This window comes from Halalkalibacter oceani (assembly GCF_023715705.1).
In the GTDB taxonomy this organism is placed as follows: Bacteria; Bacillota; Bacilli; order Bacillales; family Bacillaceae_D; genus Halalkalibacter; species Halalkalibacter oceani_A.
In genome coordinates, this window is sequence record NZ_JAMBOS010000018.1 from 1 (window position 1) to 57,671 (window position 57,671).

At 44.3% G+C, this 57,671-nt stretch carries 57 protein-coding genes, 1 other RNA gene and 2 pseudogenes (1 of these 60 running past the window's edge); 24 read left to right on the forward strand and 36 right to left on the reverse strand.

Annotated elements, in window-relative coordinates; translation table 11 throughout:
* Window positions 1–1,791 (reverse strand): DUF4158 domain-containing protein (locus M3212_RS14985; RefSeq protein WP_251194788.1); only part of this gene is annotated, 1,791 nt, incomplete at its 3' end.
* A gap of 146 nt (window positions 1,792–1,937) precedes the next feature.
* Here M3212_RS14985 and M3212_RS14990 point away from each other — a divergent pair.
* The 4 genes from M3212_RS14990 to M3212_RS15005 all read left to right on the forward strand — a co-directional run bounded on the left by M3212_RS14990 (window position 1,938) and on the right by M3212_RS15005 (window position 5,616).
* A complete protein-coding gene (locus M3212_RS14990) occupies window positions 1,938–2,513 on the forward strand; it encodes a recombinase family protein (RefSeq protein ID WP_040037817.1) in 576 nt (191 codons plus the stop codon).
* Between the two features lie 258 nt (window positions 2,514–2,771).
* Window positions 2,772–3,140 (forward strand): ArsR/SmtB family transcription factor, encoded by a 369-nt coding sequence (locus M3212_RS14995; protein WP_040037816.1) that lies wholly within the window; start codon window positions 2,772–2,774, stop codon window positions 3,138–3,140.
* Window positions 3,133–5,262: a heavy metal translocating P-type ATPase gene (locus M3212_RS15000; RefSeq protein WP_251194789.1), complete on the forward strand. Its 2,130-nt coding sequence runs from the start codon at window positions 3,133–3,135 to the stop codon at window positions 5,260–5,262. Before M3212_RS14995 ends, M3212_RS15000 begins: the two co-directional genes overlap by 8 nt.
* Window positions 5,263–5,415: 153 nt before the next feature.
* Window positions 5,416–5,616, forward strand: a complete 201-nt coding sequence (locus tag M3212_RS15005; protein WP_040037814.1) for a hypothetical protein — start codon at window positions 5,416–5,418, stop codon at window positions 5,614–5,616.
* Window positions 5,617–5,887: 271 nt separating this feature from the next.
* Here the strand turns inward: M3212_RS15005 and M3212_RS15010 are convergent, their stop codons facing one another.
* Window positions 5,888–6,757 carry a LysR family transcriptional regulator gene (locus tag M3212_RS15010; protein ID WP_251194790.1) on the reverse strand — a complete coding sequence of 290 codons (870 nt, stop codon included), beginning with the start codon at window positions 6,755–6,757 and terminating at the stop codon, window positions 5,888–5,890.
* A 140-nt stretch (window positions 6,758–6,897) separates the two neighbouring features.
* Here M3212_RS15010 and M3212_RS15015 point away from each other — a divergent pair, with 140 nt between their 5' ends.
* The 5 genes and pseudogenes from M3212_RS15015 to M3212_RS15035 form a co-directional block, all read left to right on the forward strand.
* Window positions 6,898–7,992 carry an NADH:flavin oxidoreductase gene (locus tag M3212_RS15015; protein ID WP_251194791.1) on the forward strand — a complete coding sequence of 365 codons (1,095 nt, stop codon included), beginning with the start codon at window positions 6,898–6,900 and terminating at the stop codon, window positions 7,990–7,992.
* Window positions 7,993–8,089: 97 nt separating this feature from the next.
* Window positions 8,090–8,560 carry an SRPBCC family protein gene (locus tag M3212_RS15020; RefSeq protein WP_251194792.1) on the forward strand — a complete coding sequence of 157 codons (471 nt, stop codon included), beginning with the start codon at window positions 8,090–8,092 and terminating at the stop codon, window positions 8,558–8,560.
* 188 nt (window positions 8,561–8,748) lie between these two features.
* Window positions 8,749–9,738 (forward strand): tRNA dihydrouridine synthase, encoded by a 990-nt coding sequence (locus M3212_RS15025; RefSeq protein WP_251194793.1) that lies wholly within the window; start codon window positions 8,749–8,751, stop codon window positions 9,736–9,738.
* Window positions 9,739–10,083: 345 nt separating this feature from the next.
* Window positions 10,084–10,476 (forward strand): hypothetical protein, encoded by a 393-nt coding sequence (locus M3212_RS15030; protein ID WP_251194794.1) that lies wholly within the window; start codon window positions 10,084–10,086, stop codon window positions 10,474–10,476.
* Window positions 10,470–10,892: pseudogene (locus M3212_RS15035) on the forward strand (NAD(P)H-dependent flavin oxidoreductase); the annotation flags it as partial. The gene M3212_RS15030 and the pseudogene M3212_RS15035, both read left to right, overlap by 7 nt.
* Before the next feature lie 200 nt (window positions 10,893–11,092).
* On the opposite strand, the gene M3212_RS15040 reads toward M3212_RS15035, so the two are convergent.
* Window positions 11,093–11,728, reverse strand: coding sequence for a GntR family transcriptional regulator (locus M3212_RS15040; RefSeq protein WP_251194795.1), 636 nt, complete (start codon window positions 11,726–11,728; stop codon window positions 11,093–11,095).
* Between the two features lie 228 nt (window positions 11,729–11,956).
* Between M3212_RS15040 and M3212_RS15045 the strand changes: the two genes are divergently transcribed.
* From M3212_RS15045 to istB, 7 genes are all read left to right on the forward strand, one after another.
* On the forward strand, window positions 11,957–13,018 hold the full coding sequence (locus tag M3212_RS15045; RefSeq protein ID WP_251194796.1) for a tartrate dehydrogenase: 1,062 nt from the start codon (window positions 11,957–11,959) through the stop codon (window positions 13,016–13,018).
* A gap of 28 nt (window positions 13,019–13,046) precedes the next feature.
* Complete coding sequence (locus M3212_RS15050) at window positions 13,047–14,477, forward strand: aldehyde dehydrogenase family protein (RefSeq protein ID WP_251194797.1); 1,431 nt, start codon at window positions 13,047–13,049, stop codon at window positions 14,475–14,477.
* Between the two features lie 121 nt (window positions 14,478–14,598).
* On the forward strand, window positions 14,599–15,360 hold the full coding sequence (locus tag M3212_RS15055; protein ID WP_251194798.1) for an SDR family NAD(P)-dependent oxidoreductase: 762 nt from the start codon (window positions 14,599–14,601) through the stop codon (window positions 15,358–15,360).
* A gap of 178 nt (window positions 15,361–15,538) precedes the next feature.
* Window positions 15,539–16,606 carry a TRAP transporter substrate-binding protein gene (locus tag M3212_RS15060; RefSeq protein ID WP_251194799.1) on the forward strand — a complete coding sequence of 356 codons (1,068 nt, stop codon included), beginning with the start codon at window positions 15,539–15,541 and terminating at the stop codon, window positions 16,604–16,606.
* A gap of 280 nt (window positions 16,607–16,886) precedes the next feature.
* Window positions 16,887–17,333, forward strand: coding sequence for a GNAT family N-acetyltransferase (locus M3212_RS15065; protein ID WP_251194800.1), 447 nt, complete (start codon window positions 16,887–16,889; stop codon window positions 17,331–17,333).
* A gap of 334 nt (window positions 17,334–17,667) precedes the next feature.
* Entirely contained in the window at window positions 17,668–19,212 is a 1,545-nt protein-coding gene (gene istA, locus M3212_RS15070) for an IS21 family transposase (protein WP_251194847.1), read from the forward strand.
* Entirely contained in the window at window positions 19,212–19,976 is a 765-nt protein-coding gene (gene istB, locus M3212_RS15075) for an IS21-like element IS643 family helper ATPase IstB (protein WP_251194801.1), read from the forward strand. Before istA ends, istB begins: the two co-directional genes overlap by 1 nt.
* Window positions 19,977–20,508: 532 nt before the next feature.
* Here istB and M3212_RS15085 read toward each other — a convergent pair.
* From M3212_RS15085 to M3212_RS15105, 5 genes are all read right to left on the reverse strand, one after another.
* Window positions 20,509–21,807: a TRAP transporter large permease gene (locus tag M3212_RS15085; RefSeq protein ID WP_251194848.1), complete on the reverse strand. Its 1,299-nt coding sequence runs from the start codon at window positions 21,805–21,807 to the stop codon at window positions 20,509–20,511.
* A gap of 2 nt (window positions 21,808–21,809) precedes the next feature.
* On the reverse strand, window positions 21,810–22,304 hold the full coding sequence (locus M3212_RS15090; protein WP_251194802.1) for a TRAP transporter small permease: 495 nt from the start codon (window positions 22,302–22,304) through the stop codon (window positions 21,810–21,812).
* A gap of 17 nt (window positions 22,305–22,321) precedes the next feature.
* On the reverse strand, window positions 22,322–23,332 hold the full coding sequence (locus M3212_RS15095) for a TRAP transporter substrate-binding protein (RefSeq protein ID WP_251194803.1): 1,011 nt from the start codon (window positions 23,330–23,332) through the stop codon (window positions 22,322–22,324).
* A gap of 99 nt (window positions 23,333–23,431) precedes the next feature.
* Window positions 23,432–24,406 (reverse strand): aminopeptidase, encoded by a 975-nt coding sequence (locus M3212_RS15100; RefSeq protein WP_251194804.1) that lies wholly within the window; start codon window positions 24,404–24,406, stop codon window positions 23,432–23,434.
* Window positions 24,407–24,435: 29 nt separating this feature from the next.
* Window positions 24,436–24,888 carry a RidA family protein gene (locus M3212_RS15105; RefSeq protein ID WP_251194805.1) on the reverse strand — a complete coding sequence of 151 codons (453 nt, stop codon included), beginning with the start codon at window positions 24,886–24,888 and terminating at the stop codon, window positions 24,436–24,438.
* Between the two features lie 322 nt (window positions 24,889–25,210).
* Between M3212_RS15105 and M3212_RS15110 the strand changes: the two genes are divergently transcribed.
* The gene (locus tag M3212_RS15110; RefSeq protein ID WP_251194806.1) at window positions 25,211–26,131 is read left to right on the forward strand and encodes a LysR family transcriptional regulator; all 921 of its coding nucleotides are present in this window, start codon (window positions 25,211–25,213) and stop codon (window positions 26,129–26,131) included.
* A 142-nt stretch (window positions 26,132–26,273) separates the two neighbouring features.
* Here the strand turns inward: M3212_RS15110 and M3212_RS15115 are convergent, their stop codons facing one another.
* From M3212_RS15115 to M3212_RS15165, 10 genes and pseudogenes are all read right to left on the reverse strand, one after another.
* Window positions 26,274–26,759: a metal-dependent hydrolase gene (locus tag M3212_RS15115; protein WP_251194807.1), complete on the reverse strand. Its 486-nt coding sequence runs from the start codon at window positions 26,757–26,759 to the stop codon at window positions 26,274–26,276.
* Window positions 26,760–26,947: 188 nt separating this feature from the next.
* Window positions 26,948–28,054 (reverse strand): isocitrate/isopropylmalate dehydrogenase family protein, encoded by a 1,107-nt coding sequence (locus tag M3212_RS15120; protein ID WP_251194808.1) that lies wholly within the window; start codon window positions 28,052–28,054, stop codon window positions 26,948–26,950.
* Between the two features lie 171 nt (window positions 28,055–28,225).
* A pseudogene (locus M3212_RS15130) lies at window positions 28,226–29,289 on the reverse strand (Ldh family oxidoreductase).
* A 1-nt stretch (window position 29,290) separates the two neighbouring features.
* On the reverse strand, window positions 29,291–30,376 hold the full coding sequence (locus M3212_RS15135) for an Ldh family oxidoreductase (RefSeq protein ID WP_251194811.1): 1,086 nt from the start codon (window positions 30,374–30,376) through the stop codon (window positions 29,291–29,293).
* Window positions 30,360–31,043 carry an RraA family protein gene (locus M3212_RS15140; protein ID WP_251194812.1) on the reverse strand — a complete coding sequence of 228 codons (684 nt, stop codon included), beginning with the start codon at window positions 31,041–31,043 and terminating at the stop codon, window positions 30,360–30,362. The genes M3212_RS15135 and M3212_RS15140 overlap by 17 nt, the downstream gene beginning before the upstream one ends.
* A 201-nt stretch (window positions 31,044–31,244) precedes the next feature.
* Window positions 31,245–33,689, reverse strand: a complete 2,445-nt coding sequence (gene parC, locus M3212_RS15145) for a DNA topoisomerase IV subunit A (protein WP_251194813.1) — start codon at window positions 33,687–33,689, stop codon at window positions 31,245–31,247.
* Window positions 33,690–33,691: 2 nt separating this feature from the next.
* Window positions 33,692–35,680, reverse strand: coding sequence for a DNA topoisomerase IV subunit B (parE, locus tag M3212_RS15150; protein WP_251194849.1), 1,989 nt, complete (start codon window positions 35,678–35,680; stop codon window positions 33,692–33,694).
* Between the two features lie 316 nt (window positions 35,681–35,996).
* Window positions 35,997–36,410: a CoA-binding protein gene (locus tag M3212_RS15155; RefSeq protein WP_251194814.1), complete on the reverse strand. Its 414-nt coding sequence runs from the start codon at window positions 36,408–36,410 to the stop codon at window positions 35,997–35,999.
* Between the two features lie 87 nt (window positions 36,411–36,497).
* The gene (locus M3212_RS15160; protein ID WP_251194815.1) at window positions 36,498–38,027 is read right to left on the reverse strand and encodes an ABC transporter permease/substrate-binding protein; all 1,530 of its coding nucleotides are present in this window, start codon (window positions 38,025–38,027) and stop codon (window positions 36,498–36,500) included.
* The gene (locus tag M3212_RS15165) at window positions 38,027–38,956 is read right to left on the reverse strand and encodes an ABC transporter ATP-binding protein (protein ID WP_251194816.1); all 930 of its coding nucleotides are present in this window, start codon (window positions 38,954–38,956) and stop codon (window positions 38,027–38,029) included. The genes M3212_RS15160 and M3212_RS15165 overlap by 1 nt, the downstream gene beginning before the upstream one ends.
* Before the next feature lie 226 nt (window positions 38,957–39,182).
* On the opposite strand from M3212_RS15165, the gene M3212_RS15170 reads away from it, so the two are divergent.
* The 4 genes from M3212_RS15170 to M3212_RS15185 all read left to right on the forward strand — a co-directional run bounded on the left by M3212_RS15170 (window position 39,183) and on the right by M3212_RS15185 (window position 42,375).
* The gene (locus M3212_RS15170) at window positions 39,183–39,875 is read left to right on the forward strand and encodes a Na-translocating system protein MpsC family protein (protein ID WP_251194817.1); all 693 of its coding nucleotides are present in this window, start codon (window positions 39,183–39,185) and stop codon (window positions 39,873–39,875) included.
* Window positions 39,876–39,988: 113 nt separating this feature from the next.
* Complete coding sequence (locus M3212_RS15175; RefSeq protein ID WP_251194818.1) at window positions 39,989–40,393, forward strand: hypothetical protein; 405 nt, start codon at window positions 39,989–39,991, stop codon at window positions 40,391–40,393.
* Between the two features lie 166 nt (window positions 40,394–40,559).
* Complete coding sequence (locus M3212_RS15180; protein ID WP_251194819.1) at window positions 40,560–41,651, forward strand: tyrosine-type recombinase/integrase; 1,092 nt, start codon at window positions 40,560–40,562, stop codon at window positions 41,649–41,651.
* A 19-nt stretch (window positions 41,652–41,670) separates the two neighbouring features.
* Complete coding sequence (locus M3212_RS15185; protein ID WP_251194820.1) at window positions 41,671–42,375, forward strand: YwaF family protein; 705 nt, start codon at window positions 41,671–41,673, stop codon at window positions 42,373–42,375.
* Between the two features lie 54 nt (window positions 42,376–42,429).
* Here the strand turns inward: M3212_RS15185 and M3212_RS15190 are convergent, their stop codons facing one another.
* Window positions 42,430–43,950 carry a carboxypeptidase M32 gene (locus M3212_RS15190; protein ID WP_251194821.1) on the reverse strand — a complete coding sequence of 507 codons (1,521 nt, stop codon included), beginning with the start codon at window positions 43,948–43,950 and terminating at the stop codon, window positions 42,430–42,432.
* A 124-nt stretch (window positions 43,951–44,074) separates the two neighbouring features.
* On the opposite strand from M3212_RS15190, the gene M3212_RS15195 reads away from it, so the two are divergent.
* The gene (locus tag M3212_RS15195; RefSeq protein WP_251194822.1) at window positions 44,075–44,377 is read left to right on the forward strand and encodes an iron-sulfur cluster biosynthesis family protein; all 303 of its coding nucleotides are present in this window, start codon (window positions 44,075–44,077) and stop codon (window positions 44,375–44,377) included.
* Between the two features lie 83 nt (window positions 44,378–44,460).
* Here M3212_RS15195 and M3212_RS15200 read toward each other — a convergent pair whose 3' ends face one another.
* Window positions 44,461–45,351, reverse strand: coding sequence for a LysR family transcriptional regulator (locus tag M3212_RS15200; RefSeq protein WP_251194823.1), 891 nt, complete (start codon window positions 45,349–45,351; stop codon window positions 44,461–44,463).
* A 111-nt stretch (window positions 45,352–45,462) separates the two neighbouring features.
* Here M3212_RS15200 and M3212_RS15205 point away from each other — a divergent pair, with 111 nt between their 5' ends.
* The gene (locus tag M3212_RS15205) at window positions 45,463–46,029 is read left to right on the forward strand and encodes an NAD(P)H-dependent oxidoreductase (RefSeq protein WP_251194824.1); all 567 of its coding nucleotides are present in this window, start codon (window positions 45,463–45,465) and stop codon (window positions 46,027–46,029) included.
* Window positions 46,030–46,143: 114 nt separating this feature from the next.
* On the opposite strand, the gene M3212_RS15210 is transcribed toward M3212_RS15205, so the two are convergent.
* The 7 genes from M3212_RS15210 to M3212_RS22420 all read right to left on the reverse strand — a co-directional run bounded on the left by M3212_RS15210 (window position 46,144) and on the right by M3212_RS22420 (window position 50,369).
* On the reverse strand, window positions 46,144–46,416 hold the full coding sequence (locus tag M3212_RS15210) for a DUF2564 family protein (protein ID WP_251194825.1): 273 nt from the start codon (window positions 46,414–46,416) through the stop codon (window positions 46,144–46,146).
* 357 nt (window positions 46,417–46,773) lie between these two features.
* On the reverse strand, window positions 46,774–47,580 hold the full coding sequence (locus M3212_RS15215; RefSeq protein WP_251194826.1) for a DUF817 domain-containing protein: 807 nt from the start codon (window positions 47,578–47,580) through the stop codon (window positions 46,774–46,776).
* 45 nt (window positions 47,581–47,625) lie between these two features.
* Complete coding sequence (locus M3212_RS15220; protein WP_251194827.1) at window positions 47,626–47,847, reverse strand: helix-turn-helix domain-containing protein; 222 nt, start codon at window positions 47,845–47,847, stop codon at window positions 47,626–47,628.
* A gap of 10 nt (window positions 47,848–47,857) precedes the next feature.
* A complete protein-coding gene (locus M3212_RS15225; protein ID WP_251194828.1) occupies window positions 47,858–48,340 on the reverse strand; it encodes a DUF2975 domain-containing protein in 483 nt (160 codons plus the stop codon).
* A 179-nt stretch (window positions 48,341–48,519) separates the two neighbouring features.
* Window positions 48,520–49,521, reverse strand: a complete 1,002-nt coding sequence (locus tag M3212_RS15230) for an anti sigma factor C-terminal domain-containing protein (RefSeq protein WP_251194829.1) — start codon at window positions 49,519–49,521, stop codon at window positions 48,520–48,522.
* Complete coding sequence (locus M3212_RS15235) at window positions 49,518–50,018, reverse strand: RNA polymerase sigma factor (RefSeq protein ID WP_251194830.1); 501 nt, start codon at window positions 50,016–50,018, stop codon at window positions 49,518–49,520. The genes M3212_RS15230 and M3212_RS15235 overlap by 4 nt, the downstream gene beginning before the upstream one ends.
* A gap of 159 nt (window positions 50,019–50,177) precedes the next feature.
* Window positions 50,178–50,369, reverse strand: a complete 192-nt coding sequence (locus M3212_RS22420; RefSeq protein WP_434084054.1) for a TetR-like C-terminal domain-containing protein — start codon at window positions 50,367–50,369, stop codon at window positions 50,178–50,180.
* Here M3212_RS22420 and M3212_RS22140 point away from each other — a divergent pair.
* Window positions 50,341–50,472, forward strand: coding sequence for a hypothetical protein (locus M3212_RS22140; protein ID WP_285874467.1), 132 nt, complete (start codon window positions 50,341–50,343; stop codon window positions 50,470–50,472). The genes M3212_RS22420 and M3212_RS22140 overlap by 29 nt on opposite strands.
* Window positions 50,473–50,525: 53 nt before the next feature.
* On the opposite strand, the gene M3212_RS15240 is transcribed toward M3212_RS22140, so the two are convergent.
* From M3212_RS15240 to M3212_RS15280, 9 genes are all read right to left on the reverse strand, one after another.
* The gene (locus tag M3212_RS15240; protein WP_251194831.1) at window positions 50,526–51,674 is read right to left on the reverse strand and encodes a THUMP domain-containing class I SAM-dependent RNA methyltransferase; all 1,149 of its coding nucleotides are present in this window, start codon (window positions 51,672–51,674) and stop codon (window positions 50,526–50,528) included.
* 184 nt (window positions 51,675–51,858) lie between these two features.
* A complete protein-coding gene (locus tag M3212_RS15245) occupies window positions 51,859–52,653 on the reverse strand; it encodes an ABC transporter ATP-binding protein (RefSeq protein ID WP_251194832.1) in 795 nt (264 codons plus the stop codon).
* Window positions 52,637–53,629: an ABC transporter permease gene (locus M3212_RS15250; protein ID WP_251194833.1), complete on the reverse strand. Its 993-nt coding sequence runs from the start codon at window positions 53,627–53,629 to the stop codon at window positions 52,637–52,639. Before M3212_RS15250 ends, M3212_RS15245 begins: the two co-directional genes overlap by 17 nt.
* A 296-nt stretch (window positions 53,630–53,925) precedes the next feature.
* On the reverse strand, window positions 53,926–54,963 hold the full coding sequence (locus M3212_RS15255) for an ABC transporter substrate-binding protein (RefSeq protein ID WP_251194834.1): 1,038 nt from the start codon (window positions 54,961–54,963) through the stop codon (window positions 53,926–53,928).
* A gap of 338 nt (window positions 54,964–55,301) precedes the next feature.
* An RNA gene (gene rnpB / locus M3212_RS15260) (RNase P RNA component class B) lies at window positions 55,302–55,691 on the reverse strand.
* A gap of 61 nt (window positions 55,692–55,752) precedes the next feature.
* The gene (locus M3212_RS15265) at window positions 55,753–56,148 is read right to left on the reverse strand and encodes a reverse transcriptase-like protein (RefSeq protein ID WP_251194850.1); all 396 of its coding nucleotides are present in this window, start codon (window positions 56,146–56,148) and stop codon (window positions 55,753–55,755) included.
* A gap of 11 nt (window positions 56,149–56,159) precedes the next feature.
* On the reverse strand, window positions 56,160–56,471 hold the full coding sequence (gpsB, locus tag M3212_RS15270; protein WP_251194835.1) for a cell division regulator GpsB: 312 nt from the start codon (window positions 56,469–56,471) through the stop codon (window positions 56,160–56,162).
* 109 nt (window positions 56,472–56,580) lie between these two features.
* Window positions 56,581–57,129, reverse strand: a complete 549-nt coding sequence (locus M3212_RS15275; RefSeq protein WP_251194836.1) for a DUF1273 domain-containing protein — start codon at window positions 57,127–57,129, stop codon at window positions 56,581–56,583.
* A gap of 66 nt (window positions 57,130–57,195) precedes the next feature.
* Window positions 57,196–57,671, reverse strand: partial view of a spore coat protein gene (locus M3212_RS15280; protein ID WP_251194837.1) — the 3' portion only. 16 nt of this gene lie beyond the right edge of the window; only the last 476 of its 492 coding nucleotides appear in the window; its start codon lies beyond the right edge, outside the window; its stop codon occupies window positions 57,196–57,198.

The window sequence follows — 57,671 nt, forward strand, 5'->3', positions numbered from 1 at the left end:
TATCAAGTAGATTTGTAAAATGAAGGGGGAGCAAAGGATTGCTTCCCCTTCATTTTGGACAGTGAATCCGTCAGTTTTAGGACAATTAGCGCCGTCAAGATCCAGACATTGTAGAACGTCATTAACAGCAAGTGACAGTTTTCCTTTTTCAAGAGAAACTCCATCTAGCTTGTTGAAATTGGCAGCTAACCACTTTAACCTTTCATTAAGGCTTCTAGTTCTCTCTGTTATATAATCTTCAAATGATAAACTAACTGATAATCTCGTATTCCCCTTCGATTGATTCCATGTATCTTCCGAAAACAAATATTCCTCAAAATCCCTATATTGTCTGCTGCCCACAATGGAAACATCTCCTGCCCGAACATGCTCCCGAAGTTCTGTTAAAACAGCCATTTCATAGTAATGACGATTAATTGTTGTACCATCATCCTCGTATAAATGCTTTTTCCATCGTTTTGAAATAAAATCCACAGGTGAGTCGTCAGGCACTTTTCGCTTTCCGGATTCGTTCATTCCTCGGATAATCTCAACAGCCTGTAAAAGTGGCTCATTTGCTTTTGTAGAATGAAATTCCAATACTCTTAATAGCGTTGGCGTATATTTTCTTAGTGAATAAAACCGTTTTTGCAGTAAGTCCAAATAATCATAGTCGGCAGGACGTGCAAGCTCCTGAGCCTCTTCTACTGAAGAGACAAAGGTATTCCATTCAATAACCGATTCTAAAACCTTAAAAACATCTAATTTTTCCTCTTTTGCTTTAATTAATGCTTGTCCGATGTTCGTAAAGTGTATAACTTTCTCATTTAGCTTTTTACCATTTTGTTTCTGGATTTCCTCTTGAGCCTTACGACCTTTTGATAACAAACTAAGTATTTGCCTATCATGAATTTCAAACGCTTTATCCGTTAGCTCCTGAGTAAGTTGTAATAAATAGACGGTTAATATCGAATAACGTTTATTTTCTTGAAAGTCACGGAATGCATACGGCTCGTATCTTGAACCTAAGCGAGACAGCTGCAACAGGCGGTTGCGGTGCAAATGACTAATTTGTACCGTTTCCAATTCCATTCCTCGTATATATTCGAGTCGTTCTATTACTTTTAGAAATGTTTCGGGTGAAGGATGACCCGGTGGTTCCTTTAACCAACCCAATATCGTTTTATTAGATTCAGATGGATGCTGCGAAGTAATAATCTCTTCAAGCTTTTCTTTTTGCTCATTTGTAAGAGATTTACTAACTGTATTAAATAGCTTCTTTTCAGCCATCGCCCTTGCTTCCCACACCATTCTTTCAAGTGTAGTGATAGCAGGCAGTATAATTTTGTTTTTTCTTAGAAAATCTATGCATTCATGCAGTAGATGAATGGGATCACCATTTTCCAAAGCTAATTGATGAAGGTACTTAAATGTCATTCGATATTCACTCAGGGTAAAAGTTACAAAGTCGTATTCACTTCGAATTTCTTTCAAATGATCCCAAAGTGTATTTTCCCTTTGAGGATAATGACCAAGCGAGGATGGACTAGCACCAATCTGTTTCGATATATATTGTATGACCGAATCTGGGATGCTTTTGATATGAGTGTATGGCCAACCGGGATACCGAAGAACAGCTAATTGAACGGCAAACCCTAAACGGTTTTCTTCCCTCCTTCGCTTATTAACTATTTCTAAATCACGTTTGGAAAAAGTGAAGTAGGTCCCCAATATCCATTCATCTTCAGGGATTTGCATAAAAGACTGTCTCTGTTCCGGTGTAAGCAATTCTCTACCTCTCGCAATTTTCATTCAGTATCATCCCATTTCTGTATTTTTCAATTTATTAGTTCAATTATATATCAATAGAGTGTACTCTATTGATACAAGTGTAGTAGACTGATAAAATCATAGTTAAGAGCGTCTCATAAGACTTGTCTCAAAAACGAGGTGATATTTTGCGAAAAATCGGTTATATACGTGTCAGTTCGACTAGCCAAAACCCTTCAAGGCAATTTCAGCAGCTGAACGAAATCGGAATGGATATTATATACGAAGAAAAAGTTTCTGGGGCAACAAAGAAACGTGAGGAACTTCAAAAAATGTTAGAGGATTTACAGGAAGGTGACATTATTTATGTTACAGATTTAACTCGAATCACTCGAAGTACGCAGGACTTGTTTGAATTAATTGATTTAATACGAAGTAAAAAGGCCAGTTTAAAGTCCCTAAAGGATACGTGGTTAGATTTATCAGAAGATAATCCATACAGCCAATTCTTAATTACAGTAATGGCTGGAGTTAATCAGTTAGAGAGAGATCTTATCCGTATGCGTCAACGTGAAGGGATTGAGCTGGCTAAGAAAGAAGGAAAGTTTAAAGGTCGGATAAAGAAATATCATAAAAATCATGCGGGAATGAATTATGCAGTAAAGCTATATAAAGAAGGAAATATGACTGTAAATCAAATTTGTGAAATTACAAATGTGTCTAGGGCTTCATTATATAGAAAGCTATCGGAAGAGAACAAATAGTTCAGTCCTATTCCATTAAAGGGCCAGATTATGAAGTAACCCCTTTAAAGAAAATCAGATCCTTATCCTATGTTTTAAAGGAGATTATGAATTATGTACTTAAAGTCTTATGCAGTTTGGTTATTTTGTTATTAGAATTGGGTACTCCAATTCTTTTTTTATGAATTTTTTTATTCATTCAAATAAACACTTGAATGAATTATTAAAAATGGTTATACTATATTCAAGCAAACACTTGAATGAGATTGAGGTGAGAATATGATTAAGAAAGATACTTGTCAAATTTATTGTTATGACGAAGAAAAGGTCAATCGAATACAAGGTAATTTACAGACAGTAGATATTTCTAGTGTTGCCCAAATGTTAAAAGCTATTGCAGATGAAAATAGAGCAAAAATTACCTATGCTTTGTGTCAAGATGACGAACTGTGTGTGTGTGATATAGCAAATATTATAGGTGTTACGGTTGCAAATGCTTCTCATCATTTACGCTCCCTTCATAAACAGGGGATTGTGAAATTTAGAAAAGAAGGCAAACTGGCATTTTATTCATTAGATGATGAGCATATCAGACAAATTATGATGATTGCATTAGCACATAAGAAAGAGGTGAAGAGCAATGTCTAGTGAGAAAGCAAAACTATCTGAAGAAGAAATGAAAGCCTATCGTGTTCAAGGATTTACTTGTACTAACTGTGCAGCCATTTTTGAAAATAATGTTAAAGAACTTCCCGGTGTTCAGGATGCGAAAGTAAACTTCGGAGCATCCAAAGTTTATGTTAAAGGGACGACAACCATTGAAGAATTAGAAAAAGCAGGAGCATTTGAAAATTTAAAAATTCGAGATGAAAAAGAACAAAGGGTAGAACGAGAACCTTTTTGGAAGCAGAAAGAAAACGCTAAGGTATATATATCAGCCCTTTTACTTGTAGTTAGCTGGTTCTTAGGAGAACAGTATGGTGAGGAGCATGTTCTACCGACAATTGGTTATGCAGCGTCCATTTTAATCGGTGGATATTCGTTATTCATTAAAGGTCTCAAAAATCTAAGTAGATTAAATTTCGATATGAATACGCTTATGACTATTGCCATTATAGGAGCTGCAATCATTGGTGAATGGGGTGAAGGGGCAACCGTTGTTATCCTATTTGCGATTAGTGAAGCATTAGAGCGTTATTCAATGGATAAAGCACGTCAATCTATTGAATCTTTAATGGATATTGCCCCAAAAGAAGCGTTAATTCGACGAGGCAATGAAGAAATGATGATTCATGTTGATGATATTCAAGTTGGAGACATCATGATTGTTAAGCCCGGTCAAAAGTTAGCAATGGATGGAGTAGTGGTTAAAGGTACATCGACATTAAATCAGGCTGCGATTACAGGTGAAAGTGTTCCAGTAATGAAAAACACAGATGATGAAGTATTTGCAGGAACCTTGAATGAAGAAGGGTTACTTGAGGTTAAAGTAACAAAACGAGTTGAAGATACTACTCTTTCAAAAATCATTCACTTGGTAGAAGAAGCTCAAGCAGAACGGGCCCCTTCTCAAGCGTTTGTCGATAAATTTGCTAAATACTATACACCAGCTATTGTGATACTAGCTCTTTTAATTGCGGTAGTTCCACCATTATTTGGGGGAGACTGGAGCCAATGGATTTATCAAGGATTAGCTGTATTAGTGGTTGGTTGTCCTTGTGCCTTAGTAGTCTCAACTCCAGTTGCTGTTGTTACAGCAATAGGAAATGCAGCGAAAAATGGTGTTTTAATTAAAGGTGGTATCCATTTAGAAGAAGCAGGACACTTAAAAGCGATTGCTTTTGATAAAACAGGAACATTAACAAAAGGGATTCCTGCTGTAACAGACATTGTGACATATGGTGGAAATGAAAATGAATTAATGACCATAACAGCAGCCATTGAAAAAGGATCGCAGCATCCACTTGCTTCAGCAATTATGAGAAAAGCAGAAGAAAATGGATCAGACTTTAATGATGTAATGGTTGAAGACTTCCAATCCATTACGGGCACAGGTGTAAAAGCCAAAGTAAATAACGAAATGTATTATGTCGGAAGCCCAGCACTTTTTGAAGAATTACATGGAAGCATTGAAAGTGATAGAAAACAAAAGATTACAGAAATGCAGATCCAAGGAAAAACCGTGATGGTGCTAGGAACGAAAAAAGAGATTCTTTCGTTAATTGCTGTAGCTGATGAAATTAGGGAAACATCAAAAGAAGTTATCGGAAAATTGAATAATATTGGAATAGAAACAGTAATGCTTACAGGTGATAATCAGAGAACTGCAACTGCAATTGGAAAACAAATTGGTGTTTCTGATATTAGAGCTGATTTACTTCCAGAGGATAAGTTGAATTTCATTAAAGAACTTCGAGAAAAACATCAAAGTGTGGGAATGGTCGGAGATGGCGTGAACGATGCTCCAGCACTTGCAGCATCTACCGTTGGTGTAGCGATGGGTGGTGCTGGAACTGATACAGCTTTAGAAACGGCTGACATCGCATTAATGTCTGATGATTTGAGTAGATTACCATATACAATAAAATTAAGCCGTAAGGCTTTAGCAATCATCAAGCAAAACATTACCTTCTCTTTGGCGATTAAATTAGTGGCATTACTGTTGGTCATGCCCGGTTGGTTAACACTATGGATAGCGATATTTGCTGATATGGGAGCAACTTTACTTGTAACATTAAACAGTTTACGCTTATTGAAAATCAAAGAATAGGTTCTAAAATGGGCTTCAACAATCAGGTGTGATAATTGAAAACAATGTTATGCTTCAATAGGGATATTAACAGGAATAATCATGGAATTACAGTTGCTGTATTAGTAGGGTAAAATTAAAAGGGAAATAACTGATTAAAAGGAGGTTGTCAAAATGGTCATACAATCAAATATGTCACCCAAAGCTATTGCTGAAGTTTGGGAAAGTACAACGGATGTTTTTAAAGAACACAATATTCCACTGACTGAAAAAACTTTAGTTACATTGGTTGAAGCCGATGCATTGACTTCCCTACTTCAAGAACTCAATGCTATTGTTGGAAGTTCAACGGCAACATGTATAGAAGGTGGCTGACAAATGCCATCAAAAAAGGAGTAGGCTACTCCTTTCATCATATATATTTTAATTATACAACTAAAGGACGCTTTAACTGAGCAACGAAAAAAGCCAAATTTCTCAATTGATGTTGAGAAATTTGGCTTTTTAGTATGAGAATTTCCTTAGCGTTGTAAATCCGCATTTTCCTGACGCTACCCCTAATAGAAAACTTCCATTATCTAAAACCTGCCTTTCTTTGTCTTGTCGCTTCCGAGAAGAAGGGAACAGAGTTGAGCAGGAACGCGCTTCACGTCATCGCAGCGGCGGTGATGCACTCGGCAAAAGCCGTGTACGCTTTGCTGTGGAACTCGCTTTTCCGCGTGACAAGCCTCGATGTAACAAATCTGTACCGTTCTGGAACGCGGTGAGCCCGGAGGAGATCGTCTTTCATATCTACCGCAGACTGTGTTAAAAGCGTGGAGCCGATCCCTGCTTTCACACAGTTCAGCATCGTATCGAGGTTGCTTACCTCAATGATATTTCCTGAAGTGGCGCCTTCTGTTCGAAGCCAGTCTTCGTTGAAAGCACGCAAGGGACATCCTTCTGGAAAGACCACCCAGGCAGAACCGGCTAAGTCAGGGGCTGTCAGACTCTTTTTTTCATCCTTCGCTGTAAACATCTGCACTTCTTCCTGCAATTCATAGGCTACCTCTAAAGCAGACAAGTCATAATTCCCCGTGAGAAAAGCACCATCCACCTCACCATTCAGCACCCTTTCGTAATTTTCCGGTGAGGTTCCTGTCCGAAGGGAAAGAGACACTTGCGGATAGGCCCGCTGAAACCGGGATAAGCCCTCAATGAAAAGTCTTGAGGACGCAATCGTTTCAACAACGCCAATCGTTAATTCCCCAGACGGATAGTCCGGTTCTTTCACAGCGTTGACCGCCTCGTCCGCCATTCGCATAATGTCAGAAGCATATCGGCAAAGCAGTAATCCCTTTTCCGTCGGGGTCACACCCTTTCTATCCCGGTGAAATAAAGGGACGCCCAGTTCAGCCTCCAGCTTGCGAATTCTCATCGTAATATTCGATTGAACATAGCCAAGCTTTTCCGCTGCTTTCGTTATTCCGCCTTCCTGTTGAACCGCCAACATGATTCTTAAGTCCGTTAATTCCAAAGCCAAGCCCTCCCTGCATTATCAATTTTATTGATGGAAGCATCTATTATAATCATTTTACGTTATGGAAAAGGCATTTTACAATGATTGCAGACAGACAATCTTTTTAAGATCAAGTAAAGACATGAGGAGGAAATGTTATGACAACATATGTTAATCTTTTTTCATCCTATCAATTGGATTCCTTGCAGCTTTCAAATCGGGCCGTTCTCTCCCCAATGACGCGAACGAGTGCGGAGCCTTCCGGTGAAGCCAATGAACGAATGGCCCGCTATTATTCACGATTTATAAAAGGGGGCTTCGGCTTAGTCATTACAGAAGGGATTTATCCAGACTTGAACAGTAGTCAAAGCTACACCAACCAGCCCGGGCTCGCTACGGCAGCACAGGCCGAGTCATGGAAACCAGTGGTCGCGGCCGTGCACGAGGCAGGGGGGAAAATCATCGCCCAATTGATGCATGCCGGCGCGCTCGTCCAGCATCAGGGCTTCACCCCTATAGCTCCGTCAGCGGTCAAGCCGGTTGGAACAATGTTGGAGGACCATGGGGGAAGCGGAGAATTCGCGCTACCAAAAGAAATGACTCATGCCGATATCCGCCAGGCTGTTGACGGTTTCGCACAGGCTGCGCTCCGTGCAAAGAACGCCGGATTCGACGGGGTGGAAATCCATGGTGCCAACGGCTATTTGCTTGACCAGTTTTTAACTGATTATACAAACAAGCGAACGGATGAATATGGCGGTTCAACAGAGCGCCGCATTCGTCTAATGGTAGAGGTGCTACAGGCGATTCGCTTGGCAGTCGGACCAACCTATACTGTTGGCGTCCGGATCTCGCAGGGGAAGGTAAATGATTTTCACCATAAATGGAACAATGGAGAGCAGGACGCTGAAATCATATTCAACCACATAGCCAACGCAAAGCCAAGCTACATTCACACAACGGAATATAAAGCATGGACCCAGGCTTTCTCCAACTCCGCGTCAACGCTTGCCGGACTGGCGAAACGATACAGTCAATTGCCTGTCATTGCCAATGGAAAACTCGGGGACCCGGAACAGGCAGAACGCATACTTAAGAGCGGAGAAGCTGATTTGGTCGCGATTGGAACGGACGCTCTCGTCAACCCTGATTGGGTTAGAAAAGTGAAAGATGGGAAGCCGCTAACGCCATTTGATCACAGCTATCTTCACCCTGCTGCCACCCTGAGGGAAGAGGAATACACGATATCATAGGTAATTACCGGCGGAGAGTGGTTGAATGACAGAAAAGAATGTGCAAGAATATGGTTATCCATGAAAGAGGAAGCTACTAGACTAGGAGGCAACATTCATGAGTAACTATGGCAGTCTTGAAGAGAAAGAGGGAAGACCTGTATTGGTTTTTCAGCGCAATTATCCATTTAGCCCTGAAAACGTATTTCGTTTTATCACAGACCCTGATTACTTTACCCAATGGTACCCCTTCGCAACGGGAGAGATGGATCTGACAGTTGGTGGAAAGATCAAATTCGATGATGGGGAAGGGTCCCTTTATGAGGCTGTTATTACCGAATTCCATTCTCCCCATGCTATTTCTTTTCAAGAAATCGATGATTTGCTGGAGATCCGGATCGATGCAACGGAGCAAGGATCGACCTTGACGTTCAGGCATACGTTTGATGATCGCGAAATGGCGATATATACAGCCGCCGGATGGCACAGATGCCTCGATGCACTCGGCCAATTAATCAATGGCCGCGCAGTAGAATGGACAGATAATGCCCTGGAACTGCGTGAATTCTACAAAAAGAAGTTTATGTAGATCATTTTTCAGGGAAAGACAGGTTGCTTGATGGGGCTCGTGCCAGTTAACCAGCACATTTGCGATCCGTTTGATCAAATGTGTGCAAGCATGGTATAAGTGTAAAGAGGCATGGGGCGTTTTGCCTTAAATTTTGGGATAAGGGTCCCTTGCCGGTTATCCCATCATGAGAGGAATGGAAGGTTAGAATGAAAGATAATTTTTGGCGTGATTTACCACGACCTTTTTTTATACTGGCTCCAATGGAAGAAGTGACTGATGTAGTGTTTCGTCATGTTGTAAGTGCAGCGGCCAGACCGGATGTCTTTTTTACAGAGTTCACAAACAGTGAGAGCTATTGTCATCCAGAGGGAAAGCAAAGTGTGCGTGGGCGTTTGACGTTTACTGAGGATGAACAGCCGATTGTTGCTCATATATGGGGAGATCAGCCTGAAAATTTTCGCGAAATGAGTATCGGGATGGCAGAGCTTGGGTTTAAGGGGCTGGATATCAATATGGGCTGTCCTGTACCTAATGTCACCCAGCATGGAAAGGGAAGCGGTCTGATCCGCCGCCCGGAAGTTGCGGCAGAATTAATCCAGGCTGCCAAAGCAGGAGGATTGCCCGTAAGTGTCAAAACCCGACTTGGTTACACTGAGATAGACGAATGGCGCGATTGGCTGACGCATATTTTGAAACAGGATATTGTCAATCTTTCCATCCATCTGCGGACAAGAGCGGAAATGAGCAAAGCGGATGCTCATTGGGAGCTGATTCCAGAGATTAAGAAGCTCCGCGATCAGATAGCGCCTGATACGCTCTTGACGATCAATGGCGATATTCCGGATCGGCAAACCGGGTTGAAGCTCGCCCGCCAATATGATATTGATGGGGTGATGATTGGCCGCGGCATTTTCGCGAATCCATTTGCCTTCGAAACAGAGCCGAAAGACCATAGCAGCAAGGAATTGCTTGATCTTTTGCGCTTGCATCTCGACCTCCATGATCAATACGCAGATTTGGGACTACGGCCGTTTAAAGCTCTTCATCGCTTTTTTAAGATCTATGTTAAAGGGTTTCGCGGTGCAAGCGGCTTACGAAATCAGCTCATGACCACAAAATCAACAAATGAAGTCCGTGACATGCTCGATACCTTTGAAGCAAGTCAGCTTGAAGAAATGGACATTCACTCCTCATAAAAGCGAAGCAGAACGAAGATGGAGTTTATTCAAATCGTGAATGGGGGCTGGTGGAAGGACGGTGTTGAACCGGTTTCCACCAGCCACTTTTGTTTTCTGCGGTTGATCTTTTCTCTAAAACATGCTCCTACTGATTTTCATTCTTTTTTTCATAATCATCCTTTATAATAGATGGTAGTGTCATATAAAAATCAGAGGTGAATTTGTTGAAAAACAATATCAGGAAAAGCAAAGTGCTGCGTAAGTATGGATGGATCTCATTTCTTTTATTTTTTATGCTATTCATGCAACCAGTGAAGGGGTCGGAAAAGTTATCGGAATTTTCTAATCATTTTAACGACTTTGGTGGAGATCAACGCACTAAATACAGATTTTATTTACAATCAGGATGGATTTGGCTTCAGCGGACTCATTCCTGCCCGGCCTTTAGGTCCTGAAATTGAAATAACCGGTTATCAGGACTGGCCAACTGATTTTACAAAAGGCAATTATGCCTTTACGGCTGGCGTGTATGATGGAGAGAATATCTGGATGATTCCTTTTAACGCCGATCAAGTCATGAGAGTAAATCGAACAACCGGGCAAATGACCGGGTTTGATGATTGGCCAAGTGACTTTCAAATAGAACCTGATATCTTTTTTTTGGGTTCATTTAAAGGAGCTGTCTTTGACGGAGAAAACATTTGGATGATCCCTTATAATGCCAATCAGCTGGTTAAGCTGGACACCATTCTATAACAGGAGCTAATCCTCAACCTATTTTTGAACGTATAAAAGGAGAAACTATTCGAACGCTTGTCCTCGTAGCAAGTGTTAGACAGGCACAGAAAGCAGAACAGCTCGGTGCTGATGCTGTAATGGCAGTCGGACAGGAAGGAGGAGGACATCTAGGGCGAGACGATGGAACAGAATGGTTCTTACTCCACGTGTGGTCGATTCTGTATCAATTCCAGTATTGGCAAGTGGAGGCATAGGAGATGGACGCGGTTTATTGGCAGCATTAGCTTTAGGAGCAGGAGGAATTGATATGGGGACTCGATTCATTGCTACTCAAGAGTGTATTCATGCAAACGAGAAATAAACAGGCAATCCTTGATGCAAAAGAGACTGATGCAGTAATTATTAAAAGAACATTAGACTCACCAGGTCGTGTATATGTTACGTGTTGAGACGGATCCAACCTTCCCAGTCAGCGGTTTCCCCTCATTTTTTCTAAGCAATTTATTAGTAAAACATTTATCAAAATGACAAAGGTAATGCCTTCCTCAACTACTACCCCCAACTTTACCGATATCCTTTAACTAACATCAGCAGGTTTGTCTGCGAGGAGATCCCCTATACAGCAAGCTAATCATCAGGAAATCGCACGTTGCTTTCCACCTTCCAGATGGTTAGTTATGCGTTCGACAGCTTTATTAGGTTGACGATTAAGAATGGCCTGAATAATGGCTGTATGGTCTTTGAAATAAGCACTTAATTCAGATAGATCAGTTTTGAATGCTTTTAATGCGAGAATTCGCAGCCGGTCTTGGATTTGATCGAAAATTCTAATAAATTCCTCGTTGCCATATACATGAACCAGTTGATTATGAAACGCACTATCAAGCTCCGAAAATGCGAGGTAATCTGCTGAATCTAATTCAAGCTCTTGCTTGTTCAAATTCTCTTCAAACCAAGAAACTTGTTGATTGGTTAGAGTGCTGGAGGCCAATTTCATCACAACATGAGATTCTATCGCAATCCGCACATCATAGATGTCTATTGCTTTTTTTACTGAGATTTCCGCCACGATAGGGCCTTTATTTGGGTAATTATTAATTAAACCTTCTGATTCGAGACGGTCAAATGCGGAACGAATGGGTGTGCGACTCATTTCTAGTCGCTCGACTAATTCGCGTTCGGTTAGAAAGTCACCAGGCTGTAAATCACCAGTTAAGATTAATTGTTTTATTTTTTGATAGGCTTGTTCACGCAATGTAAGTGTTCCCAATTGCCCTCACCTCTATTTCTAGTTTGAAATTACTCCATAAAAACCTGTTTTTAAAAAGAGACATAAAAAGGCTTAATCGTATTATACATATTAAAATACCAAATGTATACAAAATGTATTGACCTTCGACAGCAAGCGGAGTAAGATAGAGGTACTTGCACGAATATTCAAAAAATAAACATATTTCCTGTTTTTAGAAATGAAAGCGCTTTAAGGAGGAGGTTTACAATGAAACAAGTTGACATAGCGGTCATACCTGGTGATGGAGTTGGAAAAGAAGTCGTTCCTGAAGCTCTTCGAGTCCTTAAACTGTTGGCTGAGATTGATGGTGGATTATCGTTAACGTTCAAAGAGTTCCCCTGGAATTGTGAGTATTATTTAGAACATGGTGCCATGGTTCCGGACGATGGGCTAGAGGAATTAAAGAACTACCAAGCCCTCTTTTTAGGAGCAATTGGTTTACCAAATCAAGTACCGGATCATGTCGCGATATGGGGTTCAATTATTAAGATTCGCAGGGAATTTGAACAAGTAATAAATATGCGCCCTGTTAAGAAATTAAAGGGTGTAAAATCACCTCTTGATTCGGAGAAGGATTTTGATTTTGTCGTCGTTAGAGAGAACAGCGAAGGGGAATACAGTCAGGTTGGCGGAAGTATTCACAGTGATGAGGATGAAATCGCCATTCAAAATGCTGTTTTTACGAGAAAAGGAACAGAAAGAGTAATGAGGTATGCATTTGAATTAGCGCAGCAACGTCGTGGAAAGATCACCAGCGCCACAAAATCAAATGGACTGTACTACAGTATGCCGTTTTGGGATCGTGTTTTCGAGCAAACGAGTAAAGATTATCAAGGAATCGAGACAGAATCAACTCATATTGATGCCTTAGCCGCATTTTTTGTGACGAAACCAGCGCATTTTGACGTTGTTGTAGCGAGCAACTTGTTTGGTGACATTTTAACCGATCTCGGTGCTGCCATCATGGGGAGTATCGGGATTGCCCCAGCCGCCAACGTTAACTTAAATGGAAAGTATCCGTCCATGTTTGAGCCTGTCCATGGTTCAGCTCCTGATATTGCAGGAAGAAACATTGCCAACCCAGTTGGTCAATTATGGACAGCGAAATTGATGTTAGATCATTTTGGTTTAACAGAGTTAGGAACGTTGTTACTAGATACAATTGAACAAACGTTAGAGTCAGGCGTCAAAACAGCGGATTTAGGTGGGCGTTATCAAACGACTGAGTTTGTCGATGTCCTGATAACCAACCTAAAACAAAATGCTTAACGTTGTTTTCAAAAAAGGAGGAGATAAAATGAATCAATCTCGTTTTGGGCATATCGTAAATGGTGAAAGGATGTATACAGGTGAAGAAATTCCTGTATACAACAAATACAACGGGGAGCAAATAGCGTCGATCTGTTGTGCTGATGAAGAAGTCGTCAAGCAAGCAGTTGATCAAGCAGTTAAGACATTTAAAAAAGAGAAGCTAACTGCTTATCAAAGGAGTGACATTCTAGTAAAGGCTGCTTCTTTAATTAACGAGAGAAAAGACGAATTGGCACTCTCAATTGTAAGAGAAGTAGGGAAAACATTGAAGGATGCCAACACTGAAATTGAACGCGCTGTGGAGACATTCAGTATCTCAGCGGAGGAAGCCAAGCGGATCTCAGGTGAAGGAGTTCCACTCCCTAGCAAGCATCCTGGAGAAAACAGAATGGCTTTTACGGTTCGCGTACCTGTTGGCGTGATTGGCGCGATTACACCATTTAATATGCCGTTTACATTGGCAGCCCATAAAGTTGCACCAGCCATTGCGGCAGGAAATACAATTGTCTTAAAACCTGCAGAAATCGCTCCCATCACTGCGATGAAGATGATCGATATTCTTGAGGAGGCCGGGTTACCGCCTGGATTTATTAATGTGATTAATGGATTAGGTCAAAAAACAGGTCAGTACTTGCTCGAAGACGACCGGGTCAATATGTTTACCTTTACCGGAAGTGTTCACGTAGGGCAACATATTAAACGTGTAACAGGAATTCGCAAAGTAACGCTTGAGCTTGGAAATAATTCACCAAATATCGTTCATAAAGATGCAGTTAACCTTGAACAAGTTGCACAATTATGTGCACAGCGCGGTTTATCGACCCTTAACGGGCAAGCATGTATTTCTGTTCAGCGTTTGTATGTTCATCAGGACATTATGGAAGAGTTCAAAAAGTATCTTATTCAAGCTACCGAGCAATTTGTTGTTGGCGATCCTGAAAACATAGAAACAGACATCGGACCATTAATCTCCGAGGTACAAGCGCAGCGTGTCGAAGCATGGGTGAATGAGGCGGTTAAAAATGGAGCGCGTGTTCTATGTGGTGGGGAACGAAACGGGGCTTTTTATAGTCCAACCATTTTAACCGATGTGACAGCTACGATGAAAGTCATGTGTGAGGAAGTGTTTGGCCCAGTTATTAATTTGATTCCTTATGATGATATTGATTGGGTGTTCAATGAGGCCAATAATTCGGATTACGGGCTGCAAGTCGGTTTGTTCACTTCAAATTTACAAATTGCGATGAAAGCAGCACAGGAACTTGAATTTGGTGGAGTGATCATCAATGATGTTTCAACATACCGATCAGATTGGACGCCGTACGGTGGGGTTAAAAATAGCGGACTTGGAAAAGAAGGTCCCATTTATGCTATTCAAGAAATGACAGATGAAAAGACAGTTGTCATTAATCTATAAGCGTTTCGGAAAGGATGGTTCTTCGCTTTTTGAACAACCACGGAGCGGAGAAGCCATTTTCTTTCTTGAAAGAAACAATAGAAAGAAGTGGCTAAATTAAAAAAGTAAAGGGGAGAACAAGATGGGTAAACTTTCAGGACGTATCGCGATTATTACAGGTGCGGGTTCAGGGCTTGGCCAAGCAACAGCATTAACGTTCGCCAATGAAGGGGCAACGATTGTTGTCGCTGAGTTAAGAGAGGAAGCAGCCGCAAGTACGGTTGCAAAGATTGAAGAGGGCGGAGGCAAAGCTAAAGCAATTATCGGCGACATTTCAAACGTCGATTATGTCAAAAAGTTAATCGATGAAACCATTACGGAATTTGGGCAAATTGATATCTTAGTCAATAATGCAGGGGTGCCGATGAGTTTTACACCGATTGAAGAAGTGACAGAAGAGCAGTGGGACTTACAATTAAATGTGAATGCAAAAGCAGCCTTCTTAACGAGTAAGTACGCGATTCCACATATGAAGAAAAAAGGGAAAGGCAGTATTGTCAACATCTCTTCCATTGCTTCAAAGCGTGTTCGCCCAGGCTTAACGGCATATTGCGCAGCAAAGGGCGCCATTGTTTTGCTAACACAAGCGTTAGCGATAGAAGTAGCGAACCAAGGGATTCGCGTTAATGCAATTAATCCAGGTCCGGCAGAGACTCCAATGTTGGAAAAGTTTTTTGCGAGCATGGATCCAGTCGAGGGACGCAAGCTGTTCGAGAATTCAGTTCCAATCGGGCGATTATGTGAACCGGAGGATATTGCCAATATGAGCCTCTATTTATGTTCTGATGAGGCGTCTTTTATTACCGGTGCTGTTTATGATGTTGATGGTGGGCGGGGACTGTAAAAGTTAGGCTAAGGGCGATTTATCGCATGACAAATTGCAGATAAGTCGCCCTTAAAAATATATTGACTATTAAGAATATTAAAATTAGTATTATGGTAAGCGATTTAGGAATTCCTACCAGAATTGTTGAAAACGCTTACCTTTATTCGAAAAATAGAAGCTAATGGGGGGATTTTTTGTGGGAAGAAGACTTGGTTTATGTGCAGTATTTATGTTTCTAGTAATGATTGCCGCTGCTTGTGGGGGGAGTAGTGCCACAGATCCAGCAAGTACGCCAGCTGATGAGGGAGCTGAAACTGAACCGACTGAAGGAACAACCGGGGAATTCGAGGAAATGACACTTAACCTGGGTCATGCAATTGCCGCTGATGAGACTTCACATTACCACCAAGGTGCATTAAAGTTTAAAGAAATTGTGGAGGAAGAGACTGGTGGAAAGGTCACGATTGAAATCCACCCGAATTCGGCACTTGGTGGGGAAAGAGAGATGATTGAAGGGTTACAACTAGGTACATTGGATATGGTCTTTACTTCTAGTGGCCCAGTAGGAAACTTTGCGCCACTGTCGAATGCTTTTGACTTTCCATTCTTATTTAGAGATCGCGAACATGCATATGCAGTATTGGACGGAGAAATTGGTGCCGAAGTCGCCGAACAATTAGAAGGTGTCGGAATTAAACTGCTGGCTTGGGCGGAAAATGGATTCAGAATGATCACAAATAACAGACGAGCAATCGTTAATCCAGAAGATATGCAGGGAATAAGCCTTCGTACAATGGAAAATCAAATTCATATTCAAGCATTCGAGGATTATGGCGGAAATCCGACGCCAATGGCCTTTAATGAACTATATACAGCCATGCAACAAGGTGTTGTTGATGGACAGGAAAACCCATTAGCTGTTATTATCCCTAGTAAGTTTTATGAGATCCAAAATCATTTGACATTAAGTTCTCATGTTTATAGCCCCGCTCCACTTTTAATAAGTAAAGCTCTATATGATGATTTCCCACCTGAGCTTCAAGACATTTTTGTACGTGCTGCTGAAGAAATGCGCGACTGGGAACGTGAATTTATTGCTGATTTAACAGAACAATACATTCAAACTGCCCTTGATGAAGGAATGGAAATTGTCTCAGAAGAAGAGTTTAACTATGAGGCGTTCTTTGAAGCAACTCAAGGTGTTTACGAACTGTACCAAGATGAATATGGAGAAATTCATGAACGGATTTGGGCAGTAGAATAGTATGATTCAAAACTAGTAGTGAAATGTGCTTAAGCGAAACTCACAGATTAAGAGGATGTGCCAATGTCATTTGGCACATCCTCTTTGGTTTATGTCTCTATTTCAGAACGGGTGGCTGTAATTGTCCATTGAAATGATGACATTACTATGTATCAGATAAAGACAGGAGCAGTTAAATTCACATTTTCATTTACAGAGACAAAGATCAAAAGATATAGTAGAAAAGGCAATATGACAACAGCAGAGGTTCAATTAATTGAATGAACAATGAGATTTATATGTGAGGGAAGATAAGGTGAATATTAGACTAAACAAGAAAACAGAAGTCAATAAAATAGTAGAAATATGGTATGAAGGTTCTTTAATAGCTCATGACTTTATTGATAAGAATTATTGGACATCACAGCAAACGGAGATGGAAGAAAAGTATATCCCAATGTCTGAAACCTATGTTGTGAGTAATGCAAAAGATATTGTCGGCTTCGTATCCATGGTGAATAATTATTTGGCTGCATTATTCATTGATGTTAAGCATCAAGGTGGAGGATATGGAAAGGGCTTGTTAGATTTTGTAAAAAGACAAAGAGAAACGATACAATTAAAAGTGTACAAGAAAAATATGAAAGCCGTCGAGTTTTATTTAAAAAATGACTTTGTAATAAAAGGAGAAACAATAGATGAACAGACTTCCGAGGAAGAATATTTAATGGAATGGAAAAAGGATTAAGGAATCGGTTGAGGAGTTAGAGTTTTTAAAAAGATGATTTTTACAAATGGGTAGTAAGTATTGTTTAAGAAAACCAAAAGGTCAGTGCCTAAACAGATATTCTTAATGAACACTAACGGGTAGCGTTTCTTTAATTAGGGACGCTTTTTCATGTCAGCAAAAAGGTAGGGTTTGTGCATTGATAAAAAATCTACATAACTTTGATAGTTGTACTACTTATAGTTGGGATTTTTAATTCTGGTAACAATTTTACACTTTCGCTCTATCAACCTACTACTTAGTATAATAGACGTTAACGTATTTTACTGGGGGTAGGGTTTTGGAGGAGAAGTTAGTGTTATATGTAAAGATTCATGAATTACGTAAAAGAAAATTTAAAGTAGCACAAATTGCTAAGGAGCTTAAGATCTCAAGGCCAACTGTCTATAAATATTTAGAAATGACATTTGATGAGGCAAGAGCTTACACTGAACAGCCTTTGGAGAAGAAGAAAAAACTAGATCACTATAAAGACTGGATACTTGCCTGGCTAGAAGAGTATCCTCACCTGAGTAGTGCTCAAATTCATGATTGGCTTTTGGAGAGATATCCCGACCTTTTGGTCGGTGGAAGTACTGTGAGATCTTATGTGAAAGACATTCGTGAATTCTATCAGATTGAGAAAAAGATCATGGTCCGTCAATATGAAGCAGTTCCTGAACAACCAATGGGCAAACAACTTCAAGTAGACTGGGGAGAAACAAAACAGAAGACGATTGACAACAAAGAAATCAAACTGTACTTTATTGCCTTTGTACTCTCCCATTCCAGACATAAATATATGGAATGGCAGGCACGTCCATTTACCACAAGAGATGCGATTCGATGTCATGAAAATGCATTCCAGTTTTACGGAGGGCGAACAGAAGAAATCGTCTATGATCAGGATCACTTAATCACAGTGAGTGAAAATGCAGGACAGCTGCTTTTAACAGCTGAATTTCAAAGTTATGTGAATGAACGTAAATTCAAAGTCCACTTGTGCAGAAGAGCCGATCCGGAATCTAAAGGGATGATTGAAAATGTAGTGAAATACATAAAAGGCAATTTCGCAGACAGTCGAGTGTTTAGCGACGTAAACGATTGGAATGAGCGAGCATTACAGTGGCTCCAACGTACCGGGAACCATCAGGTTCACCAGACAACGAAAAAAAGACCAGCAGAAGTGTTTCTCCTCGAAAAGCAACACTTACAGCCAGTCTCTTCGTTACTTTCATATGAAAGTACTAATAACCAAAGTATAACAAGAAGTGTAAGTAAGGACAACACGATCCGTTATAAGTCAAACCGTTATTCCGTCCCACTTGGGACTTATCAAACAATGACTGAAAATCTTGTATGGGTTGAAGTGACAGGTGACGAGCAACAAGAGCTCGTGATACGGAAAGAAGCAAATGGTGAAATCATTGCCGAACACATTATTAGTTCAGAAAAAGGAAAACTCATTCAAAACCGCCATCATACCCGTGATCGTTCGAAAGGGATTAAAGAACTTCAGGAACGTCTTATCTCTTACTTTGAAGATCCGACACAGGCAGCTGCTTATTTTGATGAGATCAGCCAAAGATACCCGAGGTATCGTCGAGATCAGTTTGCGATCATCAACAAAGTGATTCAACAGTATCCAGCATTAATTGAGACTGTGTTGATTAAATGCATGACAGAGAAATTGTATAATGCGAATGATTTTCGTGATATCGCTCATCACCTGGATACATTGCGTGATGAACCGATTAAAGAGGTACAATCTTTTTATACCAGTCCACCAAAACATTCTCATATTAAGGCTTCTACCCGTTCTTTAAATGCTTATACCAGCATTTTAGGAGGTCGGGCATGATGAACAAGACTGTGCATGAATTGCAAGATCAATTTCGTCAGTTACGCTTATCAGAGACTGCGGAGGAGTTGCCACAGCTTCTTCGCGAAGCTGAAAAAGCGTCATGGACCTACTTAGAATTCTTAGAATCTATAACACGATATGAATTAGCAAAACGTGAAGCGAAAAGCCTTGAAAAAAGAATGAAATGGGCGCGCTTCCCTTTCATGAAGTCGTTAGATGAGTTCGAACTGAAAGGTCAAAACGTTCTAACGGCCCGTCAACTTACTCAACTTAGAGAATTAAGTTGGCTAGAGCAACAGTACAATTTAATTCTCCTAGGCCCCCCTGGCATTGGGAAAACATATATCGCAATTGGGCTGGGACTCGAAGCCGTTTACAGAGGGTTCAATGTTTACTTCGCTACAATGGGTGAGCTTGTGCAACTTTTAAAGACAGAAGAATATCTGAACAAATCCAAAGTCCAGCTCAAACGGATTAGAAATGCCGATCTTGTGATTATCGATGATTTAATGTATATGGCAATGGATCAGCGAGAAGCAAACTTATTTTTTCATTTGATTAATCATTTATACGAACGAAGTTCGATCATCCTGACTTCAAATAAAAGTCCAGATGAATGGGGTAATTTAATTGGAGATCAAGGTATCACAACAGCTATTTTAGATCGCTTACTTCATCGTGTGGAAGTAATACATGGTGCGGAAGATGAGGAAAGTCATCGGATGAAAAACCGGAAAAGCATTTTTTCAGCAGAAGTGTAAAAAGGAAACGAGCAAAAAGTGTAAAAAATGACTTGACGTCTACAGCAACAAGATATCATGCTGAAACTAACGATTTGCTAAAATTAAGAAGACAGTGGGTCACTCAGCTATACAAACAACGATGATTTATACCCATATAAAAAACAATGACCTTAAAGATGCGGTCGATAAAATGGATATCCCGAAAGGAGAAAACTAACATTAAGAAGTATGAAGTTTTCTCCATATTGTTAATGTCATCACAATTGCTTCAACGGACAACAACGGACAAGATGAGAGGAGAAAGTGCCTCTTTCAAAAAAATAACTAGTTTACATAATATATATTATCGGAAGTAAAATGAAAAGTCGTTTTCTTGTCTCAGTTACCAAGTTAACTCTTGTTTTTGAGACGAGAAAACGAAAATTCAATTTGCGTGTTGTGTGCTTTTATTTTTAGCCTTCGCTCAGCTAAACGTTTTCTGGTTTTGATTTCTACGGTATTTTACACGGTAAGTTGGTTCGTTACTTTCTTCCTTCAAATTAATAAACCATCAATATCCAAATAGGTCAGGTAAGAACGTCGAGAACCACGGGAAATATGTGATTAGCATAAGCACAATGAATATGGCTATATAAAATTTAAACAGATGCGGCATCACCTCTTCTATTTTTACGTTAGCCACTTTAATGCCAGCAAAAAGAATATTCCCTATCGGTGGTGTGATCGTCCCTATACATAGATTAAGTGTCAGCATAATCCCAAAATGTAATGGTGTCATTCCGAGCTCCAAACATACCGGCAGTAGTATTGGGGTGAAAATTAAAATAGCCGGTGTTAGATCCATAAATGTTCCAACAAACAGCAGCATCATGTTAATTGCCAGCAGAATCATAATTGAATTGGTGGAAATACCTAAAATCCCCTCTGCTAACATACTTGGAATACCAGTAAATGACATTACCCAGGCCAGGATGTTGGAGGAGCCGATCAAAAACATTATAATTGCTGACAGTTTAGCGCTTTCAACTAAGATCGAATAAAGATCGTTTACTTTTAAGGTCTTATAGACTAAAAGAGATAGCAAGAGACTATAGACTACCGCGATTCCCGCAGCTTCTGTTGCTGTGAAAATGCCGCCCACAATACCGCCGATTACGATCAAAATCAAAAGCAAACTGGGGATTGCCTCACGTAATACTTTTAAAAACTCTCGAAATGAGATGATTCTCTTTTCAACATAGCCATGTTTTTTGGCAAAATAGAAAGCTACGACCATACAGCTCAGTCCCCATAAAATGCCGGGAATCAGGCCCCCAATAAAGAGCGCCGCTACGGACGTCCCTCCGCTCGCCAGGGCATATGTGATCAGTGCTGTACTGGGTGGAATCAGAAAGCCGGTTGGTGCCGTGGCAATATTAAGGGCGGCTGAGAAATTTTCGTTATACCCTTCCTTCTTCTGAATCGGCCCCATGATGGAGCCCATCGCAGACACCGCTGCGGTACCGGAACCGGAAACCGATCCAAATAACATGTTTGCAACAACATTAGTGTGAGCCAAGGAGCCTGGAATACGGCCTGTTAGTGCGGTTGCAAAATGAATTAAGCGGATTGCAATCCCGCCCTTGTTCATAATATTACCTGCCAGGATAAAAAAAGGAATGGCGAGCAATGTGAAAATGTTTATCCCTTGAAACAACTTCAAAGCTGAAGAAGGTACTGCTGAAGAAAAACCTAATGACTGCGTAATCGCTAAAATCGAGGCGATCATCAGCGTAATTCCAATCGGAATGCCTAGAAGTAACAGAATTATAATTGTCCCAAAGATTAATAAACCTGCCGAAACAGCAATGCTCACAGCAATTCCTCCCTTCGCTCCCCGTTAAATTCTTGAATGGATTGAATGATATTGATCACATTGTAAATGACGATTAATATTCCGCTAAGAGGAAGAATGCTATAGATCCAATGCATTGCAATATTTAATGTCGGTGACATTTGCAGCGCTCCGACCACCATAAATTCCTTTCCGCCAAATATAAATACACAAATGACAATAACTAAAATGATACATTCAGATAGAACAGATAGAATGACCTTTCCAGCTCCTGTCAGCTTTTCGGAGAATATCGAGACTTTCATATGATCCCGCTGTCCAAATACGAGAGCGGAACCTAAGAGAGATAACCAAACAAACGAGTAGCTCAACATATCCTCAGACATCGTACTTGGACTCTTGAAAACGTACCGGACAACGACTTGGTACGTGATGAGGGCTGTCATAAAAGTTAATAAGAGCGCACAGGCTCCGGCCAGCACTTTATCCATAATATTCTTAATTTTCTCCATAGAGTTTCCCCTTTCTTTTAGTTCTGAATTCGTTGAACGATGTCATACAGTGGTTGCAATTCCGGATTTGCCTGCAATAGCTCCTCTTTTACCGGTTCCTGCATTTCTTCAAAAGGGGTCTTATCCACTGTAATGAACTCGACTCCCATTTGTTCCGCTTCCACGATCGCCTCTGTAATTTGCTTGTCCCATTCAGCTACAGCAATTTTGTTGCTGATCTCAAAGCCTTCCTGGAAAATTAGTTTTTCTTCTTCGGTTAATGAGTCCATAAATTTTGTACTAGCCACGAACATATCAGTAAAAATCTGATGCTCTGTCCTTGTATAATAATTCGCCACCTCTCCGTGCTTCATACTTACGAGAGCCATTTCCGGATTGGCAGCTGCATCGATAACGTTATTTTGTAAAGCGGTATAAACTTCACCGTAGGCCATGACAACTGCCGCTGCGTCGAAGCCCTGAACCATCTTCACATTGGCCTCACTTGACTGCACGCGAACTTTGAGCCCTTTTAAATCCTCTGGTGTTTCTATTCTTTTTGAGGAGTAAAAATTATTGACGCCATTTGCGAACCACATCACGCCCTGAATTCCTTTTTCGACAGTCGAATTGTAGATCACGTCAACAAACTCTTCTTCCGCCATTACTTTACGAAAGCTGTCTTCATCTTTGAATAAATATGGGACACTAAAAATCTTATACTCATTGGCAAACGCTTCTAAATTACTGCCGCTAGTCACGACCATATCCAGGGACCCCATCTGCAATAGCTCCAGGGCTTCTGAATTGCCCCCGATTACTCCGTTCGTATAAATTCTAATTTCAATTTGATGATCCAGCTTTTCCTCAATATACTCCTTAAAAGCTTCCAGTCCGAGCACAATCGAATGATTATCCGGCTGGACCGTCGCAATGCTGACAACCCTTTTTCGTCCATCCTCCGCTTGACTGGGAACCGAACATCCGGCGGCCAATGAGACAAGCAGAAGGAGGCCTAGATAAAAAACAAGCTTTCTACTCTTTTTCATAACATAACCTCACTTTAGGAATGAACTTGTATAGTGAGGAGAGGGAGTGAATAATCCTCCACCTCCCTCTCCTCGATTATTCTTATTTACGTTCGAAAATCATACTAGCAAAACGCCGTCTTTCATAATCGTGTAATCATCGATGACGACGGTGACGGTTTTCATCACCATATCAAGGTGAAGCGGAGAATCAACATGTCCGCCGAAATTTAAATTCTTGCCGATCCCTATATGAATATTCCCGAAGGAGCCTTCATCCGGCGCCATATGTCCACATAAATAATTCTCTTTATTTAGACCAAGTCCGAGTTCAGCGATGTTATAAACCGAAGGATCATCAAAGTCCGCTAAAAGCTTCCGTAATATGTCCGCTTCCCGTCCCCCTGTTATTTCTGTGATATAGCCGTCTTTCACGGTGCACGTAATCGGCTCCTCCAGCAAATTTAATAACGGATGAGGGATGCTCCCATCGAAAACCAAGACGCCATTGGCCGTTCCTTCTACAGGACCGAGTGCCACTTCGGCATTTGGCGGAAATGAGGCAGAACCGGGAACGAGAGAGGTGCCGTAATCAAAAACCGGCTTTCGCCCTTCAATGCTGCAAACCATGTTGGTCCCTCCAGGAGTCGTCAACGTAAAGGTTTTGCCTTGATAGTAGTGAGACACACGCTCAATCACTTGCCTCACTTCCTGAAAATCAGCCGTTAACCCTCCTTTCTCAAACATATGAAGAGCATAATCCTGCAGACCGACCCACCGTAACCGGCCATTCTTACTGGCATCCAAACGGGCTTTGGAATGATACAGCGACATAGTCGTTGCCCCGAATGCAACATCACAATCATTTAACGCTGCTCTCACAGCCTCTGTCGGTTCAGCGCCATGACCTTCTCTTGGCGTCATGACCATTAATGTCGTTTCAAAATGCTTTTTTGCATACTGATAGACAAATTCACCAATTTCCTTTTTATTATCATCTGTTATGATAAGAACCTTTTCTCCCTCCTGTAAGTTGGTGATACTCGTAAATAGCTGCTTAATTCCCAACGGTACACCGTTTTCAATTTCCACCATTTTGATTCCTCCTGTCAATTGTTCTCTCTTTACACTTCCACAACCATTTCAATTTCGACTGGTGTCCCTCCCGGTAGTGACGCCGTCCCCAGGGCAACCCGGCTATGTTCACCTATGTCGCCAAATACTTCATTTACTAAGCGGGAAACTTCATCCATGACCTCCGGCTGCTGAACGAAGTCAGTTGTACTGGCGACATAGCCTTTTATATTGACAATTCTCTTGATGCTGTGTAAAGTTCCCTTCATATTCCTTACTGCAGCTAAACAATTGACCAAGGCAATTTTTGCTGCATCCTGGGCCTGTTCCAACGTGATCGTATCGCCAACAATGCCTTCATATTTTAGAACACCGTTCACCTTGGCAGCATGGCCGGATATAAAAAGCAAATTTCCCGTTTCAACGCCTGCCTTAAAAGCCCGATTACTTACATGAGTAGGAACTGGATATCCTGCTTTTTCAAGCCTTTGCTCATAATTCATTTTCTTATCCCTTTCAGTATCCTAAATTAAAGACAACCCTTTCTTGCACTTCCTGCCATTTCTAAAAATCCAATCTATGATCATTGCCTTCATCTAAGAAGAATAGATCACTTTTGAATTTTTGAAATATTAAGTATAATTAAAGTGCACCAGCGCCTGGGACTCCGGAGTCTGCAATGGTCTGTTGAGTGTGCCTTTGTCATTATCTTACTATGTACTGTTCTATAACTACCAATACTTATTTTCACCTTGATCTATAGATTATATCTATAGGTTAAAAGAGATGGCCGTGTAAGCAAAAGGAAGGTGGAGGGATTTTACGATGAACCTGAATAGCTTGTACTATTTCAAAGTCATGGCTGAATTTCAGCATTACACCAGGGCAGCCGAATTTCTATGCATCACTCAGCCTAGTTTAAGTCGGGCGATGTCCGTTTTAGAGAAGGAATTAGGGGTACCGTTGTTTGAAAAAGACGGAAGGAACGTCCGACTAACGAAATATGGGGCATTGCTCAACTCTCATATTGCTGAAGGCTTCAGAGAGATTGAAAGTGGCTACCGGATGCTTCATCAATTTAAGAAAAAAAATTCCGGCATCATTGATTTCAGCTTTTTATTTGTGTTAGGCTATCAATTTGTTCCTAATTTAATAAAAAACTTTCAGGCTAACCCGGAATATAGTCAAATCACAATTAATTTTCATCAATGCAATACGCTTACGAGTTTAACGAAAATTAAGGAAGGAGAGGTTGATCTCGGATTATGCGCCTACATGCCTGATGAACCGGATATTCGCTTTACCTCCGTTCTCAAGCAAGACTTGGTTTGCATCACATCCGTCCATCATCCTTTGGCCGAGCGGCCTGCCTTATCCATCGAAGAATTGCTTCCTTACTCCATTATTCGATATGCTGAATCAGCTGGTGAAATTCAAGGAGATATTGATCGACTTTTTGAAGAATGTTCTCAAACACCTGAGACTTTTTGCACGATGGCTGAAGAAATTACAATGGCGGGGTTGGTATCGAGTAATCATAATAATTGCATTGCCATCGTCCCCGATTTAGACGTCTTGGAAAATTTTTCGATTAAAAAGATTCCTTTAAACCATCCAAACGCTTATCGGACGATATATCTCGCTACGTCAAACATTAAACCACTCATACCATGTGTGGAGACGTTCTTTCACTTTATTTTGCATTACGCAAATGCGTATAAAAGCCTGAACGCATTCGTTAACTAATAAGATATCATTCAACTGGCTAAGTCGTTTTCGTGCAGCAGCCCGACATGTTTTCCATACAAGCCTCCACAAATTTAGTTTATGAGGCTTGTATTAACTGATTGTGGCCATGCTTTACAAGTTACGGGAAAGGCGCATTTTCTCAAAAGCTCATTAAGCCCAAGGCAATGATAACAAGCATTAAGCTCAGCCCGACAATCGTTTCTCCCAGCTTTGAGCCGGTATAGCGATTCAGTGGAAATTGAAAGCTCGTTTGCAACGGATACAGTAATTTCACTCCACGTGGTGTCATCGCATCGAGGATGATGTGACTGATAACGCCGGCCAGAATACCAGCTTGAAGGTCCGCCGCAAAGCCAAATGACCATTGGTTTAACAACCATGCCAAACCGATGATAAAAAGCAGGCTGTGCGTGATCGCGCGATGTCCGAAAACGCGATGAATGCTTTTTGAAATAAGTGGAAGCCTTCTCCCAAGCATTGATTTCGGATGGCAAATATCCGGTAGGATCGCCCCGATTAATGCTGAGCTGTAAAAGACAATCGGCTGTTGCGCGGTAACGTCAAATAATTGAGTCGTCATGACCCCGGCTGCCAGCCCGCCGATAATGTGGGTTGTTCCCTTCATGCTTCACCTCAGATGTTTCATCAAATTAGTTGACATAATATTTTTATCTACTACTAAATCTTAACAGAAAATAATATTGTACCTTAACTTATCTTCTTAATAAAGAGCCTTCTTGATCAAATTTAAAAAGAAATGAAAAAACAAAGCCTCCACCCTTTCTGCTCATCGGTGAAGGCTTTGTTTTTTCGTTATAACAGCTGGGCATGAGTTTTCATCTGGGCAATAATCGCCTCGGCCACTTCTGCTGTTGTGCTTGTTCCGCCAATATCGACCGTTTTAACACCACGTTTAACCGTTCTGGCCACCGCCTGCTCGATCAATTCGCCGGCTTTTTTTGCCGCCGGGCAATTATGCTGATCACTTAGCCAATCGAGCATCATGCTGCCTGATAAAATCGTCGCCAGCGGATTGGCGATTCCTTTACCGGCGATCGTTGGCGCGGAGCCGTGAGCGGGTTGAAACATCGCATGCTGATAACCGATATCCCCCGATGGCGCCATTCCCATCCCGCCAACCAATGCCGCAGCTAAATCAGAAATAATATCGCCGAACTGATTTTCGGTTACGATAATATCATAGTTTTGCGGCTGCTGAACCATGAGAAGCGTCATCGCGTCTATTAATACGTGGTCTCTTTCCACCTGACCTTCGTAGCGATCGGCGACATCATGGAAGACTTTATTGAAAAAAGCCATCGACCGAAAAACGTTGCTTTTATCCGTACATGTGACAACCCGCTTGTGATCAAGCAAGCGTCCGTTGCGTTTTAAAGCGAGTTGAAAGCCGATATCGACAATTTTTTCGGTGCCTTTTCTTGTGATCACCATCGTATCTGTCGCTACTTCGTCTGAAACAACGGTTCCGCCGCCGTAGGAGGCGAACAGACCTTCGATATTTTCCCGCAGCACGACAAAATCAATATTCTCAACATCGCGCAGTGGACTATCAATTCCTCTATACAATTTAATCGGCCGGACACCCGCGAATAAATCTAAATCAAAGCGAAGCTTAAACATCACCTGACCGCCGACTTCCGGCCCTCCAGGGAATTCCCGGACATCGGGAAGACCGATCGCTCCTAAGTAGATCGCATCACTTGACCGGCACGCTTCAAACGTTGCCTCCGGTAAAGCAGTGCCAGTCCGCTTATAAAGCTCTGCTCCAGCATCATAATGCTCAAAATCAAGCTCAAAACCGGAAACGATTTCTTCGGCGGTCTTTAAAACGTTGACACCCGCTTCGATAATTTCTTTGCCAATCCCGTCTCCTGGTAATACTGCGATTGAAAACCTCACTCTCATTCCCCATTTCTATTAGTAGCTTCTCTCACTATTATGACAGAATTTTCCGAATAAATAAAACATTATTTCATCAAAATAATATTCCTTTAAAATGTCGGAACGTGGGAGTAGCATTCGCAGGCTGTTCATTCGACTCTGACGGAGCTGATTCAGAAGCAGGAACCTTCATAGATTCAAAGGTGGAACACCCAGCTCCTTACTTAACGCTGTAAGCTCTTCTATCACGGTAAGTGGATAGGCGATCCCCTCCTGAAGCTGCGTTCTCGCTTTACGAGCTTCGATTTCTCCCGGAACAAAGATTTCCTCCACCCCTTCTGCCCGTGGAGATTGATGCATATATTCGATCGCCTCGTCTACATGCTTCTTAATCTGACAGGGTCGGTGAAGCTCGCGATATTGATCGCCTGCATGTAGTGACCTAAATCCTGCGGAGTCGTAAACTCTTCATACAGATCGGTAATTTTCTCTCCGAACAAAGCACCGGACAGTAACGAAGATAATAAGCCTGTCATCAGGGTCAGGCCGTATCCTTTATACCCTCCAATCGGTTGGACCGTGCCGTGATACGCTTCGACGGGATCTGTTGTCGGACTTCCATCCGGGGAGAGCGCCCATTCTTGCGGGATCGGCTGTTTTGTTTTGGCGGCAAGGACAATTTTCCCTCTTGCCACGACACTGTTCGCCATATCTAAGACGAGCGGGTCCTTATGCAAAGCCGGTACTGCTACTGAAAAAGGATTGTTTCCAAGCCGGCGGTCAGTGCCGCCCCAAGGAGCCATAATATTTGTACCGCCAATTGTTCCCGTTATTCCGATCATGTCCTCTGCTAAGACCATTTGCGCAAAATGAACCGATGCCCCGTAATGATTGCTTCCTTTGACGGCGACAACTCCTACACCGAACTGTTTTGCTTTCTCTGCAGCAATATCCATCGCGAATTTGCCGGCAACCTGTCCCATAGCGTTATCACCATCGACGACAGCTGTGGCCTTTTCATCGCGGATCACCTTTGGGCTGCCGGCCGGATTCGTAACCTTTAGCTGAAGACGCTTCACATAAATCGGCACTCTCATTACGCCATGAGAAAACACACCGCGGAGATCCGCTTTCACGAGATTATCTGCCGTAATCCGGGCATCCCCCTCGCTCATTCCGACTGCCGCAAACATCGCCTGGACGCATTTACACATCTCATCGAACGGAACTCGCTGTTTACTAACTTCTGGCATCTCAATCTCCCCCTGCTTGGTAATATGGAGAAAATAGATTCTCTTCCAATCCAACACTTTGGCCGGCCTGCTGCAGTTCTTCCATTAACTCCTTTCTAACCGGAATCCCATTTTTTCGGCGGACATTCTGTGTTTGTGCTTCCATTTCTCCAGGGATATAAATGTGTTCAAATCCTTCTGCCTTTTCAACGCTCCGGACTTCCCTGATCGCTTGATCCATCCGCTTTTTAAATTGTTCTGTGTCCATAAACAAGTCCGGACGCATGATCATAAAAAACTGGCCGTTTCCTTGCGGGGTGTCAGGCGTGTGGTATAAAGAGTGGATGTGCGGTCCCCAATTAGCTCCCGTTAAAATATTGGAAAATATATCAGCCATAAAGGCCAGCCCGGACCCCTTTGGTCCGCCAAGCGGCAGGATCAACCCATCGTCAAGTGCTTTTGCTGGATCCGTTGTATCCTTTCCTTCTTTATCAATTGCCCAGCCAAGAGGGATGGACTCGTTGTTTTTCAGCGCCATAATAATTTTGCCTCTTGCCACAACGCCAGTCGCCATATCAAGCAAAAACGGCTGTTCTTCATCAGCAGGAAAACCATACGATATCGGGCTGACACTTAAATGTTTTTTCTTTCCGCCATACGGAGCCATGACGGCTTCACCTGTAGTGGTTACAAATGCAATCAAGTCCTGCTTTACAGCCTTTTCCGTGTAGTAAGCCATCATTCCATTATGATTGGAATGATAAACTCCGACTGCGCCGATTCCTGTTGTTTTTGCTTTTTCAATTGCTATTTCCAGTGCCCAATCACCGACATAAGGACCAATCCCACCATGACCGTTAACTAGGGCGCTTACCGGTGTTTCCCTCTCAATGGATGGGGTTACGTTTTTTTTAATTCCACCTTTTTTAATTCGCTCGATATAAATCGGTACCCGCTGCAACCCATGTGTGTCGACGCCTCTTAAATTGGCATAAACAAGATGGTGAGCCGAGCTGGTTGCCTCCCTTTCATTAAGACCTGCATAAAGAAACAGCCTATGAAGATATTCTTCCATTCTTTCCGGGTTTAGATTATGAATGATACTCACACCCTTTCTCCTTCAAACGATCATCGACCCAGGATAAATCAAAGTGGCCGTCATGAATCTTTTGGATTTTCTCACGATCCTGCCGTGCCTTTTCTTTCGCTTTATAAAGAACAGTGGAACTCTCACCGGCCGGGACGACCACAAATCCATCATCATCACCAATGATGAGATCGCCTGGATCAATCGCTGCCTGACCGATTGGGATCGGGACATTTATTTCCCCTGGTCCCTCTTTCGTAGCTCCACGCGGCACAACTCCCTTTGCATAAATAGGGAGAGTCATCTCGAGTAGAGCTGAATGATCGCGGATCGCTCCATATACGATGAATCCTGTAACGCCTTTTTGTTTAGCGGCTTGACATACGATGTCTCCGATTAGAGCCGTATCAGAAGGACTCGTTTCCTCGATAACAATCACATCGCCTTCCTTTGCCAGTTGAACTGCTTTTTGAACCATTAAATTATCACCAGGTGGTACTCTTACCGTCAGGGCAGAGCCAGCAAATGTTAAGCCTTGTTTAGAGAGGCGCACCATATCCGTTGAACTTGTAATGAGATGATCACCTGCATCTGAAATGATAGCTGAATCAAATTTCTTGTATTCTTCCAGTACCGCTTGCTCAACCCGTTCAAAGGATTGAACAACTTTACATCCTAGGTTCGTCAAATGCCTTCCTCCTTCACTCAGTTTCATGAAATCGCTTACAAAAGAAAAGATAATTGTTTCATAACGTATGATGATGCAGAGGCGAATATGAATTGTCAGCCATTTTTTAACGCAAAATAAAGGCTTTTCCCGTTAAAAAACACCCCAAAAATCAGATTTGCCTTCTGATTTTTTGGGGTGGAGAATTGTCCGTCTTTCGTTCTATTGCTTGGCTTCCTCTATGACAACATGACGCCATATGTCAACGACTTCTCCGTCCGTTGCCTGATCAATGACGAACGAGCCATTGTTGTAACGGTCACTGTTCCGGTAATCTTTCGGCTGGATGTCAACCGTTGTCCCTTTGCTCGTGAAGACGGTGTAACGCTCATCTGCCTGAACAATCCGACGGCAGGCGACAACACGATGCGGATTGGATTTTAATTCACGCAGCATCACAAGACCACGTTTCGCGCGCGAAGACTTGTCGAACTCCGTTATTGCCATTTTCTTTACAGCGCCACGGTGCGTGACGACGAGCAATTCCACTTTATCATCGAGAGTAAAGGTTGAGGCGTCAACCAGCTGATCGCCCTCCTTTAAATTAATCGCCTTTACCCCGGCAGCGCGCTGACCGACAAGATTGATTTCTTCTTCGCCAAACCATAGTCCATAGCCAAACTTTGTCGCTAAAAAGAGCTCCTGATGACCATCGGTTTTGTGGACGGCGACGACTTCATCGTTATCCTTGAGCTTCAGGGCCATCAGCGGCTTAGAGAAGCGCTGCGCCTGATAAAGTGAAAGCTGGGAGCGCTTCGCCATGCCATCTTTCGTAATAAAAAGCAGCGATTGCTCTTCGGTAAACTGCTGAATCGGGATTGCTTCAATGATTTCATCATCGCGTTCAATGCCGGAAACAAGATTGGCGACATGCTGGGCGTTATCCTTCCAGCGAATATCCGGCAGCTGATGAACCGGGACATACAGATAGTTTCCAAGCTTCGTAAAGAGCAGCAGTGTATCTGTCGTGTTCATCTCATAGCAGCCGAGCAGATAGTCGCCTTCCTTCATACCCGGAGCTTCTCCACTAGATGCCGTATACGAACGGATGCTCGTCCGCTTTACATAGCCCTCCTTCGTCACGGTCACGACGACGTCCTCAGAGGCAATGAGCACTTCCATATTGATTTTAAGCTCCTCGACCTCTTCCTTAATGACCGTGCGGCGTGGGTCGGCGTATTTTTTCTTAATCGCCAGCAGGATCTTTTTGATAACGGCGATCAGCTTCTTCTCACTCGCCAAAATCGCTTCAAGCTCATGAATACGGCGTTCAAGCTCCGCGGCTTCTTCCTCAAGCGTCGTAATATCCGTATTCGTTAAACGGTAAAGCTGCAAGGTGACGATCGCCTCGGCCTGCTCTTCGGTAAAAGCAAACTGTTCAATTAAATTATGTTTAGCATCCTTCTTGTCTGAGGAAGCGCGGATCGTGGCGATCACTTCATCAAGAATCGAAATCGCCTTAATTAGCCCTTGGACGATATGCTGGCGGTCCTGCGCTTTTTTTAAGTCATAATGAGCCCGTCTCGTAAACACGAGCTTTTGATGATCAATATAGGCCTGAATCAGTGCTTGCAGCCCCATCAGCTTCGGCGCTTTATTATAAATCGCGACCATATTAAAGTTATAGGTCACTTGTAGATCGGTATTTTTATATAAATAATGTAAAATGGCTTCAGCATCGGCTTCCTTCTTTAATTCAACGACAACACGCAAACCGGTACGGTCGGTTTCATCACGAACCTCAGCAATGCCGTCGACTTTTTTATCGAAACGAAGCTCGTCCATTTTCTTCACCAGATTGGCTTTTACGACTTCATATGGAATTTCCGTAATGACAATTTGCGAGCGTCCGCCCCTTACTTCTTCAACTTCCGTCTTCGCGCGGACGATCACCTTTCCTTTTCCTGTCTGGTACGCCTGGCGGATGCCATCGATGCCCTGGACAATCCCGCCGGTCGGAAAATCAGGTCCTTTAATCACCGTCAGTAAATCATCAATCGTTGTTGACGGCCGCTCCATCTGCATAATGACGCCATCAATGACCTCACCTAAATGATGGGGCGGAATGTCGGTCGCATAACCGGCAGAGATCCCTGTCGAGCCGTTGACGAGCAGATTCGGAAACATAGCCGGGAGAACGACCGGTTCTTCTTCCGAATCATCAAAGTTCGGAATGAATTCGACTGTATCCCGGTCAATATCACGCAGCAGTTCGGAGGCGATCGCTGATAAACGGGCTTCCGTGTAACGCATCGCCGCCGGCGGATCACCATCCACAGAACCGTTATTTCCGTGCATGTCGACAAGCAGGTTGCGCACCTTCCAATCCTGACTCATTCGGATCATCGCTTCATATACCGAGGAATCGCCGTGCGGATGATAATTCCCGATGACGTTCCCGACTGTTTTAGCCGATTTACGGAAAGGCTTGTCCGCCGTGTTCCCGTCCTTATGCATCGCATATAAAATCCGGCGCTGCACCGGCTTAAGTCCGTCACGCGCGTCCGGCAGGGCCCGTTCCTGAATAATATATTTACTGTAGCGGCCAAAGCGGTCGCCGATGACTTCTTCAAAAGGAAGATCTAAGTAACGCTCTGTTTGTGCCAAGCTTACTCCTCCTCAACTATCGCAAGATTTTCGTTTTCCAATATATTCGATTCCTCATCAAGACCGAAGGCGACATGAGATTCAATCCATTTCCGCCGTGGTTCAACTTTGTCACCCATCAACGTTGTGACGCGTTTTTCGGCACGTGCCGCATCCTCAAGCTTGACGCGGATCAAGGTACGCGTTTCCGGATCCATCGTCGTTTCCCACAGCTGAACGGCATTCATCTCACCAAGCCCCTTATAGCGTTGAATTGTGTAGCCGCGTCCGACCTGGTTAATCACCTTGGCCAGCCCCCGCTCATCCCAGGCGTATTCCACCACTTCCTTTTTGCCGGAGCCTTTGCTGACCTTATAGAGCGGCGGCAGGGCGATGTAAATCTTCCCGGCCTTAAACAGCGGTCGCATATAGCGATAAAAAAACGTCAGCAACAGCACTTGGATATGCGCGCCGTCGGTGTCGGCATCGGTCATGATGACGACTTTATCATAGTTGACATCTTCCAGTGAAAAATCAGCGCCGACTCCGGCGCCGATCGTATGAATGATCGTCCGGATTTCCTCATTCTTCATAATATCATCAAGCTTCGCTTTTTCCGTGTTGATGACTTTTCCGCGCAGTGGCAGAACGGCCTGGAATTTACGGTCGCGCCCCTGCTTGGCCGAGCCGCCGGCGGAATCCCCCTCGACAAGATACAGCTCATTGCGCTGCGGGTTTTTCGATTGTGCCGGTGTCAGCTTTCCGCTTAAGAGCACGTCCTTGCGTTTGCTTTTCTTGCCGTTGCGCGCATCCTCCCGCGCCCGCCGCGCCGCTTCGCGTGCCTGCGCGGCTTTAATCGCTTTCTTGATCAGCATCGTGCTGATTTCCGGATTTTCTTCAAAGAAATAGGAGAGCTTCTCCGAGACAAGACTATCAACCGCCGAACGAGCTTCAGACGTTCCGAGCTTGCCTTTTGTCTGGCCTTCAAACTGCAGTTTCGCCTCCGGAACCCTGACGGAGACAATCGCGGTAAATCCTTCGCGAATATCGGAACCGTCAAGGTTTTTGTCCTTTTCCTTTAACAGCTTTACCTTGCGCGCGTATTCGTTGAAGGCGCGCGTCATTCCAGCCTTGGCACCGAGCTCATGCGTCCCGCCGTCCTTCGTCCGCACATTGTTGACAAAGGAGAGCACATTCTCTGTATAGCCGTCATTGAACTGAAAGGCAATTTCGATCTCAATCTCGTTTTGCTCCCCGGAAAAGAAGACGACCGGGCTCAATGTTTCTTTTTCTTCATTTAAGTATTCAACAAAGGCTTCAATCCCGTTTTCGAAATAAAAGGTTTCCTCTGATCGTTCCCCGCGCAGGTCAATTAACTCGATTTTTAATCCTTTTAACAGGAAGGCCGCTTCCCGCAGACGCTCAGTCAGTGTCTCTTTATTATACGTCGTCGTCGTGAAAATCGTCGGGTCCGGCTTGAAATGAATCGTCGTCCCCGATTTTCGTGTTTTCCCTTTTTTCTCGAGCGAGGTGACCGCCTTGCCACCGTTCTCAAAGCGCTGAGTATAGACAAAGCCGTCGCGCTTAATCTCGACGACGAGCCACTCTGATAACGCATTGACGACAGAAGCACCGACACCGTGGAGACCGCCACTCGTCGCATAGCCGCCCTGGCCAAACTTCCCGCCGGCATGGAGCACGGTTAAAATCACTTCGGGAGTCGGCTTGCCCGATTTATGCATCCCGGTCGGCATCCCGCGACCTTCGTCACTGACAGAAACACTATTATCTGGATGTATCGTCACATTTATGTATGATCCGTAGCCGGCTAGTGCCTCATCTACGGAATTGTCCACGATTTCATAAACAAGGTGGTGGAGGCCGCGGGCATCCGTACTGCCAATATACATACCCGGACGCTTTCTGACCGCTTCCAATCCCTCGAGTACCTGTATTGCATCATCGTTATAGTCGTTGTATTGTTTTTTAGCCAATGCTGCTACTCCTTTCATCATGCTACTGTTCATTGTAGCACAACAGAACAAACGTTTCGATTTGTCATTCGTTCTACCTTGCTTTTACTATTGTAGCGATTATTTCAGTATTCGCAACCGTCAATCGCGCGTTTCCACTTAAGAAAACCACACAGCGGCTTTTCCTGGAGGCTCTCGCGGAGCCGTTCCATTCGTTTGAGGCTCACTGAAAGCGGGGCCTTTCGGTCCTTCCTCTACTATAGCTCGTCCTCTGTTCCTTTCGGAAATTTATCCTTTCTCACCTTAAAAAAACTCTCGAAAAGATCAGGATAAGATCTTTCGAGAGCATTTTCGGTTATTTCCACTTCGCATGCTCAACCTTAATACAGCGATTCATGACACTGATAATACCATGCTCCTGAAGAATGTCAAAGGCTTCCTCACTCTCAAGTCCGAGCTGGGCCCAAAACACCTTCGCCCCGACCTCGGCCGTTTCCCTCGCTACCTCAGGCAGAAACTCACTGCGGCGAAACACATTGACGATATCAATCTCCCCGTCAATTTCCTTTAGGGAAGAGACAGCCTTGACCCCTAATATTTCATCTGCTGTCGGGTTAACCGGAATAATTTCATAGCCGGCTTTTTGCATTGCTTCCGATACCATATAGGACGTTCTCTCCGGCTTATCCGATAAGCCGACAACTGCAATTCGTTTATGTGTCGCTAAAATCTCTTTAATTTCTTGATCACTTGGATTTTGAATGCTCATCTTTCCAGCTCCTTCATCATCTTCTATCCTAACATTGTTCTCCATCAGCCGCTGACATTCCTGCCGGGACAGAGGAAAATCAGGCTTTTATTTAATATATCCCTTTTCCTGTAAAAAATCACGGGCGACAGCTTCTGGGTCAGCATCCTTATAGTCGACCAGATAATTCAACTGCCGGATCTCTTCCTCCGTCACCGCTCCGGCCAGGCGTTCAAGCGGAGCTTCTATTTCCGGATAGCGCAGCAGCGTATCCTCCCGCACGAGCGCGCCGCCCTGATAAGGCGGAAACAGCTGGCTGTCATCCTCCAGCACTTGCAATTCATATTCAACAAGCTCCGGATCAGTCGAATAGGCATCAATTAGCTGAACCTCGCCGGAAACAAGCGCTCTGGCACGCAAGGCGGCATCCATCGTCTGAACATCGGCAAATTCAAAGCCGTACGCCTCTGAAAAACCGGCGTAACCATCCTGGCGATCAATGAATTCAAAGGTAAAGCCGGCGACAAGCTGATCGTGGTACGGCTCAAGCTCTGAAATCGTCTGCACACCGGTTTCTTCCGCAAATTCCTGCGTTACAGCGATCGCATATGTATTCTGATACGCCATCGGTTCCAGAAAGACGAGCCCTTCCGCCTCATAGATCTCATCGCGTGCTTCTTCATAGGCAGTCCGGGGATCATAGCTGAACTCGTCCCGTTGAAGAATACCGCTTAAAATCGTTCCGGAGAATTCAAGATAAAGATCAATGTCGCCAACTTTCAACGCGTTAAAGACAATGTCCGTGCCGCCAAGCCCCGACTGAACTTCAACGTTCAAATCTGTTTCTTCCTCAATTAACAGCTTGTACATATTGGCGACAATCGCCGGCTCCGCCTGAAGCTTTCCGCCGATGACAATATCCGTGCTACTCTTTTCAGTAAACAGCAGCGGAATGACGATCAATGCAACCGCACATGTAAGCAGGCCAATGACCGGTTTATACGAGGCACCTTTTGTCTGCTTTTCGGTCACCCGCAGCACGAGATCAAACCCTAAAGCGAGCAGCGCCGCCGGAATAGCGCCGAGCAGGATATATTCATTATTTGCCCGCTGGATGCCGATCATAATCAAATCACCGAGTCCGCCGGCGCCGATTAATGCCGCAAGTGTAGCTGTGCCGACAATCAACACCATCGATGTCCGGACTCCAGCCATCACCGTTGGCATCGCCAGCGGCAGCTCGACCTTGAGCAATCGATGACGCCAATTCATTCCCATCCCTGTTGCTGCTTCGCGAATCGCCGGGTCCACTTCATTAATGCCGGTGTACGTGTTGCGCAGTATCGGCAATAAGGCGTAGATCGTCAGGGCGATAATCGCCGGCGTCGGCCCGATCCCGACGAGCAGAATCATAAAGCCGAGGAGCGCCAGGCTTGGAATCGTCTGCAATACAGCCGTTACACCGATGACCCATTCCGCGTAACGCGGATAGCGCGAGAGAATAATCCCTAGTGGGACAGCGATGAAAACAGCACACAAAAGGGAAAGTAACGATAATTGCAGATGCTGCCATAAGGACGACCACAGCAAGTCCTGCCGCATGACAAACAAGTCACCTAACCGTTGGATCGCTTCCATCAGGCACCTCCCTGGGCGAGATGGTAGGCGAAGTCTTGATACGTAATACGGCCGACCACGTCCGTCCCTTCTATGACATAGAGCTCCGGCTCACCGGCCAGTCGCTCATACACTTCGCGCAGCGGTGCATCGGCAGAAATGGTGCTTATACCCTCTGGCATCTTTCCCGCCACAGGAGACATCAACTGACGCAGCGTCACCGGTGCCTGGCGGTTGCCAATAAAGGCTGAAACGAACTCATTAGCCGGCTCCTGCTGCAGCTGAGCCGGGGTGCCGATTTGCACCACTTTGCCATCCTTCATGATACAGAGACGATCTCCGAGCTTGAGTGCTTCCTCCATGTCATGCGTCACAAATAGAATCGTTTTCCGGATCGTCTGTTGGAGCCGTTTAATGTCTTCCTGCAGCTGCTCACGACTGATTGGATCCAACGCACTAAATGGCTCGTCCATCAGTAAAATATCCGGATCAGCCGCCAGCGCCCTGGCGACACCGACGCGCTGCTGCTGGCCGCCGGACAATTCCCGCGGATAGCGGTGACGAAATTGAGCCGGTGCAAGTCCAATGAGCGTGAGCAGCTGATCGATCCGCTCATCAATCGCCCGCTTTGACCATTTCTTCAGCTCAGGCACGACAGCGATGTTCTCGGCGACGGTCATCGTCGGGAACAAGGCGATTTGCTGCAGTACATAGCCGATGTTCCAGCGCAATTGATCGATGTTTACTTCGGCGATATTTTTTTGCTGAATCGAGACACTCCCTTCACTGGGCTCAATTAAGCGGTTGACCATTTTCATAGTTGTTGTTTTTCCACAGCCCGAGGGGCCGATCAAAACAAAGCATTCGCCGGCCTCAATCGTCATATTCAGCTGGTTTACCGCAATGGTCCCATCTGGATAAGCCTTTGTTACATCTTTAAATGTGATCATAAAATGACGTCCACTCCCTTTACCTAACATCCTAAGTTCTATACCCTTTTGCCTGAATCATAAGCCTGTGAATCCTTGCCAACTGTTTGTCGACTTTCCGTTATGATTGACGAAAAATCGAAAAACAAACGGAATAATATGGGATTATACCACTAAATACGCTATAATAGAGAACAAGAAAAGGAATGGGGATAAAAAAAGCCACATTCTAAAAGGGAATGATCACTTGGAGACCAAGAAAAAACAGGTTGAAGTCGCAAGCAGAATCGGGAAGCTGCTACGCGATCATTTTGGGAAAGGACCGGAAGGCGTTTATGTCAGTATTTCTGAACCGTTTGTGACGATTTTTCTCCGGCGCTTCATCGCCCCGATGGAACAAGTCCTGCTTGAACAAAACGACCTTCTGACCATTCAGCATACACGAGATAAAGTGATGAATCGTCTCCTTCCCGAGATCACTGCGATTATTAGAGAAAGCACGGGAGTCATCGTTGATGAGCTTTATTATGACTGGACGCTGGAGCAATACTCCGGGCTGCTCTGCGGGATTTCACATCAAGCTGCGGACAGGAGCGTTTATACATATCCGAATAGCGAGCTCGTCAATGAAGAAGTAGGACATATTACGAAAAAAGCGGAAAAGCTCCCTGATAAGGTGGCTTCTTACTTACTTAATCCGCGGACGCTTATCATCATCCGTCACGGCATTCTCGTCGAGATCGAGAAGGAGCTGATCCAGTTAGGGTTTGAAGAGCAGCTCACCTTGGCAAAACGTAGGCTCGAAAAAGCGTTGCTGATGAAAAGCAAACAGCAGTTTGAGATTTATCTGGAGGCCCGGGTGGAAGACATCTTTGTGAACTGGGATTTTCACTCCGATAAAAGCATTATCGTCTTTATTTTAACTCCTAATCAGCTATAATATGGCGGCAATGAGCTAGAAACAATGCTAGACATAAGCCAAAAAGAGGGTACTGAGCGACCTTCTTTTTGGCTTTTTTATTTTTTGATTGGCGCACTAATGGAGGTTATACGATGACTACAACATTCACCCTTACACTTTCGACAAAAGCCGATATTGTCGAAGCACGACACCAAACAAAACAGGCTGCCGAAAAAATCGGCTTTCCTCCAATCGATCGGACAAAAGTCACAACGGCCGTTTCCGAGCTCGCACGAACCGTGGTCCATCAAGCTGTAGGCGCAACGATGACCGTGGAACTGCTTGAGGAGCTTGAAAAAACAGGATTGATGATCACAGTAACAATCGCTGAATTTGACTTTCCTTCCACCGGTCATGTCACCGAGAAAATCGGAGCACTCTCCACCGACCTCGACCGTGAGCTGCACCATGTTAAACGGCTAATGAATCTATATAGCATCACCTCTGAGCCCGGGAACCGCCTTGTCATTAAAACCGGCAAATGGGCTTTGAAATAAGTAAACTATGTCTGAGCTTGGGACAAAAAGGTTCTCAAGCTCGGAGCAATGTGCGAAGTCTGCAAAAAGGAGTTGCTGCCCTATTTTTTTTACAAAATAATGTTCCATGAAATATCAATTTCACAGAACGTTATTTTTGCGTTAAACTGGTAAAGAGGTGAATAAGATGTCGCTATTTGCAAAACTAAATCGCATGCCACAAACCGAGCAACACGAACAGCATTCCGCGAAGCAACAGCTTCTCTCCACATTTAAAAAAGCCGGCGAGCTGCCCAGCTTTGTCCAGGAATACTTGCTGAGTCGGCTGGCGCTGGGCTATTCTCCGGCGACGATTCAGCGCTATATTTATGATTTCTGCTTTTTCTTTTCCTATGTGAAACAAGTAACCGATTCGGGTGAGGCTGATATGTCCTCCCTCGCTCTTGACGATTTCCTCCAGCTGCAAAAGGACGGAATTGAGCATTATTTATCATACCTCGCCCTCGAAGTTGAAAATGAAGCGCGGACGATTAACCGCAAGCTGTCGGTCCTGCAATCGCTGTTTGATTATCTGATAAAAAAAGGAAAGACGACAACGAATCCCGTATTGGCGGTGAAACGACCAAAAATCGGCAAAAAGGAGCCGGTTTATTTGACGAGGGAGGAAATGCGCCAGTTTTTTAAGCAGCTCGATGCTGATTTGCCAGCGGGCGCCAGTGAACGGCAAAAACGCTACCATCAGTACTTGAAGGAGCGTGATTTCCTCGTGATTCATCTGCTTGTCTTTACCGGCTTGCGAATTTCCGAGCTTGCGTCACTAAGGCTGAAACAGGTACAATTTGAGCGAAGCGCAATTCTCGTTCACGGCAAAGGAAACAAAGAGCGCACCGTCCCCCTATCTGCGGAAACGATCAACCTGATAAAGCGCTACCTGGAATCCCTGCCGGAAAAAAGCCGCCCCGTTCACGGTGAGGACCCTCTGCTAGTCGGCTATGATTTTAAAACAGGCACGTATCTGCCTAGCGTAACGGTCAGCGCGCTGCAGAAGATGCTTCAGCGCCAGCTGAAAAAAGCGGCCCGCTCGATTCCTTCCTTGCAGACAAAACCGATTTCCGCTCATAAGCTGCGTCATACATTCGCGACAGCACTGATTGAGCAAGGGGTTGACGTGCTGACGGTGCAAAGCCTGCTCGGTCATGAGACGGTCGCGACAACGCAAGTATATGCTCATGTTCAAAACAAGGCCCGCGAGCAAGCGATTGAGCAGCTTTCGTTTTGACTTTTGAGGAGGAGTTTGCATGAATGATATTTTTGCTTATGACAGCAGCTATTATGAACCGGCGCTGTTTCTGTCGCCGGCCCATCTTGGGATTCTATTATTTTTCGTCTTGTTTCTGATCCTTTATTACCGCTGGCGCGCCACGCCCTTCGTGCAGCGCTACGGACGCTGGATCATCCTGGCGATATTGCTCGTATCCGAGCTGAGCCTGCTTCTCTGGACGTTACTCGCAACGACGTGGGATGTCCGGTACCATCTTCCCTTTCAGCTTTGTACGATCAGTTTGTATGTGTGTATACTGATGCTTTTTCAGAGAAGCCGGAGCCTGTTCGAAATCGTTTATTTCTTCGGTCTCGCCGGCGCTCTTCAGGCGATTCTTACGCCTGATTTATTTTATACGTTTCCCCATTATCGCTTTCTGCACTTTTTTATCGCCCATTTTGCGATCATTACGGCGATTTTGCATATGGTATGGGTTGAACGGTTCACCATCAAAGCGGTGGCGATCCTCAAGTCCTTTCTTGTTTTAAACGGCTTTGCGCTGATCGCCTTTCTCGTCAACCTCTGGACAGGCGCCAATTATATGTTTCTCGCCAGAAAACCGGTCAATGGCAGCATCCTAGATTTTCTCGCCCCTTACCCGTGGTACATTCTTCAGCTTGAGGTCATTGCCCTGCTTATGTTTGGTCTGCTTTATTTGCCTTTTCTCAAAAAAAGAGGCTGACTTCAATGAAGTCAGCCTTGGAAGCCGCAGGACGGCTTCGCATTTCTTTCTCTGTTATGACAGCTGGTAGAGCTGGCTGTATTTTTCGGTTAAATAATTGATCAGCGGCTTCGCATCAATTCCTCCGCCGGTAATGGAGCGGATCAGCTCGGCCGGCTGCTTGAGCTTTCCGTACTGGTGAACATTCGTCTTCAGCCAGTCGTGAATCGGTGTAAAGTCGCCTGAGCTGACGAGCTGATCAAATTGCGGCAGCTCCCCTGCAATCGCTTCTTTTAATTGTGCGGCATAAATATAGCCAAGCGCGTAGGACGGAAAATAGCCGAATGCCCCAAATGACCAATGAACATCCTGCAGCACTCCTTCTCCGTCGTTTTCCGGTCGAATCCCTAAATATTGCTCCATTTTCTCATTCCACGCCGCCGGCAAATCCTTTACGTCAAGCGTGCCTTCAATCAACGCTTTTTCAAGCTCATAGCGGATGATGATGTGAAGGCAGTACGTTAATTCATCGCTTTCAATCCGGATGAGTGACGGCTTCGCTTCATTGACAGCGAAATAAAAATCCTCAAGCGAAACAGAAGCAAATTGCTCGCTGCTGTATTGCTGCAGAAGTTCATAGTGCCGTTCCCAAAAGCCAACGTGCTGGCCGACAAATTTTTCCCAGAATAGCGACTGCGATTCATGGATGCCCATTGACGTGCCATCACACAATGGCGTTCCGATTAACTCCTGCGAAATGTTTTGCTCATACAGCGCATGACCGCACTCATGAATCGTGCCAAACAAGGCGACGCGGAAATCGTTCTCATTGTATTTTGTCGTAATTCGAACGTCATTTGGATTGATGCCGATCGCAAACGGATGCACCGTTTCATCAAGGCGGCCGGCCGAAAAATCATAGCCGATCTTCTCCAATATCGCCAAGCTTAGTTCCTTTTGCTTTTCCTTTGGAAATGATTGAAAGAGAAAATCCGTCTGCGGCTGATGCGCTGATTCCGTTACCCGTTTAACGAGCGGAATTAAGGCGTCACGAAGCTCGGCAAATACTTGATCGAGCGTCGCTACAAACACACCAGGCTCATAATCATCAAGCAGCGTATTATACGGATGCTCTTCATACCCCCAATAGCCGATGAATTTCTTTTTAAAGGCGACCAGTTTCTCCAGATTCGGCTGAAACATCGCAAAATCCGCTTTTTCCTTCGCTTCTTCCCAAAGCGTCTCTGTTTGCGACTGGAGCAGGACATATTCCTTGAATTCCTCTTTTGGTATTTTTACATTTCGCTCAAATTCCTTATGACACTCATCGACCGTTTTCCGGGTCACCTCTGAAAGAGTGGCATACAGCGCTTCTTCCCGTAATTGACCGAGGTACTCCGCCATTTCCTCGGAAGTTGAAAGGGCAAACACCTCCGCGGATAACGTCGCGATCACTTCCGAGCGCTGCGCCATTCCTTTCTTTGGCGCGCCGGTTCGTGAATCCCAGGCGAGCAAAGCCAATGCTTGCTTGTAATCTTCTATTTTTTTCACGAACTGACGAAAATCCGTCTCAAGCTGAGCGTTATGTTCCGGCATCTTATGTCCCACCTTTTCCAATTGTTTCTTCTGCCATCATAACGAGATCACCGGAAATAATCAATCTCTTTCTCGCCCTTGGCGCAATATGCTATGCTAAGAAGAACATAAGGAGGAGAATGTGATGAAGCTTACGATTACCGATTCGGCAGCTGCCTTATATATAAGAGAAATTCCGCTCCACCCGGGAGATACGCTCCGCCTGTACGTCCGGGTTGGCGGCGTCGGCTCCGGCGGGTTTTCTGTCGGCGTGATGAAGGAAAGACCGCAGCCAACATCCTATTTAGTGGAGAAAGAGGATGTGACCTTTTTTGTGAACGAAGATGATTTCTGGTATTTAGACGGAATGGTGATTGATTATGAGGAGGATTCCGGCTACCTTGATTTCAGTCATCCAACGTATAAAGAAATTCATCATCCGGAATGAACGAGAAAGCCGGGGAATGATGAAAAGGATGGCAGGCACGAAGCCCGGGCAAAAGGTGAGGATCAACCTCTCATCCCGGGCTCTTAGAACTGCTGTAACACCTTCCGTGCCATTGCCATAAACTCCGCCAGTTGCGGGGGGATCGATTTATCTTTATGAATCACCATTTGAGTCGTTAAGACCGGTAATTCCAGATTAAGCGGAACTTCCTTTAGCGTCCCTTCTCTCAATTCCGCTTCCACGACCATTTCCGGCAAAACCGCTACCCCCAAATTCGCCATTACACATTTCTTAATCGCTTCCAAGCTAACAAATTCCAGCGTATTAGTTGGGGTTACATTCAAGGAATAAAGTAGGTTTTCAAAAATAGTCCGATATGAACAGCCCTTTTCCGTATATAAAATCGTTTCCTCGATCAAGTCTTCTGCCAGAACCGTTTCCTGTTCTACAAAGCGATGGACAGGCGAGCTGATGAGCAGCAGCCTTTCTTGAAGCAATGACTCTGCAGCAAGATAAGGATTTGCTTTCGCTTGATCCATAATAAATGCAAGATCAATTTCCCCATCAAGTAAATGTTTCGTTGCCAGTTCGTCTGAATGGGCAGCCTTAAATATTAAATGAACAGCGGGATACTTCGCTTTAAAGCTTTTTAATAAGGCAGGCAACCGGTATGTACATTGGCTTTCCTGCGCCCCTATCGTTAGCGTTCCGCGACTTTGCGTCGTGTGCACCATGCTTCTTGCTTCATCTTCCAGACGGACCATTTTGGCAGCGTATTGTTTTAATTGATGACCAGCCTCTGTCAGCACAACTTTTTTTCCAAGCCGTTCAAATAGAGGAAGGTTGAGCTCCTGTTCAAGACTTTTTATTTGTGCGGTAACGCTTGATTGAGCATATTGAAGTTTCTCAGCGGTTTTCGTGAAATTCAATGTATCGCACGCCACTAAAAATGTTTTGAGATTTTTCAGATCCATTCTTCGCTCCTTCGATCAATAAAACCGATCATTTCAATCGTTATTATCAGCTGTAACGATCGTTCTCCTTAGTGTACCCTGTACATAACATACATTCAACAGGAGGAAAAAATGAAGCATCTCTTACTGATTAGCGGCCATGACCGCTTTGCGCGAGCGACTGGAACATTAAATCGTTCCCTGGTGACATCTATCATGGAAATTTGTCAGCAGCAATTTGAGATCAAGCTGACGGAAGTCGTAGATGGTTACAATCAACATGAAGAAGTGGAGAAATTTAAATGGGCGGATGTTGTCATCATTCAAGCTCCGATTTACTGGTTCAGCTTCCCCGGCATCCTAAAAAAATATATCGATGATGTTTTTATCCCCGAACTCTTTTTCGGGAAGGCTGAGCAGTTTGGCCGCGGTGGAAAGATGACAGACAAAAAATATATGCTTTCACTTACGTGGGGCGCAGGAAGGAGCGCCTTCCAAGGCAAGGAGACGGACTTTTTAGAAGGGTTAACGGAAGATCAGGTTTTATTCTCCGTGCATAAAGCCTTTGAATATTGCGGGTTTACAATGCTTCCCACCTTTTCTGTTCATTCAGCCATGCAGCTTCAATCGCTCGAACAACCGATAAAAAGACTGCATGAGCACCTGTTACACTATGTAGTACATTCAGAGATTACGTAAGCTCTTTTTACGTGAAAGGGGCCGGGAAAAAGGGTCTTGTATTTTCTCCCTTTTCCCGGCCCTTGGTCAAAGCTTTTTCTCAAGCTCTTCCAATTCGGCAGCCAATCACAATGGCTACTCTTTATCTTTTGCTTCCTTTAATTGATGATCGGCTTTGGCCAATAATTCCTCTGACATCTCAAAAAAGTGCTGATCGAAACCAGCCTCAAACGCAGTCGCCTTTTTCAGCTGGTTTCGCGCATCCTGGAGCGCGTTCGTCGCTGCTTCCAGCTGCTCCTCATCCATGCTTCTTGTTGCCTGGCCCACCATATGCTCGGCCGATTGAATCGCAAGCTCAATCTGTTTCAGCTCGTCATATTCATTCTGGCCTATGTCCCGCTGCTTCATTGGATCTCCCTCCTTTTCTTATTCCCTTCCTTGCTAAGTGTTTCCAAGCTGAATAAAAACATGCATAGTTAACATAATATAATTATAGTACATATATAAAAACCCGGACCCTTCACCGTAGTCTTATGACCTACCGATTTCCCCCACTTAAGTACCATTATGCACAATTGCAGGTAAAAGTCACTAGAAAAAGCAAAAGAAAAGGAAAAGGCTGGGCAAAAGGTAAAAAAACAACCTTTTGTTCCAGCCTCTCGAAGCAGTGTACAAGTCTTCGCCTGCTTTTAATAGCCCCTAATGAAGCGAGATTCTTCGGTAGGGAATTTGCGCATCTCGCTTTAGATCGCCTGTTCAGCAGTTCTAGTGAATCTTTTGCTTCACCTGCTTTAGTGTCGCAACAATCAAAAAGCTGACAATCACTAACAAAAGCCACGAGCTGACCTTTCCGAGATGAACGAGGCTCCAAGCCTCGGTTTGGTTCGGATACTCCCATGCCCCGAAATAGGTCGCGATATTTTCGGCGATCCAGATGAAAAATCCGATCAGGACGAAGGAAAGAGCGATCGGCATCCGATAACCTGTTCCGTTAACTTCATATTTTACCCATGACCGCCAAAAAACGATGATCACCAGGGCTGATAGCCACCAGCGAATGTCAATCCAATAATGATGAGTGAAAAAATTTAAATAGATCGCAGCGGCAAGTGGGACTACAAGGATTAATGGCGGCCAGTTTACGAGATCGACATGTAATCGGCGCCACGCCTGGCAGAGATAGCTCGCGACACTGGCGTACATGAATCCACTGTACAACGGTACGTCAAACACTTTGGCATAGCCCTCCTCTGGATAAGACCAGGAACCCATATGGACCTTGAAGATTTCCAACGCGAGACCGATAAGGTGAAACAAGGTGATCACCTTAAGTTCGTCCCGGGTTTCAAGCCCTGAACGTACCATCCACCACTGCATCAGCAAGCAAATGAGCAGCAGCCAGTCATAGCGCGGCAGCCAAGGCAGTGAAATGACTTGTGTTATTGCGAGATAAGCAAAAATCACAACAGGAAACAAACAGGATAACGCCTGCTCCCAGCCAAAACGAACGAGCTGTTTTCCCGCTCTAACGAGTTGCGGCTCGACATATTCTTTTTCACGGATGACTTGCATGAATAGTTCCCCTTTTCAGCAGCTTTTTCGTAATGATCGTAGCCATTACTCTTCTTCGTCTTCATCGCTCCGGTATTCCAAAATGTCCCCCGGCTGGCAGTCCAAAGCCTTGCAAATGGCCTCTAATGTTGATAAGCGAATCGCTTTCGCCTTGCCATTTTTTAAAATAGAAAGATTCGCCATCGTGATTCCGACCTTTTCCGAAAGCTCGGTCACGCTCATTTTCCTCTTTGCCAGCATGACATCAATATTAATAATAATCGCCATTTTCTTCACCTCAGACCGTTAAATCATTTTCTGATTTTATCTGCACAGCTTCCTGCAAAAGCCTCTGCAGGACAGCAGCAAAGACGGCAATTACCGCTGAGGCGAAAATAATGACCAGCCCAATGACGATTATCCCGGGTGCATCATCCGCTTCGGCGATAAGATAAAAGAGCGGCATGCCTGCCAGATAAAAAACGCTAAGTATCACTGCACAATACTTGATTTTCTTTAATGCTGTTACCGATAATTCCGAAAATGCTTCATTCCTGTCAATATAGCTTAGCAATTTGATCGCTTGATAAAGTGCTCCGTAAAACGGAATGGCTGTCATATAGAAAAAGATAAAAACGAAATAGTTTACATACGCTATTGTCGGAAGCAGCTGCGCGGCAAACTTTGCAATCTCAGGCACGAGAAAAATGCACAAAGCAAGCACCGGAATGCCGATCAGAATAACAGCGATCCTTAAAAAGAGCGTGGTTCCTTGTTTCATCAAAAAGCACCTCACTTCATAATTTCAATAAAACTATATCACTCAATTTATCGTTTTACAATAAATAAATATTGATTTGTATAATATTATTGTTGTTATTTTTCCACAGTTTGTCCGCCTTTCATTAATCCGCAAGAAAAAAACACCCTCACAATCGGAAGGTGTATTTTCCTCGACATTTACTTGTTTACCTGCATTCGCTCGGTGATCACACCGAATGTCGACGCCTGAATATATGGCTGATCCTGTAAGGCCGCGAGCTGATCCGGCGTCCCCGTCACGACCGCGCCGATAATCGAGATTTCCTCCTCTTCGATCTGATCATTATCGCCGGCTATCGCCTCATAGATTTGCTCGATTTCCCAGCTAAATGAGAAACGTTTCTTTTGACGAAGCTGCTCCAGATGTGAGATGAAGTTTGTTACCCCCCTGGATCCTTCAGGTTGATATCTGTCCGAATAAAATCCATTAATGAACCAAGAAGAGGCAACTACCGTATCTTGTACCTCTTTCATAAAGTTTATCCTTTCTTCTGTATAAGCATCGACCCACCACCATGCGACTTGTACCCCTGCCGGCATCATTGCTTCAATCTCCTCAAGCTGATAGCCTTGATCAAATGACAGACCGAGCTCAAGCAAGGCATTCTCATTCAACGCTACCATTTCACCGAGACTGTCTCGGTAGGTATCATAGTCGATTTCTGGATGATAAAACAGCATCTCCTGGTCACCGGTATGTAGATTAAAACGTTCAAATTGATTTGCCTCGATTAGGGATTCTGATCCTTTTAATTGAATCGAGTTGTACACGCTAAAATCCAATAAATAATTACCAAATAGATTGTATGTTCCTTCAATTGGCTGCCAGATATAAGGCTGATCACCGAGAATTTTATAGGTTGTAAGCTTAAAGTTACCTTTGAACCAATTCGGATCATAATGCAGATGACTAATATGAACATTTGGTGCTGTTATGAGATTCCACAAACGTACTTCTTCCAGCACCTCGTCTCCCCGTTTGTGAGAGAGTTTTTCAATGCCAAACCAGAGAGTAAGCAGAATGATTGGCGTTACAACCATAACAATCACGACGGTTTTCAAAGTTGACCAGAATCTCGCTTTTCGGAAGAGCTTCTTTGACTCTTTTTCATCAAACAAAAAATGCTCCTTTTCACTCATAGATAGAATTCCTCCTTTACTTGCTTTAACATCTTTTCCCGGGCGCGCTTCATATGCGTTTTCAGCGTATTTTGATTCATATTGAATAAGGCTGAAAGATCGTTGTATGTAAGCTCCAACTCATATTTCAAAATCAAAAGCTCCTGATGCAATGGGGAAAGGGTTTCAAGCGCTTCTCGGATTGATTGTCGTTGTTCCTTCTGCAGATAGCTCATTTCCGGCATATGCGTTAATGACAGCAGTGAATCTGCATCTACGTCCGTTGTTTGATAGCGTTTTTCTTTGCGCTTTAAATCGTAAAATTGATTCGTGGCGACCCGATAAAGCCAGCTCGTCACATGATCGGCGCCAATCCCGTTTTGATGGAGCAAAAACTTATAACACGTATCCTGGACAATATCTTCCGCATCTTCATGTGTCAGCCCGCGTTTTCGCAAATACCGGTACAGCAGTGTGCCGACCTGCTGCAAAAATTCATTCATCGTCTTGTTTGCCATGCTGTCCTCCCTTCTTCTTTTATAACGCGGCAGGTCAGAAATCGTTTACACCTTTCGAAAAATATTTTGTATGTATAACAGGAAAAGGTTGTGCCAAAAAGATTCCTCCTTTCGGCACAACCTCAATGCCATGTAAGCTGCTTACGTGTTAAAAGCGATTCATAATGTAGATTTCGGTAAATACACTCCATTTTTCTCATAGAGCTTTTCGAGTTCTTTTGCCATATATTCAGGCGAGTATGGCAGGTCTTGCTCGATCCACCACTCGATCATTCCAACGAAGGCAGAAGCCATAAATGCGGCATGTAACTCGCTGTTAGGAATGGCTGATGTACTTCGTAATATAAGCATTTCTCCTGATCGGATTGCCAATGCGATTGCTTACGCAATGAACGAGCCAGCCGATACGTCTGTGAATGAAATGATTATTCGGCCAACTGTTCAGGCTATGTAACAAAAATAGGATGAGGGTGCTGTTTGGCCCCTCATCCTATCAGCTTGACTTTATTAGCTTTCATCCCCACGCGGCGGTCGCGGTCCGAAAAATTGATAATAGTCAGTTTTTAAATTACCGTTGTAGAGCTTTCGTTTTTTCGATGCTTTTTTGCCGTACAGCTCCTCGAAGCCTTCATGGGACGTCAGCATATAAATCGACCATGTCGGCAAGTGTGTTTGAAACACGTCTCCCATATCACGATACAGCTGCTCAACTTCCGCTCTTTCCCCAAGACGTTCGCCGTACGGCGGGTTGCCGATTAAAATGCCGAACTCGCCCCGGTGTCTGAAATCTTTGACTTGCATTTGCTTAAAGGTGAGTAAATCAGCAAAGCCAGCTTCCTGGGCGTTATTTTGCGCAAGCTCCACGCTGCGGTGGTCAATATCGCTGCCAAGAATGTCAAGCGGCTGATCATAATTCGCCAGATCCTCGACTTCCTGTCTTGCTTCATTCCAGCGATTTTCCCCGATCCAATGCCAGCTCTCCGAGACAAATTCCCGATTAAAGCCGGGAGCAATGTTTTGCCCGATCATCGCCGCTTCGATCGGCAGCGTACCCGAACCGCAGAAAGGATCAGCAAACGGGCGCTCAGGCTTCCACGGTGTCAGCATAATCATCGCTGCTGCGAGCGTCTCCTTTAACGGAGCCTGATTGTGAAAATAACGGTAGCCGCGTTTGTGTAGCCCTTCTCCGCTCGTGTCAATCGTTAATGTCGCGATATCCTTATGGAGTGCGACTTCAATCCGGTAAAAAGGGCCATCTTCATCAAACCAGCCTCGTTTGTAGCGTTTTTTCAAGCTTTCGACAACCGCCTTTTTGACAATTGCCTGGCAGTCGGAGACGCTGAACAGCTTCGACTTTACCGAGCGACCGATAACCGGAAATTCAGCGTGTACAGGGATAAAATCGGCCCAAGGCAGCGCCTTTGTCTTTTCAAATAATTCATCGAAGGTCAGGGCTTTAAATTCTCCAATCTTCACTTTGACGCGATCTGCCGTCCGCAGCCACAGGTTGGCGCGCGGAATCGCGGAAACATCCGCGGTGAAGGTCACCTTTCCATTGTCGACCTGGACATCTTCATAGCCCAATGCTTTTACCTCACGGGCAACCAGAGCTTCAAGCCCCATCGTCGCCGTGGCGATTAACGTTACTTTTTCCATTATGTATAAACTCCTTACGTACTGGCATCATCCTCTTATTATACAGGAAACAGCACGGGGTACAACCGGTAGGGAAACCTGTTGCTCATGTGACGCTTTGCCGCACAAAAGTGCCCGGATAAAAAGGGGATTCCCCTTTTGCTCCGGGCCATCGTTTTCGACTTACATTCGTTTTTTCCGTTGCTTATGCCAAAACAGCGCGGTCGCTGTCCATTTGCTTGCCGCGGATTCGCTGGAATTCCTTAAGCAGCTTTTCAATCGTTAATGTTTCCTTCGTTTCACTGTCGACATTCAGAATAATTTGCCCTTTATCCATCATAATCAGACGATTCCCGAGATCGAGCGCCTGCTGCATATTATGTGTAACCATCAGCGTCGTCAGCTGATACTTTTTCACAATGTCGCGTGTCAGGTTCGTAATCAGCTCGGCTCTTGACGGGTCAAGCGCGGCTGTATGCTCATCGAGGAGTAGAATTTTCGGTTCAGTGAATGTCGCCATTAACAACGATAAAGCCTGACGCTCTCCCCCTGAAAGCAGTCCGACCTTGGCCGAGAGTCTGTTTTCCAAGCCGAGATTCAATGTTTCCAAATATTCGCGGAAGAGGTCCTTCCGTTTTTTATTCACGCCTATTTTCAGCGTGCGCTTCTTGTTTCGTGAATAGGCAATCGCCAGGTTTTCTTCAATCGTCATTGTCGGTGCCGTACCGGCCATTGGATCCTGAAAAACCCGTCCGATCAATTGGGAACGTTTGTATTCAGGTAAATACGTGACCTCTTTGTCGGCGATCTTTACTTCTCCGATATCCGGGGTCAAGGAGCCTGAAATCACATTCATCAATGTCGATTTCCCCGCCCCGTTACTACCGATAATCGTCACGAAATCGCCTTTTTCAAGCGAGAGGTTGGTATTTTGCAATGCTTTTTTTTCATCAGGTGTACCTTCGTTAAAAGTTAAGGAAATATCATGCAGATGAAGCATGCTCGCCGCCTCCTTTGCGTGCCAGCTGTTTTTGCCGGCGTCTTTTCTTTTCTTTACGCGCCTCAATCAACTTCGGTGACACAAGTGCGGCAATTACGAGAATCGCAGTGATCAATCTCATATCGCCCGCTTCAAGGAAATCGACCCGTAACGCAAGAGTGACGACAATCCGGTAAATAATCGCTCCGCCGATCACGGCAAGCGTCGTGCGGAAAATCGTTTTCGTGCCGAACAGCGCTTCACCAATAATAACCGAAGCAAGACCGATGATGATCAGACCGATTCCCATCCCGGCATCGGCAAACCCGCCGAGCTGGGCGATAAACGCTCCGGCCAAGGCGACAAGACCGTTCGAAAGACCAAGTCCGATGATAATATAGGAATCCGTGTTCGCTGAGAAGCTGCGAATCATTTTCTGGTTGTCACCAGTCGCTCGCAAAGCAAGGCCGGCTTCTGTTTTCAGGAAATAGTCCGCGCCAAACTTAATGACAAGCGTCACGACGATCATGATCAGCAAAATCGCCCATGTCCGTGGTGCTTGCGCAAGCCCGAGCATTTGCGTAAAGCTGTTCAGCGCATTGTCGATCCCGAGCGCTTCCCAGATGCCGGCGATCTGACGAAAGACAGTCGGCTCGTTAATCAAGGAGACATTCGGCTGACCCATAATGCGCAGATTAATCGAATAGAGCGCAATCATCATCAAAATCCCGGCGAGAAGCGGGTTGATTTTCCCCTTTGTGTGTAACAAGCCTGTGAAGCAGCCTGCGATAAAGCCGGCGACCGCCGCCAACGCGGTTGCGACAAATGGATTGACTCCATTTACAATGGAAATCGCGGCTACAGCTGCCCCGGTAACAAAGCTGCCATCAACGGTTAAATCAGGGAAGTCCAGCACGCGAAAAGTTAAGTATACCCCTAGCGCCATAATGGCATAAATAATTCCAGATTCAACTGCGCTAAAAATAGATAAAAACATAGGAACCTCCCAATGTGCATGCAAATCTCTTATTTCTGCGGCTTGACCCTTTGCTGTTCAACCCGTGAAATAAGAGTTTCACATAATCAATACAAATATAGTTTACGTTATTCATCTTTAATGTCAATCATTCTATCCAGATGTAAGCGCTTCTTGACAAGGATTTCCTCAGACAGAAGTAAAAAGTGGGTCACCACACATAACATGCGGAACCTCGCTCTTCTTCACTCACTTCTGCTCCTTGAAAAAAACGGAAACCGACTTGCCGTACGACAGGTCGGTCTCGATCGTGATCCTTATTCTGCCTCATAAAACTCGGCGATGTCATCCCATTCCGGATTCCATTCAACACCCTGCTCTTCCGCAGCTTCTTTGTTGATGAGCAGCTGCATATTAGCAGGATACTCTACAGGAATTTCAGACGTTGCTTTTTCCCCTGTAAGAATTTCCACGGCCATTTCACCTGTGCGGTAACCAATTGAATGATAGTCAATTCCAAATGTCGCAAATCCGCCTCCGGCAAGTGAATCCGGCTCACCAACAACAAGTGGAATATCCTGTTCATTTGCAACGCCGACAACGGTTGCGAGCGCCGAAACAACAGTATTGTCCGTTACGACATAAAAGAGATCAACTTCACTGACAAGCGACGCAGCTGCTTGTTGGACCTCAGCTGAAGTCGCTACTGTTCTTGTTACAAGCGAAAGGCTCGTTCCCTCAGCAGCTGCCTGGACAGCTTCGATTTGCGCAACAGAGTTTGGCTCGCCGGCATTATAAATCAATCCGACCGTTGCATCGGCGAAATATTGATCAATAAAATCAACGGTATTTTGGATTGCGTCAGGATGAAGATCAAGCACCCCTGTAATATTCTCGCCAGGCTGATCCATCGCTTCAACAAGCCCTGCTCCGACCGCATCCGTTACAGAAGTAAAGAGGATTGGAATATCGTTTGTCGCTTGAAGCGCCCCTAATGCACTCGGTGTCGAGTTGGCAAAAATGAGATCTACCTGATCAGCCACAAAGTTATTCGCAATCGCGCTCGTATTATTTTGATCACCTTGCGCGCTTTGGAAATCATACGTCACATCAAGCCCGGCATCGGCAAGCGCTGCCTGAAAGCCCTCAAAAGCGGCATCCAGCGATGGATGTTCAACAATTTGTGTCGCGCCAATTGTAAATTGAAGCGCTTCATCTGTTTCGGCAGTCTCTCCACCGCCCTCTGTCTCCTCAGGTGCATCTGTTGGTGCCGGCTCTGTTTCACTAGAACCACAGGCAGTTAAACCTAGACCCAATACTGCAATACTCAACCAATGTTTCCATGTCTTCTTCATAATCAAACCCCTTTAGTAATTTTCAAATAGTTTGGTATTATCTTAAAACAATATTAATCCAATATTTATCGTATGTAAACAAAAAAATTCATTGCTTTAAAGCGCTTCGGGAGTGATGCGCCAATATGAAATGATTTTTCAGGAAAGATTTTTCAGCTCATTTCAGCAAAAAACTGTCCCCAAAACTTGGTCTTTTGGGGACAGTTTTTGAAACGTCAAAAGGTCAAAAAGCCTGCCCTGAATGTTTCATACAGGCAGGCAGCGTGAAGCAGTTCAAGAATGCTTGCACAATTCCTTACGTTGATGTGGTAAGTCGCTTTTGTTGCATCTCTTAAGCATTCGATAAGCCATGTTCTGTACCATTGTACTTCAAACGGTGATGAGCCTCGTACTCCGGTGGTAACCATCTATCTACAAAGAAATCTCTTTGTTCTTCCTGGCTGTTCATTTCCAGCCGGGAAAATGCCCCTACCATATTTTGGGTTTCTCGCTCGAGGGGTTTACCGCGTTCCACTCCACCTGTTTCCAGGCGGACTACGTCACTGTGGCACTTTCAAAGGTCTCACACCATATCACGAAGACGTAGGTGCTTCCCTTGCCGTTAGCCCAGTCGAAACCGGACTACCCTAGCTTATGAATTGGCTAGGCACGAACACTACGAGCATCTCAGCTCGTGCGAGCATGGACTTTCCTCTACATGCTAAAGCATGCAGCGGTTACCTGAATGCTTGAAGCTGTCATAAGCGACAAAGATAATTATATGCTAATACGTCCGTTAAATCAATGGTATTATTTAGCGTTCTCCCTGATCGCTCTTCTCGCCAGCTGATCCGCGTCCTTATTCTGGTTACTGGGCACCCATTTCATAAAAAACAGGTCAAATTTATCGATCTTTTCGAGCGCTTTGTGCAAATACGGCTGATAGCGTTTATTTTTTACATAGCGCTTTTCAACCGCCTCATCAATCAGCTTGGAATCAGTGCGAAACGAAGCCATTGTCAGGTCACGCTCCAAGCATAAGTCAAGGGCCAGGAGCAGCGCTTCATACTCCGCCTCATGGTTTGACAGTAAGCCAAGAGGAAACGAATGATGCTCGACCTGCCCATTCTTGAAGTTAATAAAAATACCAGCGCCCGATAAGCCGGGATTGCCTGCGCTGGCCCCATCGATATACACATCAACCATTCTCTTCTCGTTCACTCGTAAAGCTTGCTCCCGAAAACTTTCTTCTCCAGATTTGAAAGCCGCTGGAGAATGTCATAATTTGTATTCCCGGCCGCCGGTGCCGGTGTTTGTCGCTGACTGCGTTCAGACAGCTTTTTAACTTCGCGTTTCAATTGGGCGTTTTCTTGTTCCAGACCCGCTACCTTATTTTGAAAAGCTTCGTAGTCTTGAATAATAGCATCTAAAAATTTGTCCACCTCGTCAGGGTTATAGCCTCTCATACTTGTTTTAAAATCTTTTTCCAAGATGTCCTTTGCTGTAAAACGAATATCCTGTTGATTCAATTTTATCACCTCTACTATGCAGCATATATGTACAGCTTACTCTATTTTTTCAAAAGTTCATGCACTTGTCAATTTGTCTTCGAAAGCCTAAGTTCCTTATTCCACGCCTTTATTCCCAGCTACGTTCATCTTGGATAAGCAAATCGAGATCTTCCGGCGTAATAAAATAAATTGGAAAATCCTCTGACTGCTGGCGTTTTTTGGCTACTTCCAGATAATAATGAGGCGAGCCGATCTTCTCTTCATCATACAACAATAATAATCCTTCTGCTTTATTAACTATAAATTCATTTTTTAACCGCAGTTGAGCCGGACTTTCATAAGGCCGCTTTGTGATGCTGTCGACGAAGTCGGCTTTGGAAAGCAGGTCCTGATAATATTGCTTCTTCGCCTCCTGCCAGTTATTTTCCTGCTGCAAAAAAGGCGTCAAAACTGCTAATTGCAAGTCCGGGTAATCTTCTTTAAGCTGATAGACGACCTCTGCTGTCCATAACTCCACACCAAGCTGTCCGCTGATGATTACCCATTCTAGCCCTTCATCGGCAAATGTCCGTAACCGCTGTTCTATTGCTTTCTTAATATAATAAACACCTTGATGCTTTTGATCAAAAATTCCTAATTCATGCGCTTTATAACCGGAAACAGCAAGTGTTTTCATAGTCACATCCTTTCAAAAAAAGAGCAAACTGGTATGCAGCCTGCTCTCTCACGTTTTGCTATTTACTTAGCATCCACATGATTTATTGCCCTTCATGTTGTTCATTGCTCCCATGACAGGCGCGTTTGCCTGGTGCATTGCTCCCATGACAGGTGCGTTCGGTTGGCTCATTGCTCCCATGACAGGCGCGTTCGGTTGGCTCATCGCTCCCATGACAGGTGCATTCATTCCCATGCCCATCATATTCGGACGTGGTGGCGCCATTGCACCGGCTACCGGTCCTCCGCCAAATCCTTGAGAAGGAGCAACAAACTGCTGGTTGCTGATTGTTTCATCAAAGGATTGCGTCTGAGGGAAGCTGCTTACATGCTTATACACATGGTTCGTCACGTTTGTTGTATGCGTTGGATACACTTCAGGGACAATGTATTCGCATGTTTTCTCTACGATATTGTGCTGTGTCGGATGTACCTTTGCTGGCAGAACCTGCGTTGTAGTCGGCAGTTGACAATGTTTCGGTCTTGGTGGACAGTGATTTACTC

Bases quoted from the DNA above. Each gene is read 5' to 3' on its own strand.
- M3212_RS15210 (WP_251194825.1), bottom strand. From the start codon at position 46,416: ATGAAGCAGCGGGACATAGGCCAGAATGAATATGACGAGCTGAAACAG.
- M3212_RS15215 (WP_251194826.1), bottom strand. From the start codon at position 47,580: ATGCAAGTCATCCGTGAAAAAGAATATGTCGAGCCGCAACTCGTTAGA.
- M3212_RS22420 (WP_434084054.1), bottom strand. From the start codon at position 50,369: ATGCTTATATTACGAAGTACATCAGCCATTCCTAACAGCGAGTTACAT.
- M3212_RS15265 (WP_251194850.1), bottom strand. From the start codon at position 56,148: ATGGTTGATGTGTATATCGATGGGGCCAGCGCAGGCAATCCCGGCTTA.
- M3212_RS15160 (WP_251194815.1), bottom strand. From the start codon at position 38,027: ATGGAAGCGATCCAACGGTTAGGTGACTTGTTTGTCATGCGGCAGGAC.
- M3212_RS15005 (WP_040037814.1), top strand. From the start codon at position 5,416: ATGGTCATACAATCAAATATGTCACCCAAAGCTATTGCTGAAGTTTGG.
- M3212_RS22140 (WP_285874467.1), top strand. From the start codon at position 50,341: ATGGCTGATGTACTTCGTAATATAAGCATTTCTCCTGATCGGATTGCC.
- M3212_RS15220 (WP_251194827.1), bottom strand. From the start codon at position 47,847: ATGGCGATTATTATTAATATTGATGTCATGCTGGCAAAGAGGAAAATG.
- M3212_RS15185 (WP_251194820.1), top strand. From the start codon at position 41,671: ATGAATGATATTTTTGCTTATGACAGCAGCTATTATGAACCGGCGCTG.
- parE (WP_251194849.1), bottom strand. From the start codon at position 35,680: ATGAAAGGAGTAGCAGCATTGGCTAAAAAACAATACAACGACTATAAC.
- M3212_RS15165 (WP_251194816.1), bottom strand. From the start codon at position 38,956: ATGATCACATTTAAAGATGTAACAAAGGCTTATCCAGATGGGACCATT.
- M3212_RS15230 (WP_251194829.1), bottom strand. From the start codon at position 49,521: ATGAGTGAAAAGGAGCATTTTTTGTTTGATGAAAAAGAGTCAAAGAAG.
- M3212_RS15190 (WP_251194821.1), bottom strand. From the start codon at position 43,950: ATGCCGGAACATAACGCTCAGCTTGAGACGGATTTTCGTCAGTTCGTG.
- M3212_RS15015 (WP_251194791.1), top strand. From the start codon at position 6,898: ATGACAACATATGTTAATCTTTTTTCATCCTATCAATTGGATTCCTTG.
- M3212_RS15105 (WP_251194805.1), bottom strand. From the start codon at position 24,888: ATGAATTATGAGCAAAGGCTTGAAAAAGCAGGATATCCAGTTCCTACT.
- M3212_RS15050 (WP_251194797.1), top strand. From the start codon at position 13,047: ATGAATCAATCTCGTTTTGGGCATATCGTAAATGGTGAAAGGATGTAT.
- M3212_RS14995 (WP_040037816.1), top strand. From the start codon at position 2,772: ATGATTAAGAAAGATACTTGTCAAATTTATTGTTATGACGAAGAAAAG.
- M3212_RS15225 (WP_251194828.1), bottom strand. From the start codon at position 48,340: ATGAAACAAGGAACCACGCTCTTTTTAAGGATCGCTGTTATTCTGATC.
- M3212_RS15025 (WP_251194793.1), top strand. From the start codon at position 8,749: ATGAAAGATAATTTTTGGCGTGATTTACCACGACCTTTTTTTATACTG.
- M3212_RS15110 (WP_251194806.1), top strand. From the start codon at position 25,211: ATGAACCTGAATAGCTTGTACTATTTCAAAGTCATGGCTGAATTTCAG.
- M3212_RS15155 (WP_251194814.1), bottom strand. From the start codon at position 36,410: ATGAGCATTCAAAATCCAAGTGATCAAGAAATTAAAGAGATTTTAGCG.
- M3212_RS15205 (WP_251194824.1), top strand. From the start codon at position 45,463: ATGAAGCATCTCTTACTGATTAGCGGCCATGACCGCTTTGCGCGAGCG.
- M3212_RS15250 (WP_251194833.1), bottom strand. From the start codon at position 53,629: ATGTTTTTATCTATTTTTAGCGCAGTTGAATCTGGAATTATTTATGCC.
- M3212_RS15000 (WP_251194789.1), top strand. From the start codon at position 3,133: ATGTCTAGTGAGAAAGCAAAACTATCTGAAGAAGAAATGAAAGCCTAT.
- M3212_RS15195 (WP_251194822.1), top strand. From the start codon at position 44,075: ATGAAGCTTACGATTACCGATTCGGCAGCTGCCTTATATATAAGAGAA.
- M3212_RS15115 (WP_251194807.1), bottom strand. From the start codon at position 26,759: ATGAAGGGAACAACCCACATTATCGGCGGGCTGGCAGCCGGGGTCATG.
- M3212_RS15095 (WP_251194803.1), bottom strand. From the start codon at position 23,332: ATGAAAAAGAGTAGAAAGCTTGTTTTTTATCTAGGCCTCCTTCTGCTT.
- M3212_RS15275 (WP_251194836.1), bottom strand. From the start codon at position 57,129: ATGAAAACACTTGCTGTTTCCGGTTATAAAGCGCATGAATTAGGAATT.
- M3212_RS15235 (WP_251194830.1), bottom strand. From the start codon at position 50,018: ATGGCAAACAAGACGATGAATGAATTTTTGCAGCAGGTCGGCACACTG.
- M3212_RS15200 (WP_251194823.1), bottom strand. From the start codon at position 45,351: ATGGATCTGAAAAATCTCAAAACATTTTTAGTGGCGTGCGATACATTG.
- M3212_RS15255 (WP_251194834.1), bottom strand. From the start codon at position 54,963: ATGAAGAAGACATGGAAACATTGGTTGAGTATTGCAGTATTGGGTCTA.
- M3212_RS15090 (WP_251194802.1), bottom strand. From the start codon at position 22,304: ATGGAGAAAATTAAGAATATTATGGATAAAGTGCTGGCCGGAGCCTGT.
- M3212_RS15245 (WP_251194832.1), bottom strand. From the start codon at position 52,653: ATGCTTCATCTGCATGATATTTCCTTAACTTTTAACGAAGGTACACCT.
- M3212_RS15055 (WP_251194798.1), top strand. From the start codon at position 14,599: ATGGGTAAACTTTCAGGACGTATCGCGATTATTACAGGTGCGGGTTCA.
- M3212_RS15180 (WP_251194819.1), top strand. From the start codon at position 40,560: ATGTCGCTATTTGCAAAACTAAATCGCATGCCACAAACCGAGCAACAC.
- M3212_RS15100 (WP_251194804.1), bottom strand. From the start codon at position 24,406: ATGGTGGAAATTGAAAACGGTGTACCGTTGGGAATTAAGCAGCTATTT.
- istB (WP_251194801.1), top strand. From the start codon at position 19,212: ATGAACAAGACTGTGCATGAATTGCAAGATCAATTTCGTCAGTTACGC.
- M3212_RS15020 (WP_251194792.1), top strand. From the start codon at position 8,090: ATGAGTAACTATGGCAGTCTTGAAGAGAAAGAGGGAAGACCTGTATTG.
- M3212_RS15175 (WP_251194818.1), top strand. From the start codon at position 39,989: ATGACTACAACATTCACCCTTACACTTTCGACAAAAGCCGATATTGTC.
- M3212_RS15240 (WP_251194831.1), bottom strand. From the start codon at position 51,674: ATGGAAAAAGTAACGTTAATCGCCACGGCGACGATGGGGCTTGAAGCT.
- M3212_RS15045 (WP_251194796.1), top strand. From the start codon at position 11,957: ATGAAACAAGTTGACATAGCGGTCATACCTGGTGATGGAGTTGGAAAA.